Annotated in this window: 57 protein-coding genes and 1 pseudogene (1 of these 58 only partly in view); 35 read left to right on the forward strand and 23 right to left on the reverse strand. The window is 66.0% G+C overall.

The genetic code is table 11. The features are described 5' to 3' along the window. The 3 genes from DT603_RS13665 to DT603_RS13675 form a co-directional block, all read right to left on the reverse strand. A partial coding sequence (locus tag DT603_RS13665; RefSeq protein WP_162350541.1) for a DUF2207 domain-containing protein occupies positions 1-1,686 on the reverse strand: 1,686 nt, incomplete at its 3' end. Further along, positions 1,683-2,243, reverse strand: coding sequence for a LemA family protein (locus tag DT603_RS13670; protein ID WP_162350542.1), 561 nt, complete (start codon positions 2,241-2,243; stop codon positions 1,683-1,685). The genes DT603_RS13670 and DT603_RS13665, both read right to left, overlap by 4 nt. A 53-nt stretch (positions 2,244-2,296) precedes the next feature. Next, complete coding sequence (locus DT603_RS13675; protein ID WP_162350543.1) at positions 2,297-2,536, reverse strand: RNA-binding S4 domain-containing protein; 240 nt, start codon at positions 2,534-2,536, stop codon at positions 2,297-2,299. A gap of 266 nt (positions 2,537-2,802) precedes the next feature. On the opposite strand from DT603_RS13675, the gene DT603_RS13680 reads away from it, so the two are divergent. Beyond that, positions 2,803-3,315, forward strand: coding sequence for a DUF4019 domain-containing protein (locus DT603_RS13680; protein ID WP_211368447.1), 513 nt, complete (start codon positions 2,803-2,805; stop codon positions 3,313-3,315). A 67-nt stretch (positions 3,316-3,382) separates the two neighbouring features. Here the strand turns inward: DT603_RS13680 and DT603_RS13685 are convergent, their stop codons facing one another. Together DT603_RS13685 and DT603_RS13690 are read right to left on the reverse strand one after the other, a co-directional pair. After that, positions 3,383-4,054 carry a serine/threonine protein kinase gene (locus tag DT603_RS13685; RefSeq protein ID WP_162350544.1) on the reverse strand — a complete coding sequence of 224 codons (672 nt, stop codon included), beginning with the start codon at positions 4,052-4,054 and terminating at the stop codon, positions 3,383-3,385. 26 nt (positions 4,055-4,080) lie between these two features. Beyond that, on the reverse strand, positions 4,081-4,581 hold the full coding sequence (locus DT603_RS13690) for an RNA polymerase sigma factor (RefSeq protein WP_162350545.1): 501 nt from the start codon (positions 4,579-4,581) through the stop codon (positions 4,081-4,083). A gap of 201 nt (positions 4,582-4,782) precedes the next feature. On the opposite strand from DT603_RS13690, the gene DT603_RS13695 reads away from it, so the two are divergent. The 4 genes from DT603_RS13695 (at position 4,783) to DT603_RS13710 (ending at position 10,030) form a co-directional block, all read left to right on the forward strand. Next, on the forward strand, positions 4,783-5,808 hold the full coding sequence (locus DT603_RS13695) for a fatty acid desaturase (protein WP_162350546.1): 1,026 nt from the start codon (positions 4,783-4,785) through the stop codon (positions 5,806-5,808). A 210-nt stretch (positions 5,809-6,018) separates the two neighbouring features. After that, entirely contained in the window at positions 6,019-8,082 is a 2,064-nt protein-coding gene (locus DT603_RS16330; RefSeq protein WP_162350547.1) for a DEAD/DEAH box helicase, read from the forward strand. A gap of 5 nt (positions 8,083-8,087) precedes the next feature. Continuing rightward, entirely contained in the window at positions 8,088-8,822 is a 735-nt protein-coding gene (locus DT603_RS13705; protein WP_162350548.1) for a pseudouridine synthase, read from the forward strand. 134 nt (positions 8,823-8,956) lie between these two features. After that, entirely contained in the window at positions 8,957-10,030 is a 1,074-nt protein-coding gene (locus tag DT603_RS13710) for a sensor domain-containing diguanylate cyclase (RefSeq protein WP_162350549.1), read from the forward strand. A 16-nt stretch (positions 10,031-10,046) separates the two neighbouring features. On the opposite strand, the gene DT603_RS13715 is transcribed toward DT603_RS13710, so the two are convergent. Continuing rightward, positions 10,047-10,994 (reverse strand): DMT family transporter, encoded by a 948-nt coding sequence (locus tag DT603_RS13715; protein WP_162350550.1) that lies wholly within the window; start codon positions 10,992-10,994, stop codon positions 10,047-10,049. 55 nt (positions 10,995-11,049) lie between these two features. Here DT603_RS13715 and DT603_RS13720 point away from each other — a divergent pair, with 55 nt between their 5' ends. Further along, positions 11,050-11,475 carry a TfoX/Sxy family protein gene (locus tag DT603_RS13720; protein WP_162350551.1) on the forward strand — a complete coding sequence of 142 codons (426 nt, stop codon included), beginning with the start codon at positions 11,050-11,052 and terminating at the stop codon, positions 11,473-11,475. 1 nt (position 11,476) lies between these two features. Here DT603_RS13720 and DT603_RS13725 read toward each other — a convergent pair whose 3' ends face one another. Both DT603_RS13725 and DT603_RS16120 read right to left on the reverse strand, forming a co-directional pair. After that, positions 11,477-12,337 carry a DUF72 domain-containing protein gene (locus tag DT603_RS13725; RefSeq protein WP_162350552.1) on the reverse strand — a complete coding sequence of 287 codons (861 nt, stop codon included), beginning with the start codon at positions 12,335-12,337 and terminating at the stop codon, positions 11,477-11,479. A gap of 337 nt (positions 12,338-12,674) precedes the next feature. After that, a pseudogene (locus tag DT603_RS16120) lies at positions 12,675-12,944 on the reverse strand (energy transducer TonB); the annotation flags it as partial. 217 nt (positions 12,945-13,161) lie between these two features. Between DT603_RS16120 and rraA the strand changes: the two are divergent. The 4 genes from rraA to DT603_RS13750 all read left to right on the forward strand — a co-directional run bounded on the left by rraA (position 13,162) and on the right by DT603_RS13750 (position 18,121). Further along, on the forward strand, positions 13,162-13,641 hold the full coding sequence (gene rraA / locus DT603_RS13735) for a ribonuclease E activity regulator RraA (RefSeq protein ID WP_162350554.1): 480 nt from the start codon (positions 13,162-13,164) through the stop codon (positions 13,639-13,641). A gap of 32 nt (positions 13,642-13,673) precedes the next feature. Then, positions 13,674-15,503 (forward strand): ATP-binding cassette domain-containing protein, encoded by a 1,830-nt coding sequence (locus DT603_RS13740; protein WP_162350676.1) that lies wholly within the window; start codon positions 13,674-13,676, stop codon positions 15,501-15,503. Positions 15,504-15,606: 103 nt separating this feature from the next. After that, positions 15,607-16,854, forward strand: coding sequence for an HD domain-containing phosphohydrolase (locus tag DT603_RS13745; protein ID WP_162350555.1), 1,248 nt, complete (start codon positions 15,607-15,609; stop codon positions 16,852-16,854). Positions 16,855-16,894: 40 nt separating this feature from the next. Further along, entirely contained in the window at positions 16,895-18,121 is a 1,227-nt protein-coding gene (locus DT603_RS13750) for an EAL domain-containing protein (protein WP_162350556.1), read from the forward strand. A gap of 9 nt (positions 18,122-18,130) precedes the next feature. Here DT603_RS13750 and DT603_RS13755 read toward each other — a convergent pair whose 3' ends face one another. Next, positions 18,131-19,942: a DUF885 domain-containing protein gene (locus DT603_RS13755; RefSeq protein WP_162350557.1), complete on the reverse strand. Its 1,812-nt coding sequence runs from the start codon at positions 19,940-19,942 to the stop codon at positions 18,131-18,133. A gap of 114 nt (positions 19,943-20,056) precedes the next feature. Here DT603_RS13755 and DT603_RS13760 point away from each other — a divergent pair, with 114 nt between their 5' ends. Together DT603_RS13760 and DT603_RS13765 are read left to right on the forward strand one after the other, a co-directional pair. Further along, entirely contained in the window at positions 20,057-20,407 is a 351-nt protein-coding gene (locus DT603_RS13760) for a GFA family protein (RefSeq protein ID WP_162350558.1), read from the forward strand. Next, entirely contained in the window at positions 20,404-21,306 is a 903-nt protein-coding gene (locus tag DT603_RS13765; RefSeq protein ID WP_211368449.1) for a DUF2785 domain-containing protein, read from the forward strand. Before DT603_RS13760 ends, DT603_RS13765 begins: the two co-directional genes overlap by 4 nt. 53 nt (positions 21,307-21,359) lie before the next feature. On the opposite strand, the gene DT603_RS13770 is transcribed toward DT603_RS13765, so the two are convergent. Next, positions 21,360-21,527: a hypothetical protein gene (locus DT603_RS13770; RefSeq protein WP_162350559.1), complete on the reverse strand. Its 168-nt coding sequence runs from the start codon at positions 21,525-21,527 to the stop codon at positions 21,360-21,362. A 147-nt stretch (positions 21,528-21,674) separates the two neighbouring features. Further along, the gene (locus tag DT603_RS13775; protein WP_162350560.1) at positions 21,675-22,604 is read right to left on the reverse strand and encodes a LysR substrate-binding domain-containing protein; all 930 of its coding nucleotides are present in this window, start codon (positions 22,602-22,604) and stop codon (positions 21,675-21,677) included. 112 nt (positions 22,605-22,716) lie between these two features. Here DT603_RS13775 and DT603_RS13780 point away from each other — a divergent pair, with 112 nt between their 5' ends. Both DT603_RS13780 and DT603_RS13785 read left to right on the forward strand, forming a co-directional pair. After that, the gene (locus DT603_RS13780; RefSeq protein WP_162350561.1) at positions 22,717-23,625 is read left to right on the forward strand and encodes a DMT family transporter; all 909 of its coding nucleotides are present in this window, start codon (positions 22,717-22,719) and stop codon (positions 23,623-23,625) included. Continuing rightward, entirely contained in the window at positions 23,622-23,849 is a 228-nt protein-coding gene (locus DT603_RS13785; RefSeq protein ID WP_211368459.1) for a cyclase, read from the forward strand. The genes DT603_RS13780 and DT603_RS13785 overlap by 4 nt, the downstream gene beginning before the upstream one ends. Positions 23,850-23,858: 9 nt before the next feature. Here DT603_RS13785 and DT603_RS13790 read toward each other — a convergent pair whose 3' ends face one another. The 3 genes from DT603_RS13790 to DT603_RS13800 all read right to left on the reverse strand — a co-directional run bounded on the left by DT603_RS13790 (position 23,859) and on the right by DT603_RS13800 (position 27,064). After that, on the reverse strand, positions 23,859-25,313 hold the full coding sequence (locus DT603_RS13790; RefSeq protein ID WP_211368451.1) for a serine/threonine protein kinase: 1,455 nt from the start codon (positions 25,311-25,313) through the stop codon (positions 23,859-23,861). Between the two features lie 7 nt (positions 25,314-25,320). Continuing rightward, positions 25,321-26,073 carry a metallophosphoesterase family protein gene (locus tag DT603_RS13795; RefSeq protein WP_162350563.1) on the reverse strand — a complete coding sequence of 251 codons (753 nt, stop codon included), beginning with the start codon at positions 26,071-26,073 and terminating at the stop codon, positions 25,321-25,323. Between the two features lie 79 nt (positions 26,074-26,152). Continuing rightward, entirely contained in the window at positions 26,153-27,064 is a 912-nt protein-coding gene (locus tag DT603_RS13800; RefSeq protein ID WP_162350564.1) for a peptidylprolyl isomerase, read from the reverse strand. Positions 27,065-27,207: 143 nt separating this feature from the next. On the opposite strand from DT603_RS13800, the gene DT603_RS13805 reads away from it, so the two are divergent. Next, positions 27,208-27,573 (forward strand): PadR family transcriptional regulator, encoded by a 366-nt coding sequence (locus DT603_RS13805; protein ID WP_162350565.1) that lies wholly within the window; start codon positions 27,208-27,210, stop codon positions 27,571-27,573. Next, positions 27,570-28,520 (forward strand): sensor domain-containing protein, encoded by a 951-nt coding sequence (locus DT603_RS13810; protein WP_162350566.1) that lies wholly within the window; start codon positions 27,570-27,572, stop codon positions 28,518-28,520. The genes DT603_RS13805 and DT603_RS13810 overlap by 4 nt, the downstream gene beginning before the upstream one ends. A 141-nt stretch (positions 28,521-28,661) precedes the next feature. On the opposite strand, the gene DT603_RS13815 is transcribed toward DT603_RS13810, so the two are convergent. Next, complete coding sequence (locus DT603_RS13815) at positions 28,662-29,906, reverse strand: polyhydroxyalkanoate depolymerase (protein WP_162350679.1); 1,245 nt, start codon at positions 29,904-29,906, stop codon at positions 28,662-28,664. Positions 29,907-29,975: 69 nt separating this feature from the next. Beyond that, positions 29,976-30,569, reverse strand: coding sequence for a class I SAM-dependent DNA methyltransferase (locus DT603_RS13820; RefSeq protein WP_162350567.1), 594 nt, complete (start codon positions 30,567-30,569; stop codon positions 29,976-29,978). A gap of 330 nt (positions 30,570-30,899) precedes the next feature. Between DT603_RS13820 and DT603_RS13825 the strand changes: the two genes are divergently transcribed. After that, positions 30,900-31,316 (forward strand): CopD family protein, encoded by a 417-nt coding sequence (locus DT603_RS13825; RefSeq protein WP_162350680.1) that lies wholly within the window; start codon positions 30,900-30,902, stop codon positions 31,314-31,316. Positions 31,317-31,355: 39 nt separating this feature from the next. On the opposite strand, the gene DT603_RS13830 is transcribed toward DT603_RS13825, so the two are convergent. Beyond that, positions 31,356-33,005 (reverse strand): alkaline phosphatase family protein, encoded by a 1,650-nt coding sequence (locus tag DT603_RS13830; protein WP_343037766.1) that lies wholly within the window; start codon positions 33,003-33,005, stop codon positions 31,356-31,358. Between the two features lie 199 nt (positions 33,006-33,204). On the opposite strand from DT603_RS13830, the gene DT603_RS13835 reads away from it, so the two are divergent. Further along, positions 33,205-34,545, forward strand: a complete 1,341-nt coding sequence (locus DT603_RS13835; RefSeq protein WP_162350569.1) for a dicarboxylate/amino acid:cation symporter — start codon at positions 33,205-33,207, stop codon at positions 34,543-34,545. 5 nt (positions 34,546-34,550) lie between these two features. Then, a complete protein-coding gene (locus DT603_RS13840) occupies positions 34,551-34,967 on the forward strand; it encodes a GNAT family N-acetyltransferase (RefSeq protein WP_162350570.1) in 417 nt (138 codons plus the stop codon). A gap of 30 nt (positions 34,968-34,997) precedes the next feature. Here DT603_RS13840 and DT603_RS13845 read toward each other — a convergent pair whose 3' ends face one another. Then, complete coding sequence (locus DT603_RS13845) at positions 34,998-35,417, reverse strand: hypothetical protein (protein WP_162350571.1); 420 nt, start codon at positions 35,415-35,417, stop codon at positions 34,998-35,000. Positions 35,418-35,512: 95 nt separating this feature from the next. Between DT603_RS13845 and DT603_RS13850 the strand changes: the two genes are divergently transcribed. Continuing rightward, a complete protein-coding gene (locus DT603_RS13850) occupies positions 35,513-36,025 on the forward strand; it encodes an acyl-CoA thioesterase (RefSeq protein ID WP_162350572.1) in 513 nt (170 codons plus the stop codon). A gap of 50 nt (positions 36,026-36,075) precedes the next feature. Here the strand turns inward: DT603_RS13850 and DT603_RS13855 are convergent, their stop codons facing one another. Next, positions 36,076-36,855, reverse strand: a complete 780-nt coding sequence (locus tag DT603_RS13855; protein WP_162350573.1) for a C40 family peptidase — start codon at positions 36,853-36,855, stop codon at positions 36,076-36,078. A gap of 101 nt (positions 36,856-36,956) precedes the next feature. After that, the gene (locus tag DT603_RS13860) at positions 36,957-37,547 is read right to left on the reverse strand and encodes a C40 family peptidase (RefSeq protein ID WP_162350574.1); all 591 of its coding nucleotides are present in this window, start codon (positions 37,545-37,547) and stop codon (positions 36,957-36,959) included. Positions 37,548-37,636: 89 nt separating this feature from the next. Between DT603_RS13860 and DT603_RS13865 the strand changes: the two genes are divergently transcribed. The 5 genes from DT603_RS13865 (at position 37,637) to DT603_RS13885 (ending at position 42,659) form a co-directional block, all read left to right on the forward strand. Continuing rightward, the gene (locus DT603_RS13865) at positions 37,637-38,116 is read left to right on the forward strand and encodes an FKBP-type peptidyl-prolyl cis-trans isomerase (protein WP_162350575.1); all 480 of its coding nucleotides are present in this window, start codon (positions 37,637-37,639) and stop codon (positions 38,114-38,116) included. A gap of 83 nt (positions 38,117-38,199) precedes the next feature. Continuing rightward, positions 38,200-39,450: an FAD-dependent oxidoreductase gene (locus DT603_RS16125; protein ID WP_162350576.1), complete on the forward strand. Its 1,251-nt coding sequence runs from the start codon at positions 38,200-38,202 to the stop codon at positions 39,448-39,450. After that, on the forward strand, positions 39,447-40,832 hold the full coding sequence (gene gorA / locus DT603_RS13875; protein WP_343037764.1) for a glutathione-disulfide reductase: 1,386 nt from the start codon (positions 39,447-39,449) through the stop codon (positions 40,830-40,832). Before DT603_RS16125 ends, gorA begins: the two co-directional genes overlap by 4 nt. Positions 40,833-40,926: 94 nt before the next feature. After that, the gene (gene hutG / locus DT603_RS13880; RefSeq protein ID WP_211368452.1) at positions 40,927-41,703 is read left to right on the forward strand and encodes an N-formylglutamate deformylase; all 777 of its coding nucleotides are present in this window, start codon (positions 40,927-40,929) and stop codon (positions 41,701-41,703) included. Then, positions 41,700-42,659: a DMT family transporter gene (locus DT603_RS13885; RefSeq protein ID WP_162350577.1), complete on the forward strand. Its 960-nt coding sequence runs from the start codon at positions 41,700-41,702 to the stop codon at positions 42,657-42,659. Before hutG ends, DT603_RS13885 begins: the two co-directional genes overlap by 4 nt. A 21-nt stretch (positions 42,660-42,680) precedes the next feature. Here the strand turns inward: DT603_RS13885 and DT603_RS13890 are convergent, their stop codons facing one another. Next, positions 42,681-44,627 (reverse strand): alpha/beta hydrolase family protein, encoded by a 1,947-nt coding sequence (locus tag DT603_RS13890; protein WP_162350578.1) that lies wholly within the window; start codon positions 44,625-44,627, stop codon positions 42,681-42,683. Between the two features lie 193 nt (positions 44,628-44,820). After that, a complete protein-coding gene (gene parE, locus DT603_RS13895; protein WP_162350579.1) occupies positions 44,821-46,710 on the reverse strand; it encodes a DNA topoisomerase IV subunit B in 1,890 nt (629 codons plus the stop codon). A gap of 164 nt (positions 46,711-46,874) precedes the next feature. Between parE and DT603_RS13900 the strand changes: the two genes are divergently transcribed. From DT603_RS13900 to DT603_RS13940, 9 genes are all read left to right on the forward strand, one after another. Beyond that, on the forward strand, positions 46,875-47,129 hold the full coding sequence (locus tag DT603_RS13900; protein WP_162350580.1) for a hypothetical protein: 255 nt from the start codon (positions 46,875-46,877) through the stop codon (positions 47,127-47,129). A gap of 192 nt (positions 47,130-47,321) precedes the next feature. Continuing rightward, positions 47,322-48,983 carry a CTP synthase gene (gene pyrG, locus DT603_RS13905; protein ID WP_162350581.1) on the forward strand — a complete coding sequence of 554 codons (1,662 nt, stop codon included), beginning with the start codon at positions 47,322-47,324 and terminating at the stop codon, positions 48,981-48,983. Positions 48,984-49,070: 87 nt separating this feature from the next. Then, entirely contained in the window at positions 49,071-49,904 is an 834-nt protein-coding gene (kdsA, locus tag DT603_RS13910) for a 3-deoxy-8-phosphooctulonate synthase (protein ID WP_162350582.1), read from the forward strand. A gap of 16 nt (positions 49,905-49,920) precedes the next feature. Then, positions 49,921-51,207, forward strand: a complete 1,287-nt coding sequence (gene eno / locus DT603_RS13915; protein ID WP_162350583.1) for a phosphopyruvate hydratase — start codon at positions 49,921-49,923, stop codon at positions 51,205-51,207. A gap of 3 nt (positions 51,208-51,210) precedes the next feature. Then, positions 51,211-51,555, forward strand: coding sequence for a cell division protein FtsB (ftsB, locus tag DT603_RS13920; protein WP_162350584.1), 345 nt, complete (start codon positions 51,211-51,213; stop codon positions 51,553-51,555). Then, positions 51,555-52,250, forward strand: coding sequence for a 2-C-methyl-D-erythritol 4-phosphate cytidylyltransferase (ispD, locus tag DT603_RS13925; RefSeq protein ID WP_162350585.1), 696 nt, complete (start codon positions 51,555-51,557; stop codon positions 52,248-52,250). The genes ftsB and ispD overlap by 1 nt, the downstream gene beginning before the upstream one ends. A gap of 49 nt (positions 52,251-52,299) precedes the next feature. After that, a complete protein-coding gene (gene ispF / locus DT603_RS13930) occupies positions 52,300-52,791 on the forward strand; it encodes a 2-C-methyl-D-erythritol 2,4-cyclodiphosphate synthase (RefSeq protein ID WP_162350586.1) in 492 nt (163 codons plus the stop codon). Further along, positions 52,788-53,816 carry a tRNA pseudouridine(13) synthase TruD gene (gene truD, locus DT603_RS13935; protein ID WP_162350587.1) on the forward strand — a complete coding sequence of 343 codons (1,029 nt, stop codon included), beginning with the start codon at positions 52,788-52,790 and terminating at the stop codon, positions 53,814-53,816. Before ispF ends, truD begins: the two co-directional genes overlap by 4 nt. A gap of 132 nt (positions 53,817-53,948) precedes the next feature. Then, on the forward strand, positions 53,949-54,185 hold the full coding sequence (locus tag DT603_RS13940) for a hypothetical protein (protein WP_162350588.1): 237 nt from the start codon (positions 53,949-53,951) through the stop codon (positions 54,183-54,185). Between the two features lie 45 nt (positions 54,186-54,230). Here DT603_RS13940 and DT603_RS13945 read toward each other — a convergent pair whose 3' ends face one another. Next, a complete protein-coding gene (locus tag DT603_RS13945; protein ID WP_162350589.1) occupies positions 54,231-54,770 on the reverse strand; it encodes a Smr/MutS family protein in 540 nt (179 codons plus the stop codon). A gap of 70 nt (positions 54,771-54,840) precedes the next feature. Here DT603_RS13945 and surE point away from each other — a divergent pair, with 70 nt between their 5' ends. Further along, positions 54,841-55,326, forward strand: partial view of a 5'/3'-nucleotidase SurE gene (surE, locus tag DT603_RS13950; RefSeq protein WP_162350590.1) — the 5' portion only. The gene runs 294 nt beyond the window's last position; the window shows 486 of its 780 coding nt (coding positions 1-486); its start codon is at positions 54,841-54,843; its stop codon lies off the right edge, out of view.

Below are 55,326 nucleotides of genomic sequence, written 5' to 3' on the forward strand. Positions count from 1 at the left end.
ACCACCGGAGGAGCCACCCCCGCCACCACCCGACGCGCTGCCTGGCGCGCTGGAGGAGGAAGCGATCTGCGAGCTGAGGCTGCTGCCTATGTCCCGGGTGAAGTTGCCCAGGCTGCCCGGGTTGCCGCCCTGGTACCAGGACATGCCGGCCGTGGCGGCAGCCACCGCGGCAGCGCCGGCGGCAGCCGTGAACTTCGCGGTCCAGGCGTCTTCCACGTCCAGCGCCACCGCGTAGGGCAGCAGCATTTGATAGCGCAGCGCATCCAGCACCGGCGGCGCATCCGGGCCGGGCAGGCGCCTGAGTTCGTCACGTTCGGCAACCGACAGGTAGCGCCTGAGGCCCTCGATCTCGTCCAGCAGCCTGCGTCCGGCCGCAGTCGGCGCCTTGATCAGGACCGCGAAGCCGATCAGCGTCGCAAGCATCAGCACGATGATGACCATGATCAGCGGCAGGCCGCCGCCACCGCTGAGCACCACGGCCAGCAGGCCGGCGACGCACGCGATCAGCAAAGCGACGGCGATGCTGTTGCCGTTGCGTGCGAACAGCGCCGGCTTGAAGCGCTTTTCCAGTGCGCCGGAATGCGCCGACTGCGCGCCCGAGAAGATCGCCGCATTGAAGTTCTTCAACTCCAGCCTGCGGTTGCCGTCCCTGAACAACTGCTCCTGCAGGATCCCCTGTTCCGCGGCCGGCGCGGGGCTGGCGGTGTCGGTTTTCTCCAGCGTCCAGTCGTCGCCCAGCAGTGCCTTGTCGCGAAGGATGCGGAGGTTGCCGGAAACCGCCAGCGACAGCAGGTCGGCCGAGAAACAGCGCGTGTCATAGCCCATGCGTTGCATGAAGCGCAGCCCGGCGGGCGAGTAACCTGCGGGCGGCTGGTAACGGGTGATGATCACGCCGGGCCGGGGGTCGCGACCCAGCCGGTGCCAGCGGCGCACGCAGAACACCAGCAGCACGCCCAGACCGGCCAGCGCCAGTAACACGCCGCGGTTGTCCTTCAGCAACCAGGCCCAGCGTTGCGCACGCGAGGGTTCGACGACCACGCCCTTGGGGAAGCCGGTCACGATGGTCAGGCCTTCGCCCGGCGCCAGCGGCGCGGTCAGCAGCCAGCGCGCGCTACCGGGGCCGGTGCTGCGGGCGTCGTAGCCCTGACCTTGTTCGCCCTGCACGCCGGTGTAGCCCTCGACGCTGATCCGGTCGACCGGCACCGGCGACGGCAGGCGCACTTCCACGCTGCCACTTTCGATGGGGAACTCCCAGCCCGTGCCGATCGCATTCCAGTACAGCTCGTCGTGGTCGGCGAAGAAGCCGAGCTGGCGCGTGGTGCGATAACGCAGGGTGTAAGTGAATACCGCGGGCACCGGCAGCAAGTCGTCGTTGCCGGTGTTGATGCGCAGGCCGTTGGACTTCCTTTCGGTAAACCACGGTTCGCTGCGACCGTCGCGCCGCACCTCCAGCACCTCCAGGCCGACCACCACGCGGTTGCCATGGCGGTCCTTGTAGCGGGTCGGGAAGTCGCGGTAGATGCCGCGGCGGATGCTGTTGCCTTCGGCGCGCACGGCGATGCGCTCGGTGACCTCCAGGCTGCCATCGGCATGCACGTCTATTTCGCTGTCGTAGGACAGGATGCGCTCCTGGGCCGCCAGCGGCGCGGCCAGCAGCAGCGACAGCAGCAAGGCCAGGAATTTCATCGGGCCAGCTCCACTTTCACCGCCTCGCGGCCCTGGTCCTCTGCCTGGAAGAACTCCGCGTTGCCGAACCCTCCGGCGCGGGCCACCCACAGGTCCGGTACCCGCTGCACCGCATCGTTCAGATCGCGCACCGCACCGTTGTAGAAACGCCGCGCGTACTGCAGCTGTTCTTCCACCTGTACCAGGTCGCGCTGCAACTGGGCGAAGTTTTCGCTGGCCTTGAGGTCGGGATAGGCTTCCTGCAAGGCCAGCAGGCGACCGATGCCCTGTGCCAGCGCCGATTCGATCGTGCCCAGCGGCCCCGGCGCCTGCGCGGAGAGGGCCTGCCCGCGCAGTTCGGTGACCGTGGCAAGCACCGCCTGCTCATGGCCGGCATAGGCGCGCACCGCCGTCACCAGCGAAGGCACCAGGTCATGCCGGCGGACCAGCTGCACGTCGACATCGGCCCACGCGGTGCGTACCTGGTTGCGCAGGCGCACCAGGCGGTTGTAGGCCGTCACCCCCCACGCCGGCAGGGCCAGGGCAAGGGCGGCGGCAACAATCAGGGCGAGGCTCATGGGCTGTGTCTGCGGGGGTGGGAGGTAAGGGCAATGCGCGGACCTGGCCGCGCTCAGGATTGGCCGGGTGCCACCACGTGGATCTGCACACCCTCCAGCTCCACCACGCTGCCTGCGCGGATCTTGCAGGTCTTGCGAAGTTCGATCACCCCATCCACCACGACTACGCCGCTGGCCACCAGCGCCTTGCCGGCACCGCCGCTGTCGCACAGGCCGCTCAGCTTCAGCAGCTGGTTGAGCTCGACGAAGTCGTGTTCCAGTTCGAACTCCAGGTGCTGGACGGGCAAGGGCATGGCGGCAGGCCTGGGGCTTGGATGGGGCAGGCAAGGTTCGGGGGTGCCCGGCGCTTCGTCAATCGCGGCGTGCGGGAGCTGGCGGCGTCACGTGCAGGTCCCGCCGCTGCTGCTGCACTACCGGGCGTGTCGATCCGCTGCGCTGGATCGGCACTGGCAATGCCGCCGACCGCCGCATCCACCCTGGATCGCGGGAGCCCGGCCCACGCGCCATACGCTGTCGTAGACTAGCCGCCGTTGCCAGGTCCCTACGCTCCGGAGAACCCATGAAGATTTCGCGTTCCGCACTGCTCGCTTCGCTGCTCGTTTTCACCGCCGCCGCTGGCGCCCAGCAGCAGGCCGCGCAACCCGCGCGCCCGGTCGCCGCCCGTCCGGCGCCGCAGCAGCAGAAGCTCACGCCCGAGCAGCAGGCGCAGGTCACGCGCCAGGATGCCGAGATCACCAAGGCCGCGGCCAAGGTCGTGCAGCTGGTGGACACCAGCAAGACCGGCGAAGTCTGGGATGGCGCCTCCAAGGTCGCCAAGAACCTGGTGAACAGGCAGACCTTCGTCAGCCAGATCAGCGCCGACCGCAAGAAGCTGGGCGCGCCGGCCGAACGCAAGCGCGTGGCCGTCACCCGTTCGGCCTACACCGCCGGTGGCCAGGTGCCCGCCGGCAACTACATCAACGTGGTGTATGCGACCAAGTTCGCCAATGCGCCGCAGCCGGTGCGTGAACTGGTCTCCTTCCACCTGGACGACGACAAGACCTGGCGCGTTTCGGGCTACAGCCTGCGCTGAACCAGGTCGGCACGCCCCGGCTTTCATGCGAACCCACCCTGGCGGTGGGTTCGTCTTTTCCGGGTCCCTATTCCTGTTCGAAGCGGGCGATTTCATCGGCGATGCGTTGCGCGTTGCGCAGGCTGCTGCCGGTCATGCCGTCCTGCATCGTCCTGGCCAGCTGCGGGCGCCGGCTGCTGCGCGACCAATGGTGGAGCCACCAGCTTCCCGCCAGGCCCGCAGCACCCACGCCCATGCCGATCCAGACCAGGGACGGGGCCCGGGCATACAGGTCCACGCCGCCGAGCGCGGCCAGCACCATCAGCACCGGCACCCACATGAACCACCAGGGCAGGCCGGCGACGATCCCGCCGAAGATGTAGAGCCGCCTCAACTTGGCAAGCTGCTTCTGGATGGCCACGACCGGCAACGCATAGTCGATCGTGCGGACCAGGCCGAGGGTGCAACCGGCCATTGCGATGGCGGCAATGCCATACGCATGCACGAGCACGCCTGCCGCGACCAGGTGCCATGGCAGGCGGCCCGGGCTGGAACCTGCCCGCATCCACAGCGATGCCGCCAACAGCACGAACAGGACCCCGAAGGCCATCTGTGCAAGCTGGCCCCAAGCCAGCGGCCGCAGGCTGGAGCGAACCCGCCGCGTCCCGTCATCCTTGAGCAGCTGGAAGTTGATTGCGTTCTGTCGCTCCAGTTTGCGGTCCTGGGCCTGCCAGGCCATCTTGATTTCATCGAGTTCCATGAGGTTTTCCATGCGCGCGCGGGCGGTCAGATTTCAGAGCGGATGCGTTGTTTCAGGCGACTGACTTTTGTCGCCACGTTGGTTTCGGTGATGCCCAGGATCTCGGCGATCTCCCGGTAGGTGTGCTCTTCCAGGTACAGCAACAGCAGGGCGCGGTCGAGCGTGTGCAGCCGTGCCATGAAGCGGTGCAGCGCGCGGACCTGCTGGTCGCGTTCGTGGTCGGCGCCGTTGTCATCGGGGATGTCGTGCAGCTCGACGTCCAGTGGCACGGCATGTTCGTGGCGACTTGCCGCCCGTCGCACGTGCGAGATCCCGACGTTCAGGGCGATGCGGTACATCCAGGTGGAAAAGGGACGCGCGTGGTCATAACCGGGAAAGGCTCTCCACAGCTGCACGGCTATCTCCTGGGCCAGTTCGTCGCGGTCGTCGGGGTGGTGCCCATAGGTGTTGGCCACCTTGAAAATGATCCCGCGGTGGCGTTCGACCCGTTCGGCGAAGCGTTCCTGCCGGCTTGCTTCGGTAGCCATGGTGGCGGTGTATCCCATTTGGGCCTGCATGATTGTGCTTGTGTACCCCGTGATTCGCGCCGGGGCGGCAAAAATCACACTGCGCTGCCAGGGCGGCGGTGAAAATGGGGCAGGATGAACAAAACGGGCCATACGCCGGCGCATGTCATTGCGTTGACCCTATCCGTCCCTGACAATCCTGTCTCTTCCTGGAGATGCCTCTTGAGTTCCGATATCCAGGCGGCCACGCCGGCCGCCCAGCTGCGCAAGTTGTGTGCACACTTCGCCAAGCCCCGCCTGAGCCGCGCCATCTGGCAGTTGCTCAACACCCTGCCTCCCCTGCTTGCCATCTGGGCAGTGATGGCCTGGAGCGTGGTCGATGGCTGGGGCTACGGATGGACACTGCTGATGGCCATCCCGGCAGCCGGCTTCTATGTCCGCCTCTTCATCATCCAGCACGACTGCGGGCACGGCTCCTTCTTCGCCAGCGATCGTGCCAACCACATCGTCGGCGCCAGCCTGGGCCTGATCACGCTGTTCCCGTTCGGCTACTGGAAGAAGACCCACGCGGTCCACCATGGCACCTCGGGCAACCTGGATCGCCGCGAGATGGGCGACATTGAAACGCTGACCGTAGCCGAATACGAAGCACGCTCGTGGCTCGGACGGTTTGCCTATCGCTTCTACCGCAGCACGCCGGTGCTGCTGGGCATCGGGCCGCTGTACCAGTTCGTCATCAAGCACCGTTTCCCGTTCGATCTGCCCTTCAGCTGGAAGAAGGAGTGGGCAAGCGTGATGCTCAACAACCTGATGCTGCTGGTGGTGGGCGGTTCGCTGGGCTTCCTGATCGGCTGGCACACCGTGCTGATGGTGCACCTGCCCATCGTGCTGCTGGCCGGCGCCATGGGTGTGTGGCTGTTCTACGTGCAGCACACCTACGAAGGTGCCTACTGGACGCGCAAGGAAGAGTGGGACGCCGGCAAGGCAGCGGTATCGGGCAGCTCGTATTTCGACCTGCCGGCGGTGCTGCACTGGTTCACCGGCAACATCGGTTACCACCACATCCATCACCTGGCCAGCCGCATCCCCAACTACCGCCTGCGCGAGGCCTTCGAGTCCAGCGAACTGCTGCAGTCGGCGACCCGCCTGACCCTGTGGTCCAGCCTCAAGTCCGCACGCCTGAAGTTGTGGGACGAGCAGTCGCAGCGGATGGTCGGCTTCGGCTACCGTCGGCAGGCTGGCGCATAAGTCTTTTTTAGAGCCGGGCTTGCCCGGCTGCCTGGCCAGCTTTTACGCGCAACGGCAGCCCAGCAACCCCGCGTCTGCAACCGCGGAACGAACCTTTCAAGGCCCGCCCCGGCGGGCCTTGTGGCTGTTTTAGGGCGACAGCTCTTGTCGCAGGGCGCACAATATCGCCTTGCGTAGGCCCATTTCCGGGGCGCGCCGGAGTTTCACGTCATGTCCAACGAAGCAGAATCACCCCTCCTTTTCGCAGACCTCGGCCTTTCGGCCCCGGTCATGGCCTCGGTCACCGAGATCGGCTACGAGTCGCCTTCGCCCATCCAGGCCGCGACCATCCCGACCCTGCTGGAGGGCAAGGACCTGCTCGGCCAGGCCCAGACCGGCACCGGCAAGACCGCCGCCTTCGCCCTGCCGATCCTGTCGCGCCTCAAGCTCGACCAGAAGAAGCCGCAGGCACTGGTACTGGCGCCGACCCGCGAGCTGGCCATCCAGGTAGCCGAAGCGTTCCAGCGCTACGCCAACAAGATTCCCGGTTTCGTGGTGCTGCCGATCTACGGCGGCCAGGGCTACGCGCCGCAGCTGTCGGCGCTCAAGCGCGGCGTGCACGTGGTGGTGGGAACGCCGGGCCGGGTCATCGACCACCTGGATCGCGGCACCCTGGACCTCTCCGAGCTGACCACGCTGGTGCTGGACGAAGCCGATGAGATGCTGCGCATGGGCTTCATCGACGACGTCGAGGCGGTGCTGAAGAAGACCCCGCCGACCCGCCAGGTGGCACTGTTCTCGGCGACCATGCCGGTGGCCATCCGCCGCATCGCCCAGACCTACCTGCGCGACCCGCGCGAAGTCACCATCACTGCCAAGACCACCACGGCGACCAACATCCGCCAGCGCTACTGGTTCGTCAGCGGCATGCACAAGCTGGACGCGCTGACCAGGATCCTGGAAGCCGAACCGTTCGAAGCCATGATCATCTTCGCCCGCACCAAGGCCGCCACCGACGAGCTGGCCGGCAAGCTGCAGGCGCGCGGACTGGCCGCCGCGGCGATCAATGGCGACATCCAGCAGCAGCAGCGCGAAAAGACCATCCAGCAGTTGAAGGACGGCAAGCTGGACGTGCTGGTGGCCACCGACGTGGCCGCGCGCGGCCTGGACGTGGAACGCATCAGCCATGTGCTGAACTACGACATCCCCTATGACACCGAAAGCTACGTGCATCGCATCGGCCGCACCGGCCGCGCCGGCCGCAGCGGCGAGGCGATCCTGTTCGTCACTCCGCGCGAGAAGGGCATGCTGCGCTCGATCGAGCGCGCCACCCGCCAGCCTATCGAGGAAATGAAGCTGCCCAGCGTGGAGGCCGTCAACGACCGCCGCGTGGAGAAATTCCTCAGCCGCATCACCGACACCCTGGCTGCCGGCCAGGCCGGCGACTACCGTTCGCTGGTCGAAGGCTACGAGCAGGAACACAACGTGCCGATGGTCGACATCGCCGCCGCGCTGGCGCACCTGGTACAGGGTTCCACGCCGCTGCTGCTGTCGCCCGATCGCGCGCATGTGCCGCAGGCGTTCGACACCCCGCGCCATCACGAGCGCCCCGAAGGCAGCGTGCGTCCGGGTCGCAGCGAGCGCCCCGCGCCCGGCGCGCCGTTCGGGCGTGAAGAGCGCCCGCAGCGCCGCGACGCCCCCGCCTCGTTCGATCGTGACGCCCGCCCGCCACGTCGCGAGGCGCCTGCGACCTTCGAGCGCTCCGCTCCTTCCGAGCGCGCGCCCAGGGCATTCGAGAAGCCCGCACACGAGGCCTCGCGCATCGAGCGTCCTTCATTCGACCGGCCTGCCTTTGAAAAGCCCGCTTTCGAGAAACCCGCTTTCGAGCGTCCACATGCTGACAGGGTGCCGCGTGAGAAGCCCGACGTGGGCATGGAATCGTTCCGCATCGAAGTGGGGCACGCGCATGGCGTGAAGCCGGCCAACATCGTCGGCGCCATCGCCAACGAAGCCGGCCTGGACAGCAAGTACATCGGCCGCATCGACATCCAGGACGACTACACCGTGCTGGACCTGCCCGAAGGCATGCCCAAGGAACTGCTGATGCACCTGAAGAAGGTGTGGGTGTCCGGGCAGCAATTGCGCATCCACAAGGTGGGCGAGGGCGACGACGGTGGCGATGCGCCGCGCAAGTTCAAGCCGGCCGGCGCGCGCACGGGTGGCAAGCCGTCGGGTTTCAAGCCGGGTCCGCCGGGCAAGCTGCACCGCAAGGGTCCGCCGAAGTCGCGTGAGTGACCGTCATGACGGATGAGCGCGCCAGCACCCGCCTCAACAAGCATATCGCCGAAACCGGTTTCTGTTCCCGGCGCGAAGCCGACCGGCTGATCGCCGCGCGCCGCGTCACCGTCAACGGCATCGCCGCCGGCATGGGCGCCGTGGTGGGCGAGGGCGACGAAGTCAAGGTCGACGGCCACGAACTGCGCGTGCGCCAGAAGAAGGCGGGCGGCCGCAAGCATGTCTACATCATGTTGAACAAGCCGGTGGGCATCACCTGCACCACCGAGCAGGCCGTCGACGGCAACATCATCGACTTCGTCGACCACCAGGAGCGGATCTTCCCGATCGGGCGCCTGGACAAGGAATCGGAAGGCCTGATCCTGCTGACCAGCAACGGCGACATCGTCAACGAGATCCTGCGCGCCGAGAACAAACACGAGAAGGAATACCACGTGGCGGTGAACAAGCCGGTCACCGACGAATTCCTGCGCGGCATGGCCCGCGGCGTGCGCATCCGTGACGAGGTGACCTTGCCCTGCAAGACCGCGCGACTGGCCAAGTTCGGTTTCCGCATCGTGCTGACCCAGGGGCTGAACCGGCAGATCCGCCTCATGTCCGATGCATTCGACTACCGGGTCAAGCAATTGCGCCGGGTGCGCATCGACAACCTCAAGCTGGGTGCGCTGAAGATCGGGCAATGGCGCAACCTCACCGAGGTCGAATTGCGCGGCCTGCTGCCGCAACGCACCGACTGGTGAGGTGGCGCGCCTGCGCAGGCGATTGCATGGACTGAAGCTGGCCAGTGCGGGAATGCGAGACCGCAGGATGTGGTTCACTGCGACTGTCGTATATATCCTGCTGGCCATCGTTCACCGGCCCAGGAGCATTACCCATGATCAAACCGGACAAGCCGCACGACGAGGCGGCGCGCCTGGCCGCGCTGCAGCGCTACGAGGTGCTGGATACGGCGTCCGAAGAAGCCTTCGACGACCTGGTGCTGATCGCCTCGAGCATCTGCGGCGTGCCAACGGCGACCGTTTCGCTGATCGATGCGGACCGGCAGTGGTTCAAGGCCCGTCACAACCTGGAGCTCACCGAGACCAGCCGCGACGAGTCCTTCTGCGGCCATGCGATCCTGGATCCGGACAAGGTCATGGTGGTGCCCGACGCGGCCATCGACGAGCGCTTCCACGACAATCCGCTGGTGACCGCGCAGGGCGGCATCCGCTTTTACGCAGGCGCGCCGTTGAAGAGCAACGACGGCCATGCGATCGGCACGCTGTGCGTATTCGGTGGCGAAGCCATGCAGCTGGATCCTCCGAGGCTGGAAGCGCTCAAGGCATTGTCGCGGCAGGTGTCGCGCTTACTCGAGTTGCGCCGGGTCAGCAGCGAGCTCAGCCTGCAGCTGCGCGATCGCGCGTGGTACGAGCAGCAACTGCAGGACTACCAGGCCGCACTGGAGCGGCAGAACGCCGATCTGGCCGAACAGACCCGCACCGACTCGCTGACCGGCCTGGCGAACCGGCGCGCCTTTGCAGTGGCCCTGGTCGGGGAAATGGAAAAGGCCCGGGCCAGTGGGCAACGGCTTTGCATAGCGATCCTGGATATCGACAACTTCAAGGCCATCAACGACCTGCACGGTCATGCCGAAGGCGACAAGGTGCTGGTGGAGCTGGCTTCCATGCTGAAGGCGCAGTTCGCCGGCAAGGGCATGGCGGCGCGTTACGGAGGCGAGGAATTCGTGCTGCTCCTTGCGCAGAGCGACCAGGCAACGGCCAGGCTGCAGTGCGAGTTCCTGCGCCAGTCGGTGTCACTGCTGCCGATCGGCCTGCCGGTCACGGTCAGCATCGGCGTGGCCGAAATCAGGCCTCGCGACGACACGCCGGAGGATGCCTTCCGCCGTGCCGACGAAGCCCTGTATGCGGCCAAGCGCGCGGGTCGCGACCGGGTGGAAGTGGCGCCCTAGGCTGTTTTTTACGGCCTCAGTCGACGATGTTCTTGGCTTCGGACATGCCGATCACTTCGGGATGTTTGACGCGCTTGTTCCGGTCCAGCAAAGGATGCAGGAACACGGCGACCAGGATGATCGCCACGCCCAGGTAGAACAGCGGGGTCAGTTCTCGTTGTTCGCCCAGCAACACGATGGCCAGGATGATCGCGTAGACCGGTTCCAGGTTGGTCACCAGCTGCACGCCGTATGCGGTCAGGTGGCGCAGGGCCACCAGCGACAGCGCGAACGGCAGCAGCGTGCAGACGATGGCAAGCACCAGCAGCAGGACGCCGTCATGCAGGCTGGGGATGACCAGCAGGTCACCGGCAAAGGCGGGAAACAGCATCGGCATCAGCGGCGCCAGCAGGGTCAGCAGCAGGGTTCCTGCGCCGAGTTCAACGCCGGTCACGGTCAGCGGGTCGCCGCCATCGACCATGCGCTTGTTCAGCGATCCGAACACTGCCACCAGCAACGCCGACACCGCGCCGACGGCTATGCCGGTGCGCATGCCGTGCGGCACGCCGCCGACCACCAGCGCCACGCCTGGCAACACCGCCAGTCCGAACGCCAGCTCGCGCATCGAGAACGGCCTGCGGGTGAGCCAGGGTTCGACCACGGCGGTGAAGGCCGGCGCCAGCGCAATGCAGGTCGCGGCCACCGAGGCGTTGGCCAGCTTCACCGCGCCATAGAAGGTCAGCCAGTGCAGCGCCACCAGACCGCCAATGCCGGCGTAGGCCAGGGTGGTGCGCAAGGGCATGGCCCGCAGCCCGCGCCACACGCTGGGCAACACCGCCAGCGCAACCACTACCAGCAGCATGCGCCACCACACCAGCGGCAGGGCGGGCAGGGTGATCATCTTGCCCAGGATCGCGGTGAAGCCCCACAGCAGCACGCAGAAGTGGATCTGCAACTGGGCCTTGGCGTGGGGAGAGACGGGCATGCCACCATTGTCGCCGAAGCCGGCTTGCCGGCGACACGTAGCAGGCTCTCCGGTTATGAGTGACTCCTTCTCCGATTACCTGCGCGACCTGTTCTCGTTGCTGGGACCGGTCACCCTGCGCAGCATGTTCGGCGGGAAGGGCCTCTACCACCGCGACGTGATCATCGGTCTGGTGATCGGCGAGGAGCTCTTCCTCAAGACCGACGCACCCACACTGGAAGCGTTCCGTGCAGCGGGCGGGCACCCGTTCGTCTACCAGGGCAAGGGCAAGCCGGTGGCGACGAGCTACTGGTTGCCGCCGGCCGAGGCGATGGAGTCGGCCCAGGCCATGCAGCCCTGGGCGCGGATGGCCTATGAGGCGGCCCTGCGCAAGCGCAGCCAGGCCAAACCGTCGGCGAAGATTCCCGCGAAGAAGCCAGAGAAGAAGCTTCCCAAGAAGCTTGGGAACAAGCCGACGGGCAGGAACCAGCCTGTGGATTGACTCAGCGCACGGCGCCCAGGCGTTGCAGCAAGGCCATGGCGGCGGCGGGGTTGCGTTCCTTGGCGCTGCTGATGAAATAGATGAAGACGTCGCGAGGCTTGCCGGCTGCCTGGGCGCTGGCGAGGTGCGGAAGATCCTGCGGATCCTCGCCCTGGGCCCAGCGCAGGGCACGCTGGCACCACGTGGCCAGCTCGGCGTCCGGGTAGCCTGTTGCCACGGACGAACGCGAGCGCATCAGGCGCGCGTACACGAAATCAGCGGTCAGGTCGGCGAACGAGGGATGTTCCTCCGAGTCGGTGAATACGGTGGCCATGCCGTGCTTGCGCGCGAGTGCAAGATAGTCCGCATCCACGAAGCCGGGGTCGCGCACGTCCAGCACATGGCGAAGCTTGCGCGCTCCGTATTCCGCCGGCAGAGATTCGACGAAGCCCGCGAATTCGGCGCCATCGATGCGCCTGCCCTTGTCGAACTGCCAGACCAGCGGCCCCAGCTTGTCGCCGAGTTCCACGATGCCGCCAATGAAGTCCTCTATCTGGTGCGCGGTCTTGGCCAGCGCCCTGGATTCCATGATCCGCTGCGGCGCCTTGGCCGAAAACAGGAACCCCTCCGGCGTCTCGTCGCGCCACTTGGCGTAGGTGGCCGGCTTCTGCGCGCCGTAATAAGTGCCGTTGACCTCGATCGAGGTGAGCTGGCGGCTTGCGTATTCCAGCTCGCGCCGCTGCACCAGGCCGACCGGATAGAACATGCCGCCCCGCCACGGCACATAGGTCCAGCCGCCGATGCCCACGCGGATGCGGGGCGCGGCAGGAAACGCTGGCAAGTCGGCGAACAGGTCGGGGGCGTTGCTGGCTTTCCTGGTCATGGGATGGACCACGCGGGCGAGGGATTCGGTTGAAGGAGGGACATCAGGGAATACAGCCCAGTGCACGCTGGTTCGCGGCGGCAGCCTCGGCATTGGTGGCGCAGTGCCTGCCGATTTCCTGTCGTTGCTCGACAGTGAGCGTGGCCAGGCCGCGCTGCATGGCATCGGCGTTGCGCAGCATCAGCTCGAACGCCGCCTCGGGAATCCTGCCCTTGGCGCAGGTGAGCATGCGCTGCAGCTGTTCGTCGCACTCGGCCGCGCCGGTGATGATGGGATGGGCGGCATCCCAGGCCGGCAGGGGCAAGCTCATGTCCAATGCGGGCTCCGGGCCCATGTCGAACTGCACCGGAACCCTGACCCTGCCTGCGACCGCCTGGCCTCGCTGGCGGCCGGGGTTGAAGCGCCACGTGCGGGCGGCCTGCATCGCGGCCTGGTCCAGGTTCTGGTTCCTGCTCGACTTCTCCACGCTCACCTGGTTCACTGCGCCGCTCGCGTCCACGTCGATGATCAGCACGGTGGTCCCGGAGATGCCGGCGCGCGCTTCCTCCGACGGATAGCGCGGCGGGTTGAGGTCTCTCGAGCTTATGTCCAGGCTGGCGCCCAGATCCGCGTCTGCCACTGGCGTCGCAAGCGCGCCGCCAGTAGGCGCCAGGGCTGTCATCAGCGCCATCAATCCCACCGCCAGCATCACCTGCATTCTCATCCGCATCCCCGCATCCCCGCATCCCCGCAGCGCGCTGTGCCCTGATTGCGGAAGTATAGGCAACCCGTTTACAGCCTGCGGCGTCCCTATAGAATCCAGAAAAACTCCGTGAGGCGACGCCATGCCATGGACTACCCCGGATCTTTGCGATGCGAACGCCGATGTCTCGGTTGTCGAGCCGCTGTTCCGCAGCTTCGGCGACAGGCCGGCCTTCCACGGACGCATCGTCACCGTGCGCTGCCATGAGGACAACTCGCGCGTGCGTGAACTGGCCGGCACCGATGGCCATGGCAAGGTCATGGTGGTGGACGGCGGCGGTTCACTGCGACGCGCGCTGCTGGGCGACCTGATTGCCGCCAATGCGGTCGAGCACGGTTGGGAGGGCCTGCTCATCCACGGCTGCGTACGTGATGTCGAGGCCATCGCGACCTTGCCATTGGGCGTGCTGGCACTGGCTGCGATCCCGCTCAGGACCGAGCGGCGCGGGCTGGGTGAAGTGGATGTCGGGGTGCATTTCGCCGGAGTCGGCTTCGTTCCCGGCCATTGGCTGTATGCCGATGGCAGCGGCGTGATTGTCGCAGGACGCGACCTGCTCCTGTAGGAGCGCCTGCGGCAGGCGATAATGGCCGCATGATATTCCGCTGGTTCGAATCCCTGATCGACGTGTTCGGCAAGCCCGACACGCGCATGCCGCCGCGCGGGATCGCCCGCTTCTACCTGCACTACCTGCGGCAGGCCTGGCTGGTACTGGGCGTGATGTGTGCGCTTGGATTCGCGGTGGCGCTGGTGGAAGTGGCGCTGTTCGATTTCCTCGGCCGGCTGGTCGACCTGACCCGCGAAGTGCCGGCGGCGGGTTTCTTCGCCCGTCATGGACGCGAACTCGCCCTCATGGCCTTCGTCGCCCTGATCGCCCGTCCGTTGCTGATCGCCCTGAGCGACCTGCTGATGCACCAGGCGGTCACGCCCGGATTGACTGCGCGCATCCGCTGGCAGCAGCATCAGTACGTGGTCAGGCAAAGCCTGTCGTTCTTCCAGAACGACTATGCCGGCCGCATCGCCAACCGGATCATGCAGACCGGTGCCTCCCTGCGCGAATCGGCCGTGCAGATCGTGGATGCGCTGTGGTACGTGAGCGTCTACACCGGCAGCGCGCTGGTCCTGTTCGCGCAGGCGGACTGGCGCTTGACCGTGCCGTTGATCGTCTGGGTATTGCTGTACATCGGCGCGCTGGCCTTCTTCGTGCCGCGGGTCAAGCAGCGCTCATGGAAGGCCTCCGAGGCGCGCTCGGCGCTGATGGGGCGCATCGTCGACGGCTACACCAATATCGCCACCCTCAAGCTGTTCGCGCACACGCGCCAGGAAGACGCCTACGTGGCCGAGGCCGTGCAGGAGAACGTGGAGAAGGTGCGCGCCATGACCCGCATGACCACCGGCATGGACGTGACCCTGACCGTGCTAAACGGGCTGCTGGTGGTGGTTACTGCCGGGCTGGGGTTGTGGCTGTGGCAGCAGGGCCTGATCACGGTGGGCGATATCGCGCTGTCCACCGGGCTGGTGATCCGCATCGAGAACATGTCGGGCTGGATCATGTGGGTGGTCAACGGCATCTTCGAGGACATCGGCACCGTGCAGGACGGCATGGAAACGGTGGCCAGGCCCAATGCCGTGGTCGACGTCGCCGACGCACGCCGCCTGGTCATCAGCCGTGGCGAGGTGGAATTCCGCGGCATCCATTTCCACTACGGCAAGCAGGGTGGGGTGATCGCGGGGCTGGACCTGCACGTGCGCCCGGGTGAGAAGATCGGGTTGGTCGGTCCCTCCGGAGCGGGCAAGTCGACCCTGGTCAACGTGCTGTTGCGACTGTACGACCTGGAGGCTGGCAGCATCCTCATCGACGGCCAGGACATCGCCGGAGTGACCCAGGAAAGCCTGCGCGGACAGATTGGCGTGGTCACACAGGACACTTCGCTGCTGCACAGGTCGATTCGCCAGAACCTGCTGTACGGGCGTCCCGATGCGACCGAAGCCGAGGTGATCGCCGCCGTGCGTGGCGCGCGTGCCGACGGCTTCATCGCCGGTCTGGTGGATGGCGAGGGCCGGCGCGGCTACGAGGCGCAGGTCGGCGAACGCGGGGTCAAGCTGTCAGGCGGCCAGCGCCAGCGCATTGCCATCGCCCGGGTGCTGCTCAAGGATGCGCCGCTGCTGGTGCTGGACGAGGCGACGTCGGCGCTGGATTCGGAAGTAGAAGCCGCCATCCAGGACAGCCTGGACACCCTGATGCACGGCAAGACCGTCATCGCCATCGCCCATCGCCTGTCCACCATCGCGCGCATGGACCGGCTGGTGGTGATGGAGGGGGGCGCGGTGGTGGAGACGGGCAGCCATGCCGAACTCATTGCGCTGGACGGCCTGTATGCCCGCTTGTGGAAGCGGCAGACGGGTGGATTCGTGGCGGTGGCCTGACGTCGATTCACCCTGCTCCCTTCATTCGTCTGTTAGCGTTACCCCTCAGGCGGTGCCTTGCGCCGCTGCAACCCAATGCAGTGATGCTCGGATACCTATACAGGTGCTGATAGAAGAACAGCAAATCGGCGTCGCCAGCCTGCGCCCGGGGATGTACGTCAGCCGCCTTGACCGGGACTGGATCGGCACGCCGTTCCTGCTGCAGGGTTTCCTGGTCCAGACCCAGGACGACATCGACCTGCTGGCCCAATACTGCCGGCACGTGTTCGTGGACACGATCAAGAGCGAGACCTTCATCCGCACCACGCTGCAGCGCCTGGAGCGGCCTGCCCATGTGGTCGCCGCGTACGAGCTGCCGACGATCGCCACGCTGGTCAACAGCCGTCCGCGGCCGGTGCACAGGAAGGTGGAAGAAGAGCTGCCACGTGTCCACGAGGCGGTACAGACGGCGCGCCTGGCGACGGCCGACCTGATCGCCAGCGTGCGCGCAGGCGGCAAGCTGGATGAAGCCGTGGTCGACCAGGCGGTCACGCCACTGGTGCAAAGCGTGCTGCGCAATCCCGACGCCTATTTCTGGCTGGAGACGATGCGCCACCATGACAGCTATACCTACAGCCATGCGATGAACTGTTGTGCGTTGATGGCCGCGTTCGGCAGGCACCTGGGGTTGGGCGACCAGCAATTGCACGACATGGCCACCGGCGGCCTGTTGCTGGACATAGGCAAGACCGCCGTGCCCGAGGCCCTGCTGGAAAGCAGGGAGCTGCTGGATGCGGCGGAACAGGAAATAGTGCATGGCCACCTGCAGCACGGCGTGCGGCTCTACGATGCATCCGGCGCGGACAACCTGTTCGTGCGGGACATCATCGAGACCCACCACGAGCGCGAGGATGGCTCCGGCTATCCCTCGGGGCTGGCCGGTGACGGCATCCCGCTGTTCGGACGCATCGCCGGCATAGTGGATTCGTTCGATGCCATGACCAGCGCGCGTCCGTATCGCGCCGCCTCTTCCAAGTACGAAGCGCTGCAACAGCTGTACCGTGCGCGGGGCCGGCTGTTCCAGGCCGACCTGGTCGAGCAGTTCGTGCAATGCCTGGGCGTGTACCCGGTCGGCACGCTGGTCGAGTTGAGCACCGGCGAGGTGGCCGTGGTGATGGCGCAGAACCCCATCCGCCGGCTGTTCCCGCGGGTGATGCTGCTGACCGACGTCTCCAAGAAGCTGCGCAACGGCTTCGAGGCGCTTGATCTTCGCGATACCCTGGCTGGCGGCAACCTGTCCACCCAGGTGAGCATCCGCAAGAGCCTGCCGGTGGGTGCCTACGGGCTCGATCCCAGGGAACTGTACCTTTGAGCCGCGCCATGGCGCGCCGGCGCGAGCGGGGGAGCGACGGGTGCTGAATCGGCAATTGTTGTTCGATGCCATCGAGCGGCTGGCATCGCCGGCTACCGGCGAGGGCGCCTTGCTGATCGTGCGCATGCGCAACCTGCACGACTACGAGGCCATGTTCGGCTACGAGGCGGGCGACGCGCTGGTGCTGGCGTTCGAAGCGCGATTGCGGGAATGCCTGCGCAGCGTTGATGTGGCCGTGCGTATCGGTGAATGCGATTTCGCGGTGGTCCTGCCCGGCCTGGCCGACCGCAACCATGTGTCGCTGGCTGCGGCGAAAGTGTCGCGTACGTTCCAGGAGCCGCTGCAGGTCCGCAACCGTCCGGCCTGGACCAACGTGGCGGTGGGCGCCTGCGCGGTGGCCGATGCAGGAACGCCGACCTTGCTGTGCCGTCAGGCCGACGTCGCCTGCAGGCGCGCCTGGGAGCTGCGCGAACGCCACTTCCTGCACGCCGGCTTGTCCTCCACCCTGGTGGGCTACGAGGAGCTGCAGGCGGCCATCACCGGCAACCAGATGCAGCTCTTCCTTCAGCCGGTGTTCTCAATGCAGGATGGTGAACTGAAGAGCTTCGAGTCGCTGTCACGCTGGGTCCATCCCGTGCACGGACAGATCCGGCCGGCGGTATTCGTGCCGATGGCCGAGCAGGCCGGGCTGATCCACGAGCTGACCCGCTGGAACCTCAATGCGACCTTCCGCCATTGCTCCCCGTTCATCGAGGCGCATCCCGGGATCAAGTGCGCGGTCAACATCTCTCCGGTGGCGCTGACGGCACCGGGCTTCGTCGAACAGATGGCGTCCGCCTTCAGGCTGTGGAAGATCGCGCCTGGCAGCGTGGTGCTGGAGATCACCGAAACCGCGTTCGTGGATAACCAGGAGCAGCTCGTGGAAGCGCTGTCGGCCCTGCATGCGGTGGGGGTTGGCATCTCCATCGACGACTTCGGTACCGGCTATTCGTCGCTTTCCTATATCCGGCGCTTTGCGGTCGATGAACTCAAGATCGACATGAGCTTCGTGCACGACCTGGCCGGCAGCGCGCGTGCCCGGCGGCTGGTGGCGTGGATGATCCAGATGGCGCACGGAATGGGCGCCATCGCAGTGGCCGAAGGCATCGAGGATGCGGAAACCTGGGCGCGCCTGGGCGAGATGGGCTGCGACCACGGCCAGGGTTACTACCCGGGCCGGCCGCAGCCGGCCGAGGAAGCGCTGGCCCTGCTGGCCAGCGCTTCCTGACCGGTCGGATTACTCGATCGGCTGGTCCAGCATCAGTTCGCGGGCAAAGCGCACCGGCGGCGCGCCATAGGACAGGATCTGGTCGTGGTAGGCCTTGAGGTTGAACTTGTCGCCCAGCTTGGCTTCCATCGCCTTGCGCGTGTCGTAGTGCTCCTGCACGCCGACGAAGTACGTGGGCAATTGCGCTGAGGTCAGCTGCACGCGGGTCCACTTGCCGTCGGCTTCGCGTTCCTGCTGGAAGGTCTGGCGCACCATCAGGTCCATCGCCTGCTCCTTGGTCCAGTTGTCCACGTGCACGCCCTGGTCGAGGATCGCGTTGGCGATAGTGCGCAGGTAGAACTTCAGCTGCACCAGGCGGAACAGCGGATCGTTATCCATGTAGCCGGCCTCGGCCATCATGTTCTCTGTGTACACCGCCCAGCCCTCGGCGAACATGCCCGAACGCAGCACGGCGCGCAGGGTCGAGGGGAACTTGGCCGAATGCCAGCCTTCCAGGTAATGGCCCGGCGTGCCTTCGTGGATGCTGAGCAGGTGGATCATGCGGCCGTTGTATTCGCGCAGGAACGAATCGACCTTCTTCGCATCCCATTCCTCCGGGATCGGCGAGACCGCGTAGAAGGTCTCCAGGTTCTTGTCCAGCGGGCCGGGCGAATCGCAATAGGCCACGGCAACGCCACGCTGGAACTCGGGCATGGTGATGATCTTCACCGGTGAGTCGGGCAGGGTGACCAGGTCCTTCTCGCGGACGAAATCGGTCGCCGACTTCAATGCCGCCTCGGCCGCTTCAACCACCTTGTCGCGGGCCGGCTTGTCGGCGTAGGCCAGCTCCAGTGCCGCCTCGATCGCCTTCTGCTGCTGTTCGTCGCTGGGTGCATCGGGCATTGGCGGGGCACCCGCCTTGTCCTTCAACACGGTGCGGGCGATGCCGTACATCTCTTCGCGCACGCGCTTCAGTTCGCCTTCGGCGCGCTGCTTGATCTCGGCACGCGACAGCGAGGACAGCAATGCGAACTGCAGTTTCTGGTCATACATGGTCTGGCCGATGCGGAAGTCGCCCTTGGCGTTCGGCACCAGGGTTTTTTCCAGCCATTGCTTCTGCTCGGCCACCGCCTTGCCCAGGGCTTCGCTCGCCTTCTCGGCGCGCGCGCGATCGGCTTCCGGCAGTTCCTTGAGGTGCGGGGTGATGAACATGGAGACGATGCTGAGGATGCCGTCGTTCTGCTTCAGCACCGTTTCCGCGTGCACTTTGGGAACGCGCGCCGGATCGAGATTCTCGCGCGACTGTGCCAGCAGGGCGGGGATCTTCTCCATGCGCGCGGTGGCCGAACGCAGGCGGTCGGGCAAGGGTGCGAATTCGCGCGCCATCAGGTTGTACAGCGCGCCCCCGGCCAGGCTGTTGTAGACCTGCGGATCCCAGGCCCAGCCCTGCTGGGTTTCGGTGTCCCAGATTCCGTACTGCAGCTGGTTGCGCAGGATGGCCGCATCCACCTGGTTCTGGCGCGACAGTTTGCTGGCATCCAGCGCATCGAGTTCGGCCAGGATCTTCTTGCCGAAATCGACACCCTTCTGCCGGCCCGCGGCGCTGAGGTCGTCGATCTCGGAGTCGTATTTGTGTTCGCCAATCTGGGTGGCGGCAACCGGGGACAGCTGGAACCAGCCATCCAGCGCGCGCGCCGACAGGTCGGCGAATTTCGCGTCGGCCTCGGCGGTGTCGCCGGAGGCGGCAACAGGCGCGGCTGCAACGTCGGCAGCGGGTGCCTCGGCCTTCTGGCAGGCGGCAAGGCTGGTAAGCAGGGCGAGGGCGAGCAGGCTGTGGCGCATTCCATGGAATCCCGTTGCAGTGCGGTATGCACCAAGTCCCCGAGCATAGGCAAAACCGCCTGTCAGTGCATGTGCCGATGGCATATGCTCGCCCCACGACGAAGGAGTCTTCACATGAAACATTCCGGAAGCTGCCACTGCGGCAGGATCGCGTTCGAAGTGGACGGTGATATCACCGAGGTGGCCGATTGCAACTGCTCGCTCTGCCGCCGTCGCGGCGGCCTGCTCTGGTTCGGGCCACGCGAGGCGCTGACCATGACCACGCCCGAAGCCGACATGGGCACCTACACTTTCAACAAGCACCATCTGCACCACCATTTCTGCAGCACCTGCGGGATAGCGCCGTTCAGCGAGGGCGACAATCCGAAGACTGGCGCGAAAATGATCGCAGTGAACGTGCGCTGCCTGCCGGACCTCGACCTGAAGACGCTGAAGATCAACGAGTACGATGGCGCCAGGCTGTGAGGGCACTTGCAGCGTCGCTGCTGATACTGGCCGGCGGTCTGCTTTCAGCATCACCGGTCCGGGCAGGCGATGACTGTCCTCCCGAATGCGCCGACGCCGCTTCCCTGCAATTGCTCAAGCGCCAGGGTTTCGTGGTCGAGGACGCCACCACGCGCAATGCGCTCGCGCTGGGTCTGCTGGCTTGCCTCTCCAGCCCCGACCCGCTGCTGCGCGACGGTATCGCCTACGAAGCACTCACTGCGTGGTTGCGTGGCGACCAATTGGATGCCGGCATGCGCCGGCAGTTGCGCGATCGCCTCTACGCCATGCTGCAGGACGTGGACGAAGCGGGTTTCCGCCGCCCGTTTTCCGCATTGGTGTTGTCCGAGGTGGCCCGTACCGATCGCATCGCGCAATGGATGAGGCCGGAAGAACGGGCGGACATGGTCGAGGCCGGGGCGCAATACCTGACCTCGATACGTGACTATCGCGGCTACGACAATGTCCAGGGTTGGCGCCACGGGATTGCGCATGGCAGCGACTGGCTGATGCAGCTGGCCATGAATCCGGCCCTGCAACGCGCGCAGCTGGATGTCATCCTGGGCGCCGTCGCGGCGCAGGCGGTACCGCAGTCCGCGCATGCCTATATTTACGGCGAACCGGGACGTCTGGCGCGCCCCGTGCTTCATGTCGCCAGACGCGGCGCGCTGACCGAAGTGGAGTGGACTGCCTGGTTCGCTGCGTTGCCCGGAAAGATCGGCGATCCGTCCGGAGCCTATGCCGATACCGCGTGGCTGGCGCGCCGGCACGATCTGCTGGCCTTCCTCACTGCGATCCACTTCGAGGCACAACAATCGCAGGATGCAGGGCTCAAGAGCCTCGAGCTAGCGGCGGCAAGGGCGATAAAAGCGGTTCCCTGATCCAGAGACTCCGCAACAGCGCATGCAGGCCCGGCCCGGGGCGGCATGCTTTGCTAGGTTTCCGGCGGCTCGCTGGCGCCCGGCTGCACGGCGGGATCGTTGCGCTCCTGGCTGTGGCGCTTGCCGGGTTGCTCTCCTGGCTTTTTCGGTGGTTCGAGCACTACATCGCCCTGCGCCGGGTCGAGCTCGGGTGGCAGGTCGGAATGTTCGGGCATGTTCATGGGGGCACTCCAGAGGTTGGACGGGCTGCAGTGGCTGCAAGCCTGCCACGACCTCCATGAAGAACATGCAATGTTGCCGTCAGAAGGCATCAGGCATCAGGGCTTCTGAAGCTGGCGCGTGTGGATCGCCGAGCTTGCGGCGGAATTTCAGGCGGACGCTGGCTGTCGTTCGGCGGTGGCGGGCAACGGTACGCGCTCGTCCAGCACCTCCTGCTTCATCCAGTCGATGAACAATCCCGCCGCCGCAGAGAGCGGGCGGTGCGTCGGATGTACCGCGTAATAGGAGAAGCGCGCCTTCAACGCAGGGCCTGGCAGCCGTATCAGTTCATAGCGCTGCAGGTAGGGCGCGACGATCTGCCTGCGGGCCAGCGCCGCGCCAATGCCGTAGACGGCCGCGCGCATGGCGTCGGTGCTGTCGCTGAAGACATGCATCGGCGGCAATTCCAGGCCGCGCACGCCGGCGGCGCGGAACCAGTCACGCCAGCCCTGCGACGCCATGTCGCTGACCAATGGCAGGGATGCGATCTGGCGCGGCTCCAGCACCATCCCGATGCCGTCCAGAGCCGGGGAGGCCACCGGGAAAAGTTCGTCGTCCATCAGATGATGGGACGTGAGTCCCGTCCATTGGCCCGGCCCGTGGCGGATGCCCAGGTCCGGGCCGTCCTCGTCGAAGCGCGTCAACGCGATATTGGTTTCGATATTCAGGCGGATATGCGGATGCGCCGCGCAGAACCGCGGCAACCGCGGCAGCAGCCAGCAGTAGGTCAGCGAATGCAGGGTGGAGATGCGCAGCGTGGTGATGCTGCCACCGTGGTGGAGGTTGGCTGCGACGGCGGCGATGTCGCCCAGGGCGGCCGTCGCCGCATCGGCCAGTTGCCGGCCCTCGGCGGTCAGGGTGACGCCACGCGCATTGCGCTGGAACAGGAGCACGCCGAGCTGCGATTCCAGCTTGCGGACGTGGTGGCTGACCGCACTGGCGGTCAGGTGCAGCTCCTCGGCGGCATGGGCGAAGTTCTGGTGGCGCGCCGCGGCGGCGAACACGCCGAGGGCCGGCAGCAGGGCGGGGCGCAGGTTCACGGCTATAACCTCCAGCCACAAGCCAGATTTGCGGCTGGGCGGGATAGTACGCGCTTGTGGGCGTTGCCGGTTTACGGACAATAAGGTGCTGGCACAAATGCGGGAGGGTGCGATGGCGGTGAAGTCGGCAGTGGTGGAGGCGGGCCGTGCACCTGCGGCGGCCGAACGGGACTGGCGCACTCCCGTGGAGTTGCTGGTGCTGGGCGCCATCTGGGGCGGCTCGTTCCTGTTCATGCGGGTGGCGGCGAAACCGTTCGGCGCGTTCGCCCTGGTCGATATCCGCCTGGCCCTGGGCGCGCTGGTGATGCTGCCGTTCCTGTGGCGCGACCGTGCCGCTTTCAATCGCGGCATCTGGCCCAGGCTCGCCTTGATCGCGCTGGTCAATTCGGCCATTCCATTCTTGCTGTTCGCGTGGGCGGCGCAGCGTTCGCCAGCGGCGATCGGTGCGATCTGCAATGCCATGACGGTGCTGTTCGCGGCTCTGGTGGCATTCCTGTTCTTCGGCGAAAAGATCGGGGTGCGCCGTGCGCTGGCCCTGCTTGCGGGATTCGCCGGCGTAGTGCTGCTGGCGACCAGCAAGGTGGCCGGCCTCAGCGTGGGCTGGGCCGTGGCGGCGGGCGCCAGCGCAGCCCTGCTGTACGGCGTCGGACTCAACCTGGTGCGCCGGCACATGGCGCACCTGCCGCCCGCCGCTTCGGCCGGCAGCACCCTGAGCTGCTCGGCCTTGTTGCTGGCCCCGTTCGCGCTTACCCATTGGCCTGCCGGGCCGATATCGACGGCCGCCTGGGCCAGCGCCATCGCCCTGGGCGTGCTGTGCACGGGCCTGGCCTTCCTGATGTATTACCGCCTGATCCAGCGCATTGGTCCCACCCGCACGGCGGTGGTGACCTACCTGGTCCCGTTGTTCGGCGCGGCCTTCGCGTGGTTGTTCCTGGATGAACCGGTGACCCCGGCCATGATTGCGGCGGGGCTGTTGATCCTCGGCAGCGTTGCAGTCAGCCAGCGCTCCACGGCGAAGTGAGTGCCACAGTGGGCGTGCAGAAGCGCGTGGTGTTCGATTTCGAGATCGACTTCAGCAACGGCGGCGGCCTGCAGGGGCAGCAGTTCCGGCTGGATATCGAGGGCGACGATATTGCGGATGCGGCGTTGGCCGGGTACCTCGTCGATGAGCTGCGCCTGCTGATGGTCGGGGCGGTGCGAATCGCCAACAAGCGGATCATCGAGGAGGCGCACAAGCGCAGCTAGGGCCGGCGCTTATCGTTCGAGCGGCGCGTCCACCGTGCCATCCGGTTCCGCCGGTGTTGGCAGTTGCGAGCGCACCCGCACCACCGTGGTGGTGCAGTCGGCTTCGGCCACCACCCGCGCCGAAACGCTGCCCAGCAGGCGACGTACCCCGGTCACGCCACGCGCGCCCATCACCAGGTGGTCGATCCGGTTGCTGCGGGCATGCTCGATGAGTGCCTGGGCCACATCGCTGGATTCCAGCACGTGGAAGGTGAGCAGGTGGTCGGGCAGTTGCAGCGCGCGCGCCCAGTGGCGCAGGGCGAGCAGGCGCTTGACGTGGCGGTTGCGCCCTTCGATATCCAGGTTGCTGTCAAGGCCGATCCGCGAAGTACGCATCACCGTCACGCAGGCCAGGCGTGCGCCGGGCGAAGTCTGCACGATGCGCTGCACGGTTTCGCGCAGGGCTTCATCCAGCTCCGCATGCTGCTGCTTCAGGTCGATGGCAACCAGCACCAGCGGCGCGCGTACCACCGCACCTGGTTGCGATGCGCGCATTTCCAGGCTGTCCTTGCCGAAGAAGCGGAACCAGCGGCGCGCAGTCTGCAGCGTGCCCGCGCGCTGGCTGCGTTCGGCTCGCTCGCCCAACAGCACCTGCTCGGGATGCTGCAGGTCGAAGGCCAGTTGCGCGGCCGTGGGATAGCGCGCGTCCGGGTCCACTTCCAGGCAGCGCAGGATGATTTCCTGCAGCCAGAGCGGCAGGTCGGGCCGCAGGCTGCGTGGCGGCACCGGGTCGCGATAGAAGCGGCGGCGCAGTCCGCGCTGGCTGCGCGGGAATCCGAACGGACGCTCGCCGGTAGCCAGGTGATACAGGGTGACGCCGAGGGCGAACAGGTCGCTGCGCGGATCGTTGCGCACGCCCAGCACCTGTTCGGGCGCAATGTAGGGCGAGGTGCCGATCGGTACGTGGAACTGCTCGGCCAGCAGGTCCGGCAGTTGCAGGTGGTGGGACAGTCCGAAGTCGATCAGCACGATGCGCTCTACGCCGTCCTCGTCGGCATGCAGCAGCAGGTTGCTCGGCTTGATGTCCAGGTGCACGACCTTCTGCCGGTGCAGGTCGTCCAGGGCCAGGGCCGCCAGCGCGCCCAGTCCCGCGACTTCCCCGGCCGGCCGTGGCAGCCGTTCCAGCAAAGGGCGCAGCGTCTCGCCACGCACCTGTTCCATCACCAGGTAGGGCTGGTCGCCAAAATCGCCGCTGGTCACGAAGCGGGGCACGTGCGGGCCGCGCAGCATCGGCATCAGCATGCGCTCGACTTCGAAGCCGACCAGCTGGGTGACTTCCTCGCCGTAGCCGATCGAAGGCAGCTTCATCAGCAGCGGGAACTCCTCGCCGGCGCGGCTGACCCGCCACAGCGTGGCCATGCCGCCCTGGTGCAGCGGCTCGTGCAGGGTGAATTCCCCCACCTGCAATCCCGGGCGCAGTTCCATCGGCATCTCAGGCGCCCGTCAGCAGGCGCTGGGCCAGTGCATCGGGCAGTCCCGCTTCACGCACGCGCGCGGCGGCCCGCTCGTGGTCGTAGGGAATACGCAGGAAGGTGAGGCGATCGGTCTCCGTGTCCAGCCACGCGCATGCCGCCGCCGGGTTGCCATCGCGGGGCTGGCCGCAGGCGCCCGGAATGGCCAGCCAGCGACGTGCGGGCAGTAGCGGGATGGCGACGTCGGGGTGCGGGTCGAAGTGCGCCGCATCGCCGGGTTGCGTGTAATACAGGGCCGGGTCGTGGACATGACCGCAGAAGGTCAGTCGCTGCGGCGTGGCCGCCAGGCTCTGGCTGGCGGCCAGGCGCGAGGCGACGTAGCTCCATTGGCCCGGCGCCCAGGCGTTGGCATGCACGTACAGGCGATCGGCCTCCGTCACCTGCAGCGGCAGGGCGCGCAGGAAGTCGAGTTGACCTGGGTCCAGGTGCTTCCGTGTCCAGTCGATGGCGGCGCGGGCGTCGGCGTTCATGCGCAGGTTGCCCGCAGCGTCCGGCGGTGAGCACGCGGCCTCGTCATGGTTGCCCAGTACCGCCACTGCGCCGGCTTCCATTTGCGCGCGCACCACGTCGACCACCCAGCCGGGGTCGGCGCCATATCCCACCAGGTCGCCCAGGAACACGTGTCGCGTACAGCCGGCCTGCTGCAGCGCCTCCAGGCAGGCTTCCATCGCCTCGCGGTTGGCATGCAGGTCAGCGAGCAGCCCTATGCGCATGGTGGGACTATCCCCTCGGCTTCATCGGGTCCAGCGTAGGGCTGCACCGGCGCGGCCGCCATTGGCCCTTGGTCTTGGCTCAGGGAACGCCTGCACGCACGGGCAGCGGCACGTTGCACAGGTCGATATGCCCGGCCGGGCGCTTGTAGAAATCATCGCGACGGTTGCGGCGCGCTTCGGTGGCCTCGGCGAAGGCCTTGCTGTCGGTGCGCAGCAGTTGCAGCGGTGTGCGTTCGGCTTCCGGCACTTCGCTGGCCAGCTTGATCGCCTTGATCGTCGTGCGCAGTTCCGGCTTCTCGTAGAAGCCCATGGGCGCGGGCCCGCGCGGGATGACGCTGAGCCGTTCCATGCCCTGGATGACCCGGCCGACCACGGTGATGTTGTCGTCCAGCTGCCGCGGCGACTGGCCGTCCACCACATAGAGTTCGGCGCCGATGCTGCTGTCGGCCTCGTTGCTGCGGCCAGCGCCCAGGGTGCCATAGCAATGCGCCAGCCAGGTCGTGCCGGCCTTGGGATCGCGACCCACCGGGAAGCCGTCGACGAAGCCGACCTGCGGCGCCCAGCCATCCGCGTCGGGAAGGCGATCGAACCTCAGGCCGGCGGAAGCCCGGTGGAATTCGGCCGGCAGTTTCTTCTTCGCCGTGCCCAGCGGGCGGGCCTTGGCCGGGTCGTCTCCATCCGGGTCGCCGAACTGGACCACGAAGTTGTCCTGTGAGCGATAGATGCTCAGGCCATCCCAGAAGTGCTCGCGGGCCAGGGTGCGGATGTTGGCGACGTGTCCGGGCGCGAACTGCGGCGCCAGCTCGATGACCACGCGCCCGCTTTCCAGTTCCAGATACAACAGGTTGGCCGGATCGGGCGTGCGCCAGGCCTCGGCGGGCGCGGCGTCGATGATCTCCTGGGCACTGCGGTATCTGGCGGGTTCCCCCGCACTGATGGGCTGGCACAACAGGGCAAGGGCGCAGGCGAGCAGGGCGGGACGCAGGGACATGGAGGCTGCCAGTGGGAATGTGAACCCGATTCTCGCCTGCCTTTCACGCCATGGCCATGCGGATTACTAATGGCACATTCGCTATACCTAACTCAACAATAGTATTCACTCCAACCTAGCGGCCCGCGCCGAGGGGAGGTCCCATGAACGAGTCAGACCTGCAGCTGAAGAAGTTCCAGAAAGAACTCAGCGCCGGCACCGTATCGCTGGTCCTGCTTGCGGTGCTGGCCAAGGCCGCTGAACCGATGTACGGCTACCTGATCGCCAAGCAACTCGAGCGCGTGGGCGAAGGCGTACTCAGCGGCAAGCAGAGTGCGTTGTATCCGGTGTTGCGCAACCTGGAAGGCACCGGCTTGCTGGAGAGCTTCATCGAGCCGTCCATGTCCGGGCCACCGCGCCGTTATTACCGCATCACCGAAGCAGGGCGGCTCACCCTGCGCGAATGGGTCAGCGCCTGGCGCGCCACCCGTGATTCCGTGGATTCCGTCCTGTTGGGGATAATCGAATGAACGCCACCATGCCTTCCGAAAGCCGCCTGCCCACCACCATTCCCGAATACCTGGAAGCGCTGCGCGCGGCACTCCGCGGTGCCGACCCGGCCATGATCCAGGATGCGCTCTACGACGCGGAGGAATACCTGCGCTCGGAACTCGCCGAGCAGGCCGGCAAGAGCGAGGCCGAGGTGATTGCCTCGGTGGCCGGCAGCTACGGCGCACCGGCCGAGGTGGCCGAGATCTATCGCGATACCGAAGTGACCGTCAGCCGTGCCCTGCGTGCGCCGGTTGCCCCCAAGCGCAAATCGGTGCTTGGCAGGTTCTTCGGCGTGATCGTGGATTCGCGCACCTACGGCGCCCTGTTCTACATGCTTTTGTCACTGGCTACCGGCATCGTCTATTTCACCGTGGTGACCACCGGCGTAAGCCTGTCGCTGGGCTTGCTGGTGCTGATCGTGGGCATTCCTATCCTGGTGCTGTTCCTGGGCCTGATCCGGGTGCTGTCGCTGGTGGAAGGACGCATCGTGGAAGCGCTGCTGGGCGAGCGCATGCCGCGCCGTCCGCTGTACACGCAACGCGACAAGGGCTGGCTGGAAAGGATCAAGGAAATATTCACCGACGTGCGCACATGGACGGCGATGCTGTATTTCCTGCTGATGATGCCGCTGGGCATCGCCTACTTCACCATCGCCGTGGTCGGGCTGGTTGTGCCGTTGTCCTTCATCGCTGCACCCATCGCGGTGTGGACCGGGCTGGCCGACGTGGGTACCGGTCCGAACGGATGGCTGTTCCTGGGCGATGCCGGCAACGGCATCACCACCAACGTGCAGATGTGGCAGTTGCCGCTGCTGCTGGTCACCGGCTTCGTGCTGTTCTTCGCCACCCTGCACCTGGCCAAGGGCATCGGCAAACTGCACGGCCTGCTGGCCAAGCACCTGCTGGTCCGCAACCCGGTGGTGTAAGGCTTGAAGCCCCTCTCCTGCGGGACAGGGGTTGGGGTGAGGGTACAGCGGAGTCCTGGCCGGCTCCGGCAATTTGGGCTCTGCCGTAACCTCATCCGGCGCTATGCGCCACCTTCTCCCGAGGGGAGAAGGAATGGAACATCAAGCGGCGTATTTGGCGATGAAGTCGCGCACGTCCGGATACACCACTTCACGCCAGCGGCGGCCGCTGAAGATGCCGTAGTGGCCTGCGCCTTCCACGGTGATGTGCTGGTGTCTGGCCTTGGGGATGCCCGTGCACAGGCCGTGCGCGGCGGCCGTCTGGCCGGCGCCGGAAATGTCGTCCAACTCGCCTTCGATGGTCAGCAGCGCGGTCTTCCTGATCGCGGCGGGCTTGACCAGTTCGTCCTTGATCTTCCAGGTGCCGCGCGGCAACGAAAATTCCTGGAAAACGGCGCTGATGGTGTCCAGGTAGTACTCGGCCGGCATGTCCAGCACGGCGTTGTACTCGTCGTAGAACTTGCGGTGCGAGTCGGCGTCTTCCAGGTCGCCCTTGACCAGGTCGGCATAGAAATCCCAGTGCGACATGAAATGGCGGCTGGGATTCATGGCGATGAAACCGGCGTGTTGCAGGAATCCGGGATACACCCGGCGCCCCTCGCCGGGGTAACCGGCCGGAACGGTGTGGATGACGTTGTTCTCGAACCACGACAAGGGGTTCTTGGTCGCCAGGTCATTGACCTTGGTGGGGCTGTGGCGGGCATCGATCGGGCCGCCCATCATCACCAGCGAACGTGGCGTGGCCTCGCCGCGCGCGGCCATCAGCGACACCGCCGCCAGCACCGGCACGGTCGGCTGGCAGACGCTGATCACGCTGAGGTTCTCGGCGCCGATGTGGCGGATGAAATCCTCGATGGTGGCGATGTAGTCGTCCAGCCCGAACTTGCCTGCTTCAGCCGGAACCAGTCGCGCATCGATCCATTCGGTCACATAGACCTTGTGGTCCTGCAACAGGGTGCGCACGGTGTCGCGCAGCAGGGTGGCGTGGTGGCCCGACAGCGGCGCGACCACCAGCACCGCCGGCTCCTTCTTCATTGCCGCCATGCTCGCCGCTTCGTCGGTGTAGCGCTTGAAGCGCAGCAGGCGGCAGAACGGCGTGGCGATTATTTCCTGCTCGATCACCGGCACCTTGGCGCCGTTGACCTCGATCTGGTGGATGTTCCAGGGCGGCTTTTCGTAGTCCTTGCCGAGGCGGTGCATCAGCTCGTTGCCGGCAGCAAGGCGGTCGGCGCCGGGCAGCGTCGACAGCCAGCTATGGGGATCGGCGAACAACTTGGCGTTGGCGCCGGCCTGGTGGATCCACGGGGCCATCAGGTGGCGGCCCAGCTCATGCCATTGGTAAAGCATCATCGGTTGCGAAGTCCTGCCAGTGCGGGTTGCTGCGTCGCAGCATACCGGAAGCCGGTGTTGGCGCCTTCACGCACCCTTTTCCAGCGCCGACAGCTGGTCACCCAGTCCCTGGGCAAGCCAGCAGTGGGATCCCACCGACAGCAGTCCCTGGGCATTGAACTGCTTGCGGTACCAGGCCGCCGTGCGCGGCTGGAATCCGACCTGGTCACCTTCGTATTCATCCTCGCGGGTGAACGCTTCCAGGAAGGCCACCCCGCCACAGAGTTCGCCCAGGCCGGGCAGGCCACGCTGCAGTTCCCGCGTGGGCAGGTAATGCAGCACGTCAGCACACACCAGCAGGTCGACCGGTGCGCATGGCCGCAACATGCCGAAGTCGGCGAAACTGGCGTAGTGCAGGTTGCGGCGTCGCCCATGTTTGGCGATGGCGAATTCACTGCTGTCGAAGCCCAGGTAGCGCAGCTTGGGACGCAGTTTCAGCAGCGGCGCGCGCCACGCGCCTTCGCCGCAGCCGATATCGAGCACGGTGCGGATCGGGCGCTCCAGGTAGTACTCCGCGCAGGACACCGCCAACGCCACCTTGCGTGCCAGGCGCTGCGGCCCGCCAATGTCGCCGCTTCGATACCAGTGCTGGAAATAGGTTTCGTCGTATTGTTTTTGCATGAAGGAGGAGGAGGAGGAGGAGGAAGGAGGGGGGAGACTAACCCCTTTGCCCGACGGTTTTTGCTCGTCATCCCCGCGCAGGCGGGGATCGCTCTTGCCTGTGCTCGTGCTCAGCCTAACGGGAGGCGATCTTTTTTGCGCGCAAGGAACGATAAGCCGAAGCGATTCCTGCCTGCGCGGGAATGACGAACACATTTTTTCCCTTCGCTCGCCATCCCTGCGCAGAACCTGCCCTCGAATGCGCCAGCCGGGGGCCAGGATGCTCCCCCCGTGCTGCAGGCCAGTTGGGCCGGGTTATCCTTGCCGGCACGATTCCACAGCGAGAAGCACATGTACTTCTGGGTCAAGACCGCACACCTTGTTTTCGTGATCTCGTGGATGGCCACGGTCTTCTACCTGCCGCGCATCCTGGTCAACCTGACCGAAACCAGTGGCCAACCCGAGGTGCAGGCACGGCTGCTGATGATGGGAAAGAAGCTGTATCGCTTCGGCCACACCATGTTCGGGCTGGCGCTGGTGCTGGGACTGGTGCTGTGGCTGTATTTCCACATCAGCGGCGGCTGGCTGCATGCCAAGATCGGGCTGGTGGCGTTGCTGCTGGCCCACTTCATCGTGGCCGGTCGCTGGTTGAAAGGCCTGGAGAAAGGCCGCGCGCTGCCCTCATCGAAAGCCTTGCGCTGGTTCAACGAACTGCCGGTGCTGCTGCTGGTGGTGATCGTGTACCTGGTGCTGGCCAAGCCGTTCTGACATCGCAGGCGCGGGCAAGGCCCGCGCCTGCGATGCGCGTTATTTCTTTTCGAAGTCCACCGGCTTTGGCAGCTCCACCGGCACACCATGGGCATCGCAGGTGTTGGCCGCACACAAGCGCTCGCGCAGTTTCGGTGTCGCCTGCACGATGAAGTGGTAGATCGTGTTCTGCTCGACCGTGCCACGCACCGCCTCGCTGCCCGGGCCGCGCGCCCAGATGCCGACGTCTTCGCCACCGTGCGACTCAGACTTCAGCGGTACCAGTGATTCCTGCAGGTAGTCGGGCGCCTCGGTATCGACCTGGCTGAGGTCCGGACGTCCCTCGCGCGGCTCGAAACTGCTGGGCGCGTGCAGGAAACTTTTCGGTCCCGCCGGCTGCTGGTTGCTGGCGCCGGTATTGCCGGGACCGTTGGCGTAAGTCAGGGTGGTGAACACCTGTCCGGTCTGGTCGCGCGCCAGGTCGCCGGGCACGTCTTCTTCGCTGCTTATGCCGCGTACCTTGCCCAGGATCGGATTGCCGCGCACCGGATAACCCACCAGGTTGAGCGTGTGCGAATGGTCCGCGGTGACCAGGATCAGCGTGTCCTCGGCGGAGGTGGCCTGCATGGCGGCGCGCACCGCATCGGACATGGAGATGGTCTCGTCCAGCGCGCGGTAGGCGTTGCCGTAATGGTTGGCGTGGTCGATGCGCGCGCCTTCGACCATCAGCACGTAGCCCTCGCGGTTCTTCGACAGCGTGTGGATGGCGGCCAGGGTCAACTCGGTGAGGCTGGGTTCGGCCTGGGGCGTTTGCTTGCGCTCATGTTCGAACTGCATGTGGTCGTCTTCGAACAGGCCCAGCAGTGCGGGCGCGTCGCTGGCCTCCAGCAGTTGGCTGCGGTTCCAAACGTAGGCGCCACCGACGTGCGACTGCTTCCATTCGGCGACCAGGTCGCGCCCGTCCAGGCGCTGGCCGACCTTGTCGTCGTATTCCGGATCACGCTGCGCCACCGTGGTGAATTCACGGCGGCCACCGCCCAGCGCGACAGTAGGCCCACGGCCGAAGCGAGACGAAGCAAGCAGTTGCTGCGCGATGTCGGTGCAGCCTTCGCCGCGCGCCTGCGCGGGCAGGTCGGCGTCGTTTTCCCAGTCGCGGTTGGGTACGTGGGCATAGGTCGCGGCCGGCGTCGCATGGGTCAGGCGCGCGGTGGTGACGATGCCGGTTGCGAGGCCTGCGCTGTCGGCCAGCTCGAGCCAGCTCAGCAGGGGTTGCCGCAGGCTGGTGGCGCAATCGTTCCTGTGGCCGGCGGCGACGCCAATGGCGCCCATGTGGCTCTTCACCCCGGTGGTGATCGCGGTCATGGTGCCGGCGGAGTCGGGGGTCTGCGAATCGGTGTTGTAGGTCTTGCTGAGCGCGGTGCTGGGGAAGGTTTCCCACGACAGCTGGTTTTCCTCGCCCGGATTGCCCTTGCGCTGCCCTTCCAGGATGCGCGCGGCCGCCACCGTGGTCAGGCTCATGCCATCGCCCAGGAACAGGATCACGTTCCTGGCGCGTCCGTTCATGGCGCCGTTGCCGGCCGCGCGCGCGGCGCCGCTGCGATACCACCATGCGGGGGTTTCACCTGTCGGATGCCGCACTGCCGGCACCTCGACCGTTGTGGCCGCCGCCGCCGCGGGGCGCGCTGGAGCGGTGCTGCAACCGGTCAGCACGGTGAACAGGAAAAGGGGCAGGGCAACGTTCAATCCGTGCAGCTTGCGGTTGCTCAAGTCAGGGACTCCATCAGGCGGGTTTTCAATTATGCCTGCCGTCGGTGTCCTGCCCATGACACCGGGCCATTCCAGTGCTGCCGTCGCGCCATTGCCGGTGCTGGGCTATCGTTGGCCCCTGCATGGCGCGAGAAAAAATGCGATGAAGCTGGTAGCTGCCTGGTTCAAGATTCCGTTCTGGCAACGCGTGCTTGCCGGCTTCGTATTGGGCGTCCTGGCGGGCTGGGCTTTCGGTCCCTCGGCCGAGACCTGGTTCGGTCCGCTCGGCGACCTGTACGTCACCCTGATCAAGATGATCGCGGTACCGCTGGTGTTCTTCGCGGTGATCAATGCGGTGAGCTCGCTGCATGGGCAGAAGTCCATTGCCGCGCTGGCCGGGCGCACCTTCGCCTGGTTCGCCTTCACCGCCGTGCTGGCGGTGGTGGTGGGCCTGGTGTTCGGGCTGGTGATACGTCCGGGCGAAGGCGTGGGCGTGCTGCAGGTGGCCTCGGACTACAAGCCCAAGCAGGCGCCAGGCGTGGTCGACGTGCTGCTGAACATCGTGCCCGCTAATGTTTTCCAGGCGCTGTCGGGTGCCGCCACCGCGAAAACCACCGACGGCACCAGCGTGCTGGTGCCGCGCAACGGCACGGTGCTGCAGGTCATCTTCTTCGCCGGACTGGTCGGGTTCGCGTTCGTCAGGCTGGGCGAAAAAACCGCCAACCTGCGCAGGCTGGCGGGCGAGGCCAGCGAGACCATGATCCAGATCACCCGTTTCGTGCTGGAGTTCACGCCGCTGGGCACGTTCGGACTGATCGCAGCGCTGGTAGGCGGCTATGGCTTCGAGCAACTCAGGCCGCTGCTCACCTTCGTGATTGCGCTGTACGCAGCCTGCGCCTTCCACATCATCGTGGTCTACAGCGGCCTGCTGCTGGCGCACGGACTGAATCCACTGAAGTTCTTCCGCGGCGCGGCGCCGGCCATGCAGGTGGGCTTCGTCGCCTCGAGCAGCTTCGCGGCCATGCCGGCCTCGCTGCGCAGCGTCACCCACAACCATGGGGTCAACCGCGATTACGCGGCATTCGCGGTGCCTCTGGGTGCCAGCATCAAGATGGACGGCTGTGGCGCGATCTATCCGGCGCTGGCGGCGGTGTTCATCGCCCAGTACACCGGCATCGAACTGTCATGGTCGCAGTACCTGATCATTGCACTGGCCTCGGTGCTGGGCAGCTTCGGCACCGCCGGCGTGCCCGGCACCGCGGTGATCATGGCCACGGTGGTGCTCAGCGCCGCCAACCTGCCGCTGGAAGCCATCGGCTTCCTGTATGCGATCGACCGGATCCTGGACATGATGCGCACCATGACCAACGTCACCGGGCAGATGCTGGTACCGGTGCTGGTGGCCAAGGAAACCGGGATGCTGGACCGCGCGATCTACGATGCGGCGCCGACCAACCTGGGTATCGAGGACGAGCAGGCAGGCAGTGCGGGCAGGGTGCCGTGACCGCAATGCAGGGCGATTTGGTCCTGGTCGAGCGCTTCCCGGGAATCGATGATTACCGGCGCCTGCGCAGCGAGGCGGGGCTTTCGCCAAAATCCGCCGAAGCGGCAACCCGCGGGCTTGCCAATACGCTGTTCGGGGTAAGCGTTCTCGACGGGGACCGCAGCATCGGCATGGGCCGGATCATCGGCGATGGCGGCTGCTTTTTCGTGGTGGTGGATATCGCCGTTCAACCCGACTACCAGGGACGCGGCCTCGGAAAACGCATCATGGCGGCACTGGACGCCTGGTTGCGTGCCAACGCGCCGGTCTCGGCCAATGTCTCCCTGTTTGCCGATGGCAAGGCCCGTGAGCTCTACGCGAAATACGGATTCGTGCAGGCCGGTCCGGTTTCGGTGGGCATGCACTACACGGTAAAGGGCTGACCGACCTTGGTCGAAGGGTCCTGCCCGGGCTCAGGCAAACGCCTGGGACTGGATGCGCGGCATCGTCAGCAGGGCTCCAAGCACCGCGAACGGAATGGGCAACAGGACGCCGATCACGGTGACCCATTCCGCATGGGGTATCAGCGTTGCATGGACGATCACCACTGCCGTCAGCAACGCACCGATCGCCAGTGCCGCGGCTCCGTGGCTGGATCTGGCGACCCATGCCGCCACCCCGCCACCTGCCAGCGCCGCCACTGCCCACGCGGTGAGCATGCAGGCGATGGCCGATGCCGGAGTGGACCCTGCATAGGCAAGCAACGATTCCTGCGTGGCGAAATCCGTGGCATCGGGAAGCCGGTGCAGTTGCAGGAACCCGTATACGAAACCGGTTACCACCAGGCCCGCGGCCAGGATGCCGAGCAGGATTCCAGACAGGGTGCGTGCCATCGCGTGTTGCTCCTTGGGTGCGTCACCAAGGATGGACCGCAAACCCTTCGGCGCGCAACCGGCTAAGCTGCCGCCAGCCCCAGGAGAACCGAACGATGAGTGGCCAACAACGCGAGCTGACCTTCCGATTCCTTGCCGAGCCCACCGACGTCAACTATGGAGGCAAGGTGCACGGTGGCGTGGTGATGAAGTGGATCGACCAGGTGGGTTATGCGGCGGCCGTCGGCTGGAGCGGCCAATACAGCGTGACCGTGGCCGTGGGCGGCATCCGTTTCCTGGCGCCCATCCGCATCAGCGACCTGGTCACGGTAACGGCGACCCTGGTGTACACCGGCAGCAGCAGCATGCATTTCGCCGTCGACGTGCGCGCGCGCGATCCGGGGCTGGACCCCAGCCACGCCGGGAACCGCCTGTGCACCCATTGCATCATCGTGTTCGTCGCCCTGGATGGGGTGGAAGGCAAGCCGACCCCCGTGCCTTCGTGGCAGCCCGACACCGACGACGACCGGCGGATGTCCGAGTACGCGACCAAGGTCATGGAACTCAGCAAGGGCATCGAGGACACCATCGCCCATTACCAGGAACCGCAGGCGGCAGGCCGGCAATGAAAAAGGCCGCGTAGGCGGCCTTTTCTCATTGCTGCCTGGGGACAGGCGCGTTACATGGCCACCCGGCGCGCCTGCATGAACTTGGCGCTCCAGTAACCGCTGAGCAGGGTGTCCACGCGCACATCCTTGCCGGTGCTGGGCGAGTGCAGGAAGCGACCTTCCCCCACGTAGATGCCGACGTGGTTGACGCGGCCCTTGAGGCCGAAGAAAACCAGGTCACCCTGCCTGAGGCTGTCGCGGTCCTTGATCAGCTCGGCAGAATCCTCGCTGGCCATTTCCCGCGAGACGCGCGGCAATTCGATTCCCAGCGCGGTGCGGAAGACGTAGCCGACCAGCCCGCTGCAATCGAAACCGCTGTCCGGTGACGTGCCGCCCCAGCGATACGGGGTGCCGAGCAGGGTCAACGCGCGCTTCAGCACGCTCTGCACCTTGCCGCGGGATTCCTGGGGCGCGATCACGCCGCTCCGGGTCAGGTCATAGTTGGATACCAGCTGGCTCAGGTCGGTGGCGAACATGGCCGAACGGTCGAGCATGGGCATGGTGTCGCCGGCGGCTAGGCGGGGCAGCAGGGCGGTAAGGGTGACCGCAGCGGCCTCGGTGGCCTTGTCGCGGATGCTGGATTTAGCGTCGGTGACCACCGTATCGCTGGAAACGCTGGTAGGCGCGCGGTTGGCGGGCTCGCCCTGGGACGGGGTGGGGACGGTCTGGGCCTGGGCCGTGAAACTGGCCAGGCAGAGGAGCGCAGCACCGAAGAAGTGGATGGGGGATACCCCTGCCGAAGCGGGGCGGCGGGCGGCGGGCAGGCCTTTTTGCAGGTCGTCAGTCGTCACGCGGAAGTCTTGTGTAGCGGATCAGGGGTCGATAATGACTTCACAAGGCCTTCATGTGGTTCAAATTCCGTTATTGCGGCGTGAACAAGTCGCGATCCCGGTCACATTTTTCCGTTCAGGACGCGTTTTGCGCCCGAATAATGGTCGCGCCAGTAGGGGCCATCCAGGTAGTCCAGGCGGACGGTCCCGCCGGTACTGGGGGCATGCACGAAACGTCCTTCCCCCACATAGATGCCTACGTGGCTGACATTGCCCTTGCTGCCGAAAAACACCAGGTCGGCGGCGGCCAGTTTGCCTGGGTCGATCCGCGGCCCCTGCAGGGCGGCAAGCTCACGCGAGCTGCGGGGCAGGTACAGCGCCAGCATGTCGCGGTAGACATAGGTGACCAGGCCGCTGCAGTCGAAGCCGCTCTGCGGCGTATTGCCGCCGTAGGTATAGGGCGTGCCCACCAGGCCGATGGCACGCATCAGCACGGAATTGGCGGCGGCCGGATCCCCGGGCCTCACCTGCGGCCATTCACGTTGCGTCGCCACGGGTGGCCCCGGCCGGCGGACCGCCTCGTTGCCGCCACAGGCAGCCAGCAGCAGGCATAGCCAGGGGATTACAAGCGGCAACGGCAGTCGCCTGCCGCCCGGGACTGGGGCAGCAACTGGCGTGGGGCCCGGCAAGCCGGGATAATGCGCAGCCTTCATTGCGGTCAATCTTGACCGCAATCCCCCGCGGCCCACAAGCCGCACCCGCTGTCGCCCCGGTGTGCGGCGCAGCCCAGACAGAGCCCAACATGAAAATCGCAAAAGACAGCGTGGTCCTTTTCCACTACACCGTGTCCGAAACGGGCCAGGAAGCGCTGGAGAGTTCCAATGACCGCGAGCCCCTGGCCATCCTGTACGGCCACGGCAACATCATCCCGGGCCTGGAGACCGCCATGCTGGACCGCGAAGCCGGCGAGAGTTTCGGCGTGGACGTGTCCGCTGCCGATGCCTATGGCGAGAAGCGCGATGGCCTGAGCCAGCGCGTGCCCAAGAAGCATTTCGGCGCGCAGAAGCTTGAGCCCGGCATGCAGGTGGTCCTGCAGACCAATTTCGGCCCGCGTGCCGTGACCATCCAGAAGGTTGGCATGAGCGTGGTCGACGTCGACCTCAACCACCCGATGGCGGGCAAGGACCTGCATTTCGACGTGGAAATCGTGGAAGTGCGTGAAGCCAGTGCCGAGGAACTCGAGCATGGCCACGTCCATGGCGAGGGTGGTCACCACCACTGACTGGCGCTTGGGCAACGACCGCTGACGGCCCGCTACGGCGGGCCTTCTTCGTTGGGGCGGGGCTGCTCCCATAGAATGCACGGGTGAATTCCCCACGCGATGACGTCCTGATTGTCGGCGGAGGCGTGATCGGCCTGGCTACGGCGCTGGCGCTGGTCGAAGCCGGCCGGGGCGTGCGCGTGCTCGACGCCGGGCGCGTGGGCGGCGGCGCCTCGCACGGCAATTGCGGCACCATCACCCCGAGCCATGCGCCGCCGCTGGCGGCCCCGGGCATGGTCGCGGCGGGGTTGCGCTGGATGTTCACGCCGGATGCGCCGCTGTACCTGAAGCCCCGTCTTGATCCTGCGCTGTGGCGGTGGCTGGCCCATTTCGCCGCCCGCTGCAACCTGGGGGACTGGCGCCAGAGTACGCGTTCGCGGTCTCTCATCCTCGCCGATTCCCGTGATCGGCTTACCGACTGGGTAGGGCGTTACCAGCTGCAATGCGAGTTCGCCGAGGAAGGCCTGGACTACGTGTTCCGCGAACAGGCGAACTTCGACCATTACGCCCGGGAATGCGAACTGCTGCACGAGTTCGGCATAACCAGTGAAATATTCGGCGGCGAAGCGTATCTCCGCGACGAACCGGCCTTGAAGCCCGGCGTGGCCGGCGCGGTGCGGTTCCCCGGTGACGCGCGCCTGCGCCCGGACCGTTACGTCGCCGAGTTGGCCAGGGCGCTACGCGAACGCGGCGGCGTCATCGAGGATCAGTGCCAGGTGGAATCGCTGCACGAGTCCGCCGATGGCGTGGTGGTGGCCACGGACCGCGGGGCGCGCAGAGCAGGCGAGGTGGTGTTGGCCCTGGGCGCCTGGTCGCCGCAATTCGCGAATGGCCTGGGACTCAGGCTTCCGATCCAGCCCGGCAAGGGTTATTCGATCACCTATTCGCGGCCGTTGGTCGTGCCGAAACGTCCCATGGTGCTGAAGGACCGCTCGGTCTGCGTGACCGTGTGGGACAGCGGGTTCCGCCTCGGCAGCACCATGGAGTTTTCCGGCTACGACACCTCCCTCAACGCGATCCGCCTGGCAGCGCTCGAGCGCGGCGCGGCCGAATACCTGCACGAGCCAGTTGGCGCCACGGTGCAGGAGCGTTGGTATGGCTGGCGCCCGATGACCTGGGACGACCTGCCCATCCTGGGACGTGCGCCGCGCCATCGCCACACCTGGCTGGCGGCCGGGCATGGCATGCTCGGGGTCAGCATGAGCGCGGCCAGTGGACAGCTCATGGCCGACCTGATCAGCGGCCGGCAACCCGCCATCGATCCCACGCCCTATCGCATGGAGCGATTCCTGTGAGCCAAGCGCAATACTGCAAGTACGACTACGACCTGGTGGTGATAGGCGGCGGATCGGGCGGCCTGGCGGGCGCATTCCGCGCGGCCTCGCATGGCGCGCGCGTGGCCTTGCTGGAACCCGGCGAATTCGGCGGCACCTGCGTCAACGTCGGCTGCGTGCCGAAGAAGGCGATGTGGCTGGCGGCCGAACTCGCCCAGCGCATCGACATGGCCTCGCGCATGGGTTTCGACCTGCCCATCGCAAAACTCGATTGGCAGGAATTCATCGTCCACCGGCAGCGCTACATCGCCGGCATCCACGAGAGCTATCGCAAGCGCCTGGACGCGGCCGGCATCGTGCACCTGCCGTGCCGCGGGCATTTCGTCGACGCGCATACGGTGGAAACCCACCAGGGGCTGCGGGTCAGCGCGGCGCATGTGCTCATCGCCACGGGCGGCAAGCCGAAACGCCCCGATATTCCCGGCGCCGGACTGGGAGTGGTCTCGGACGACTTCTTCAACTTCTGCGAAGCCCCGGCCCGCGTGGCGGTCGTTGGCGGCGGCTACATCGCGGTGGAGCTGGCCGGCGTGCTGCAGGCGCTGGGCAGTAAGGTGGAAATGTTCGTGCGCGGCAGCCGCCTGCTGGACTCCTTCGACGTGGAGCTGACCGACGAACTGGCGGAAAACCTGAGGCAGCACGGCATCCACTGCCACTTCGCCAGCACGGTGGCAGCACTGCAGCCGGCGGACGGTGAACGGGTCAGGGTGGTTGATAGTTCAGGCCAGCCCGGTGAGCCTTTCGACAGCGTGCTGTTCGCCACCGGACGCACGCCAGCCAGCGATGGCCTGGGCCTGGAAAGCATCGGCGTGGATATCGATGCCGGCGGCTTCATCAGGGTCGACGCATTGCAGGACACCAGCGTGCCGGGCATCCATGCGGTTGGCGATGTCTCCAGCCGGCTCGCCCTCACCCCCGTGGCCATCGCCGCGGCGCGTCGGCTGATGGATCGGCTCTTTGCGGGCAAGGCGGATGCCAGGCTGAACTACGAAGACATCGCGACCGTGGTTTTCTCGCACCCGCCGCTTGGCAAGGTGGGTCTGAGCGAAGCCGAGGCGCGTGTGCTGCACGGCGATGCGGTGCAGGTCTACCGCACCCGTTTTCGCCCCATGTTGCACGCACTGGCCGATTCGCCGCAGCGCAGCCTGTTCAAGCTGGTCTGCGTGGGCGCTGGCCAAGCGCCGGAACAGCAGCGCGTGGTCGGCATCCACCTGCTGGGCGAGGGTGCCGACGAAATACTGCAGGGTTTCGCGGTGGCGCTGAAGAAGGGCATCACCAAGCGCGATCTCGACGACACCATGGCCATCCACCCGACGTCGGCCGAGGAAGTGGTGCTGATGCAATGACGTTCCGCAACCGGAAGCAGGCGCGACGTGAGTCGCAAGGTAGCCCGTGTACAGCCTCTTCGCGACCCGCGTTGCTGCTACGTACAATGCGTTGATGGACACCTACACCCTGCATCGCGGCACGGCGCCGCTGCTGATCAGCCTGCCGCACGACGGCACTGTCGTCCCCGCCGGGATCCATGCGCGCCTGACCGCCGGCGCGCAGCGGGTGCCCGACACCGACTGGCATGTTTCCCGCCTCTATGCTTTCGCGCGCGACATGGGCGCCTCGATGATCGTGCCCAGGTACTCGCGCTACGTCGTCGACCTCAATCGTCCACCTGACGACATGTCCCTGTATCCCGGCCAGAACACCACCGGGTTGTGCCCGCACCTGCAGTTCAGCGGCGAACCGGTGTACCTGGAAGGCCAGGGACCGGATGAGGCGGAGGTCGGTGAACGCGTGGAACAGTACTGGCGTCCCTACCACCGTGCCCTGGCCGGCGAACTGCAGCGCATCCACGCCATCCACGGCCGTGCGCGGCTGTGGGAAGGGCATTCGATCCGGGGGGTGGTGCCGTTCCTGTTCGAGGGTCGGTTGCCCGATCTCAACCTGGGTACCGCTGCCGGGAGCAGTTGCTCGGCGGCGCTGCAGCAAAGGCTGGAATCGGTTCTGGCCGCGCAGGACCGCCATGACTTCATCGTCAACGGCCGCTTCAAGGGCGGCTACATCACCCGCCAATATGGCGATCCGGCACGCGGCGTGGAGGCGGTGCAACTGGAAATCAGCCAGCGCATCTACATGGATGAAGACAGCTTCGAATACGATGAGGCCAAAGCCGCGGACACACAGCTCGTGCTGCGGGAACTGCTGGTGCAGATGCTGGCATGAGCGATGCCGTACCGGTTCCGGATGAAACACTTCCGGTAGACCGCGTTCCACAACCGCCCGTAAGCCCGGGGCATCATCGCGCAGGCATCGCGCTTGCCCTGTTCGGCGCGATCGCATTCTCGGGCAAGGCCATCATCGTCAAGCTCGGCTATCGCCATGGCGCCGATGCCATCACCCTGCTGGCGCTGCGCATGCTGGTCGCGTTGCCATTCTTTGCCCTGATGGCATGGTGGGCGCGGCGTGACGGCCTGCGCTTCCGCCTGCGCGGCAGCGACCGCTGGAAAGTCGTGGGCCTGGGTTTCAGTGGCTACTACCTGGCCAGCTTCCTTGATTTCGCCGGGCTCCAATACATCACCGCCACCCTCGAGCGGCTGATCCTCTACCTGACCCCGACGCTGGTACTGCTGATTGGCGTGGCCTTGTTCCGGCGCAAACCCGCGGTGCGGCAATTGCTGGCGCTTGCGATCAGCTACTGCGGCGTCGCATTGGCATTCGCCCATGACCTGCAGGTGGGCGGCGACGCCATCGCGCTTGGGGCCCTGCTGGTATTCCTGAGCGCCCTGAGCTACGCCAGTTACCTGGTTGGCAGCGGCGAGGTGGTGGCCCGCGTCGGGGCGGTGCGCCTTACGGCCTATGCCAGCGCGGTCGCGGCAGGATTCTGCCTGCTGCACTTCCTGCTGGCGCGGCCGTGGCATTCGCTGCTCGAGTTGCCGCCCGAGGTCTATGGCCTGTCCCTGCTCAATGGCACGCTGTGCACCGTGCTGCCGGTGCTCGCCACGATGATGGCGGTACAGCGCCTCGGCTCGGCCCTGGCTTCGCAGATCGGCATGGTCGGGCCGGTCTCGACCATCGTCATGAGCCTGCTGATCCTGGGGGAACCCATGGGCCCATGGCAGGTGGCGGGAACGGTGCTGGTCATGCTGGGTGTTTTCGTGGTGACGCGGCCGGCCCGGTAGCGCTGGTAGCGCTGCCGTGCATCAAGGCGCGATGTGCGCGTCCAGGAAGGCTTCCAGAGTCCTGTAGAGCTGGGCCCGGTTGCCCGGATCGTAGAAGCCATGGCCTTCGCCTTTCACGACCAGCGTCTGTGCCGGCACGCCATTCTTGTCCAGCGCCTTCTTCAGTGCATTGAACTGGTCCATCGGCACCCGGCGATCAAGCGTGCCCTGCACCAGCAGGACCGGGACCTTGATCTTGTCCACGTTGCGAGCGGGTGAGTTGGCGGCCAGCTGCGCCGGATCGGTGCCAAGCACGCGATCAAGGTAGGTCCGCCCGGCCCTGGTGTCGTTGATGTCGCCTTCCTGGTGCATGACCTGCAGGTCATACACGCCCACGTAGCCGACGGCGCACTTGTACATGCCGGGGTGGCGGATCGGACCCATCATCGCCGCGTAGCCGCCGAAGCTGGCCCCATAGATACAGACGCGCGCAGGATCGGTCAGCTTGTTGTCCATGGCCCAGCGTACGCCGTCCGCGATGTCGTCCATCATCCTGCCGCCCCATTCGCGGTATCCGAGTCGCTCGAACTCATGGCCACGCCCGCCCGATCCACGGAAGTTCACCTGCAGCACGGCATAGCCCCGGCTGGCGAGGAACTGGGCGTCTGCGTCATAGCCCCAGGCGTCGTAAACGCCATGCGGGCCGCCGTGAGGAATCACGATGGTAGGCAGCGGCCCCGTCTTGCCGACGGGCGCGGTGTAGAAGCCGAATAGCTTGAGCCCGTCTGAGGACCGGAATTCGATCGGACGGGTCGGAGACATCGCTTCGGGCCTGATCCACGGCATCGATTCATTGATCAGTTGCAACCGGTTGCCCTCGCGGTGCAGCAGGTAGTACGCACCGGGATTGCGGTCCGACCACGCATGGAAGAGCAGCGTCTTGCCATCGCGACTGTGGTCCAGGATATCGACCATCTGCCCCGGGAACGCCTTCAACAGGCCAGCATGCAGCTTGACCCAGTCGGAACCCTGGTCCACGTAACGCACCGAAGGCTTGTCGGAGTCGAAGACCACGCCGAACGGGATGTCGTTGGGCCCGGCAGCGAGCAGGCGGCTGACTGCCACGTCTTCGCGGCCGATCAGCAAGGTGCGCGTGGCCTTGGAGAATGAAAGCCTGTAAAGCTGCGCAGGTTCCTGTCGATCCGATACCAGGGCATAGGCGGTGTCGTTGTCTCCGTCGAACCGAAGCGAGTCCATGGAATAGCCCGCTAGGCTTGCCGGGACCGGTAGCCATGAATCGTCAGCCCCGGGCCGGTAATGCATTACCGGGGTGCCATCCTGCTCGGTGATCCGCAGGCGAGGGCGTCCGCCGCGGTCGAAATAAAACGAGGCAGGCCTGGCGGATCGTTCGATCTGCTTGCGATTGCCGGTCAGCGTGTCCACCTTGAACACGACAGTGGGTGATTCCTCGCCGCAGCTGCGCGGCCAGCAGGTGAATTCCACCAGCACCTTGCCGGGCTCGTCCTGCAATACCTTGGTCACGTGCGCGAAGCCCTGGTCCTTGCGCCTGCCCGTGCGGTTGCCGTCATCGGGCTGGTATCCGAACAGCGTGTCCTGGCCCTTGCCAGTGATGTCAGTGGACATCAATTCGCCGTAGCTGTACGGCATGGCATGCAGCGGTTCCATCCTGGCCCGCGACACCACGATCTGCTCGTCATCGCTCCAGACCACGTCACTTACATGTTGCTGGCTGCCGAAGCGCAGGGTCTGGCTTTTGCCCGTCCCATCGATCGGGACGACGTGCAGCTGGGTCTCGGTGCCGTTCGCGGCAGGCATGGCAAGCGCCACGTACTTGCCCGAAGGAGACAGGGCCACGCCACTGACCTCGGCGTGCCTTGCAAAGTCCTCGGCGGTTGGAACCTGTGCCAGGCATGGGGCCGCGATCGTTGCGGCCACCAAGGCCATCCATGCGCCAAAACGGTTCTTCATCACCCCTCCCCGGGGACAGCCTGGCTCCAAGCCCCCCCGATGATGCACCGGAGATGGCGGCGGTGCCATGCGAAAGAGTCGCACCGCGCGGCGAAGCCGGGCAATCTCGCTACCCCGGCAGTGCCTGGCGATCGATGCGGCTGATGTTCCGTGCACGCGGCCTCACCGCGGCGAAGCTGGAGCGCAGGCCCGGTCAGACCTCCAGCGAAGCCAGGTCGCCCTTCTGCTCCAGCCACGCCTTGCGGTCGGGGGCGCGCTTCTTGGCCAGTAGCATGTCCATCAGCGAACGCGTGCCCACATCGTCCTCGTTGGTCAGCTGCACCAGCCGACGCGTGTCCGGATGGATGGTGGATTCGCGCAGCTGCGAGGGATTCATTTCGCCCAGGCCCTTGAAGCGGGTGACATTGACCGTGCCCTTGAGCTTCTCGCGCTCGATCTTCTCCAGCAGCAGGCGTTTTTCTTCCTCATCCAGCGCGTAGAACACCTGCTTGCCCACGTCCACGCGGAACAAGGGCGGCATGGCCACGAAGATGTTGCCGGCTTCGACCAGCGCCGGGAAATGCTTCAGGAACAAAGCCGTCAACAGCGTGGCGATATGCAGGCCGTCCGAGTCCGCGTCGGCCAGGATCACCACCTTGCCGTAGCGCAGGCCGGTGATGTCGGGCCGGCCCGGGTCGCAGCCGATGGCCACGGCCAGGTCATGCACTTCATTGGAAGCCAGCACGCCGCCAGAAGCCACTTCCCAGGTGTTGAGGATCTTGCCGCGCAACGGCAGGATCGCCTGGAAATCCTTGTCGCGGGCCTGCTTGGCGCTGCCGCCCGCCGAGTCGCCTTCTACCAGGAACAGCTCGGTGCGCGACAGGTCCTGGGAAATGCAGTCGGCCAGCTTGCCTGGCAGGGCAGGTCCCTGGGTCACCTTCTTGCGGACGATCTGCTTCTCGGTCTTCAGGCGTGCGCTGGCCCGCTCGATCGCCAGTTGCGCGATGCGCTCGCCAAAGTCGGTGTGCTGGTTCAACCACAGCGAAAATGCATCGTGCGCGGCGCCTTCGATGAAACCGGCGGCCTGGCGCGAGCTCAGGCGTTCCTTGGTCTGGCCGCTGAACTGCGGGTCCGTCATCTTCACCGACAGCACGAAGGCCACGCGATCCCATACGTCTTCCGGGGCCAGCTTCACCCCGCGCGGCAGCAGGTTGCGGAAATCGCAGAACTCGCGCAGCGCGTCGGTCAGGCCACTGCGCAGGCCGTTGACGTGGGTGCCGTGCTGGGCGGTGGGAATGAGGTTGACGTAGCTTTCCTGCACCAGGTCGCCCTCGGGAATCCACGAGACGGCCCAGTCCACGATCTCGCTCTGCTTGGAGAGGCGGCCGACGAAGAGTTCGGGCGGCAGCAGCTCGCGTCCGGACAGTTCACCCAGCAGGTAGTCGCGCAGGCCGTCGGCGTAATGCCATTCGTCACGCTCGCCACTGGCTTCGTCGAACAGCTTCACGGTCAGGCCCGGGCAGAGCACGGCCTTGGCGCGCAGCAGGTGCTTCAGCGCGCGCAGGTTGTACTTGGCGGTGTCGAAATACTTCGGGTCCACCCAGAAACGCAGCCGCGTGCCGGTGTTCTTCTTGCCCACGTTGCCGACGATTTCCAGCTTCGAAGCGGCATCGCCGTTGCGGAACTCCATGCGGTATTCGTTGCCGTCGCGCTTGATGAAGAGCTCGACTTTCAGCGAAAGCGCATTGACCACGCTCACGCCCACCCCGTGCAGGCCGCCGCTGAAGGTGTAGTTGCGATTGTTGAACTTGCCGCCCGCATGCAGCCGGGTCAGGATCAGCTCGACCCCGGATATCTTTTCCTCGGGGTGGATATCGACCGGCATGCCACGGCCGTCGTCGCTGACCTGGCAACTGCCGTCCTTGAACAGGATGACCTCGATCTCGCTGGCATGGCCGGCCAGCGCCTCGTCCACGGCGTTGTCGATGACTTCCTGCGCCAGGTGGTTGGGGCGGGTGGTGTCGGTGTACATGCCCGGGCGGCGTTTGACCGGATCCAGGCCGGAAAGGACTTCGATGTCGGCGGCGTTGTAACGGGTATTCATGGGTAGGGACGCGATTTTTCAGTGGCCACTGCAGCTTCGAAGTGTGCGGCTTGGGGTTTTTTTTTGCACGTTCAGTGGAAGGTGGGCCGCAGTGCACTATGGTCGCGCTGCCTGCACGACCGCACGGAAGCCTTGCTGGCAGGCATGGCAAACCGGAGGAACCCATGAACAAGCGCAACCTGATCATCCTGGCCGCCATTGCCGCAGCGCTTACCGCCACTGCGGCCTTTGCCCAGTCCAAGGCTGCCACTGCCCCCCAGACTACCCAGTCAACGGGTGATGAGCAGCAGTCCGACGCCGACCGCAAGGCCCAGCGACGCGCGCAGAACGAAGCGGCCGCCGCCGCCCGTGCCAAGGCCAAGGGCGAGAACGCCAAAAAGGCCGAGGCCGAGGAAGAAGAGGAAGAACGCAAGCCCTGATGGGCTGCGCAGATAGCCTGCTGACCCGGTCCACCACGCTTATCGGGCCCCCATGGGCCCACGCACGCCCCGCATGGTCGGGGCGTGCGGTTTTACGCGGTTGCAGCAGCTGGCCCACCCCGTTTTCCGGGGCCGGCTTTGTACAGAAGCGTGCCAACCGGTAAACTATGGCTTTCCGGGAGGCCTTCGGCCATGACTCCCCTGATTTTCGTTACCGGCGGCGTGGTGTCCTCGCTTGGCAAGGGCATTGCCGCTGCTTCGCTGGCTTCCATCCTTGAAGCCCGTGGCCTGCGGGTCACGATGATGAAGCTGGACCCCTACATCAACGTAGACCCGGGCACCATGAGCCCGTTCCAGCACGGCGAGGTCTACGTCACCGACGACGGCGCCGAGACCGACCTGGACCTGGGCCATTACGAGCGCTTCGTGCGCACGCGCCTGAGCCGCAAGAACTCGGTCACCACCGGCCGAATCTACGAAAACGTGATCCGCAAGGAACGCCGCGGCGACTACCTCGGCGCCACCGTGCAGGTCATTCCGCACATCACCGACGAGATCAAGCGCTGCATCGACGAGGCGACCGCCGGATTCGACGTGGCCCTGGTCGAGATCGGCGGCACCGTGGGCGACATCGAATCGCTGCCGTTCCTCGAGGCCATCCGCCAGATCCGCACCGAGCGCGGCCAGGAGAAGGCGCTGTTCATGCACCTGACCCTGGTGCCATACATCGCCGCGGCCGGCGAGCTGAAAACCAAGCCCACCCAGCACTCGGTCAAGGAATTGCGCTCGATCGGCATCCAGCCGGACGTGCTGCTGTGCCGCAGCGAGCAGCCGCTGCCCGACTCGGAACGCCGCAAGATCGCCTCGTTCACCAATGTTTCCGAGCGCGCGGTCATTGCCTCCCCCGACGTGGACGTGCTCTACAAGATTCCGCTGTACCTGCACGAGCAGGGCCTGGACGAAATTGTCGCCACCCAGCTCAAGCTACCGGTATCCGGCCCGGCCGACCTCTCGGAGTGGGAGGCAGCGGTCGATGCCACCCTCAACCCGCTGGATGAAGTCACCATCGCCGTGGTCGGCAAGTACGTGGACCACAAGGATGCGTACAAGTCCGTTGGCGAAGCGCTGAAGCACGGTGGTTTGCGTCAGCGCACCCGCGTGAATCTCAAATGGCTGGAGGCGCAGGAGCTGGAGGGCAACGACATGTCCGCGCTGCAGGATGTGCATGGCATCCTGGTGCCAGGCGGCTTCGGTGATCGCGGTTTCGAGGGCAAGGTGGTCAGTGCGCGTTTCGCCCGCGAAAACGGCGTGCCGTATTTCGGCATCTGCTACGGCATGCAGGCGGCGGTGGTGGAATACGCGCGGAACGTGGTTGGCATGGCCGACGCCAACAGCACCGAGAACGACAAGCAGTCCGCGCATCCGGTCATCGGCCTGATCACCGAATGGCGCACCGCCACCGGTGAGGTGGAGAAGCGCGATGAGCGCACCGACCTGGGCGGCAGCATGCGTCTTGGCCTGCAGGAAGCGCGCCTGAAACCCGGCACGCTGGCGCGCGAGTTGTACGGCAAGGACGTGATTGCCGAACGCCACCGCCACCGCTACGAGTTCAACAACCGCTACCGCACCCAGATGGAAGATGCCGGCCTGGTGATTTCCGCCAAGTCCATGGACGATCTGCTGGTCGAGATGATCGAGCTGCCGCGCCCCGTGCATCCCTGGTTCCTGGCCTGCCAGGCCCACCCCGAATTCCTTTCCACGCCCCGCGATGGCCATCCTTTGTTCGTAGGTTTCATTCGCGCCGCGCGCGAGATGAAGGCGGGCGGCAAGCTGTTGAAGGAAGCCAGGGCATGACTTGCGAATGTGCGGAGGATTCCAGCCCCGGCCTGGACAATGAAAAGGCGTCGGGGCTGAAGCCCCTCCCACAGAAGGTTTGCATGCATGAAGCTCTGTAATTTCGAGGTTGGCCTCGACCAGCCGTTCTTCCTCATCGCCGGTCCCTGCGTCATCGAGTCCATGCAGCTGCAGCTGGACGTGGCCGGCAAGCTGAAGGAGATCACCGGCAAGCTCGGCATCAACTTCATCTTCAAGTCCAGCTTCGACAAGGCCAACCGCACGTCGGGCACCAGCTTTCGCGGCCCCGGCGTGGAGGAAGGGCTGAAGGTGCTGGCCGAGGTCAAGCGCCAGCTCGGCGTGCCGGTGCTGACCGACGTGCATGAGTACACGCCGCTGGACGAAGTGGCGTCGGTCGTCGACGTGCTGCAGACGCCTGCGTTCCTGTGCCGGCAGACCGATTTCATCCACAAGGTCGCCAGCGCCGGCAAGCCCGTCAACATCAAGAAGGGCCAGTTCCTGTCGCCTTGGGAAATGAAGCACGTCACCAACAAGGCCAAGGCCACCGGCAACGAGCAGATCATGGCCTGCGAACGCGGCGCCAGCTTCGGCTACAACAACCTGGTCTCGGACATGCGCTCGCTGAGCGTGATGCGCGACACCGGCTGTCCGGTCGTGTTCGATGCCACCCATTCGGTGCAGCTGCCCGGCGGCATGGACGGCAAGTCCGGCGGCCAGCGCGAATTCGTGCCGGTGCTGTCGCGCGCGGCCATGGCCGTGGGGATCGCCGGCATCTTCATGGAGACCCATCCGAAGCCGGAGGAAGCGCTGTCCGATGGCCCCAATGCGTGGCCGCTGGGCAAGATGGAAGCGCTGCTGGAAACCCTGATGGCGCTGGACAGCATCACCAAGAAGAATGGTTTCCTCGAATCCTCACTCTGAACTGAAACAAGCCCCCATGACCTCAATCACCAAGATCCACGCCCGCGAAATCCTCGACAGCCGCGGTAATCCCACGCTTGAAGCGGAAGTCACCCTGGCCGATGGTTCCTTCGGGCGCGCGATGGTGCCTTCGGGCGCCTCGACCGGCTCCAAGGAAGCGGTCGAACTGCGCGATGGCGACAAGACGCGTTACCTGGGCAAGGGCGTGCAGCATGCGGTCGGCAACGTCAATGGCGCCATCGCCAGCGCGCTGAAAGGATTCGACGCGGCCGACCAGGAAGGCCTCGACCGGCGCCTGATCGACCTGGACGGCACCGAAAACAAGGGCCGCCTGGGCGCCAATGCCTTGCTTGGCGTGTCGCTGGCCAATGCGCACGCGGTCGCGGCCTCGAGGAAGATGCCGCTGTGGCAGCACCTGTCCAATGGTGGCGAAGTGACTTTGCCGGTGCCGATGATGAACATCATCAATGGTGGCGCGCATGCCGACAACAACGTCGACCTGCAGGAATTCATGGTGCTGCCGGTCGGCTTCGACTCGTTCGCCGAGTCCCTGCGCGCCGGCGCCGAAATATTCCATGCGCTGAAGTCGGTGTTGAAGGGCCATGGTCTGAGCACGGCGGTGGGCGACGAAGGCGGCTTCGCGCCCGACCTGCGCAGTAACGTGGAAGCGCTGGACACCATCCTGGAAGCCATCGGCCGGGCCGGTTACAAGGCCGGCGAGGACATCCTGCTGGGCCTGGACGTGGCCAGCACCGAGTTTCACGAGAACGGCAAGTACCACCTGATGGGCGAAGGCAAGCGCCTGACCTCCGAGCAGTTCACCGATTTCCTCGCCGGCTGGTGCGCCGAATACCCGATCGTCACCATCGAGGACGGAATGGGTGAGGACGACTGGGCCGGCTGGAAGCTGCTGACCGATCGCCTGGGCGACAAGGTGCAGCTGGTCGGCGACGACCTGTTCGTCACCAATCCGAAGATCTTCCAGCAGGGTATCGAGTCGGGCACGGCCAATGCGATCCTGATCAAGGTCAACCAGATCGGCACCTTGACCGAAACCCTCGAAGCCGTGGCCATGGCCCACCGCGCCAACTACGCGGCGATCATTTCGCATCGTTCCGGCGAGACCGAGGACACCACCATCGCCGATATCGCCGTGGCCACCACCGCCACCCAGATCAAGACCGGCTCCCTGTGCCGCAGCGACCGCGTGGCCAAGTACAACCAGCTGCTGCGCATCGAGGAATCGCTGGGTGCGCGTGCGCGCTATGCCGGGCGCGATGCGTTCGTGTCGTTGAAGCGATAGTCGATGCGGCGGCTGGCATTGCCCTTGCTGTTGTTGGCGCTGCTGCTGGGATGGCTGCAATACAGGCTGTGGTTCGGCGATGGCAGCTGGGGCGAAGTGACCGGCCTGCAGAACCAGGTCGCGCACCAGGCGCGTGAAAACCATGGCCTGCAGGAACGCAACAACGCACTGGCCGCCGAGGTCGAAGACCTCAAGTCCGGCGAGGAAGCCGTGGAAGAACGCGCACGCAGCGAACTGGGCATGATCAAGCCGGGGGAGAAGTTCTACCGCGTTGTCGAATCCGGTGGCGCACCCGCGCCACTTCCGGAAGTACAGGCAGCGGATTCCGAAAACGAGCCACGGCCCTGATGCGGGGCATCTGGGCGATCGTGCCCGCCGCCGGCCGCGGCACCCGTTTCGGCGGCGAACTGCCCAAGCAGTACCTGCAGGTAGCCGGACAGCCCCTGGTCGCCCACGCGCTGGCCGCGTTGCTGGCCCATCCAGCGGTGGACGGCGCGATGGTGGCTATTGCCGACAATGACGTGGACTGGCCGGGTTGGACGTCCTTTGCGGGGAAACCGGTGCTCACCTGCGCAGGGGGCGCGACGCGCGCGCAGTCGGTGCTGGCGGCGCTGCACGCATTGCCGGAGGAAGTGAGGGCCGATGATTTCGTGCTGGTGCACGATGCGGCGCGGCCCAACCTGGGCCAGGAAGACCTGCAGCAGTTGCTCGAGCGCGGGCGCAACGATCCGGTGGGCGCGATTCTCGCCGCACCTGTCCGCGATACATTGAAGCGTGCCGGCGACGACGGTGGCATTGACGGCACCGAGCCGCGCCAGCGCCTGTGGCGTGCGTTGACGCCGCAGCTGTTCCGCCGCTTGCAGTTGTCGCGGGCGCTGGAAGAAGCCGGCCGTAGCGGCGTCGAAGCCACCGACGAGTCGATGGCGATGGAACTGCAGGGCCTGCGGCCGCTGCTGATCGAAGGCAGCGAGGAAAATTTCAAGGTCACCACGCCTGCGGACCTCGCACGCTTCGAGTTCATACTTTCGCAACATCGCGGCTGATCCCCCCAAGACGGGCGGTTTTCGCGTGCTTCCCCATCCGGACCCATCCATGAATGAACTTCCAAAGATCCGCATCGGCCAGGGCATCGACGTGCATGCCTTCGGTGCCGGCGACCACGTCATGCTGGGCGGCGTGCGCGTGCCACACCACCAGGGCCTGGAAGCGCACAGCGATGGTGACGTCGTCATCCACGCCTTGTGCGATGCCATGCTGGGCGCGCTGGCGCTGGGTGACATAGGCATGCACTTTCCACCCAGCGATCCGCAGTGGAAGGGCGCGGACAGCCGGGCCTTCCTGCGCCATTGCAATGGACTGTTGCGCGCACGCGGCTGGCAGCTGGGCAATGCCGACATCACAGTGATCTGCGAGCGGCCCAAGGTGGGACCACATGCCGAGGCGATGCGCGCCGTGCTTGCGGCGGAGCTGGATTGCGAGGTGGAGGCGCTGAGCATCAAGGCGACCACCAGCGAGAAACTCGGCTTCACGGGCCGGGGCGAAGGCATCGCCGCGCAGGCGGTCGTGCTGCTGGTCCAGCCATGAGCGCGAGGTTGCCGCGCGCCTTTGGCGAGCCCGTGCTGGCCGCCCGGATCCGCAGTGTTCCCGAGGACTTCCTGGTCGAGGAGATGCCCGCATTCGATCCGCATGGGGAAGGCGAGCACCTGCTGCTGACGGTTGAAAAGCGCGGACTCAATACCAGCGAAGCTGCCAGGCGGCTGGCTGCGTGGGCCGGCTTGCGGGACATGGCCATAGGCTATGCCGGCATGAAAGACCGGCATGCCGTCACCCGGCAGCGTTTCAGCGTGCACCTGCCCAAACGGGTCGCGCCCGATGTCGCGAGCTTGCAGGCCGATGACTTCAAGGTGCTCGAAGCCGTCTGGCACAACCGCAAGCTGCCGCGCCGCGCCCTTGCCGGCAACCGCTTCGTGCTGACCCTGCGCGAGGTCGTCGGGGAGCGCGAGGCAATCGAAGCGCGGTTGGCGCAGATTGCGGCGCGGGGTCTCCCCAACTGGTTCGGCAGTCAACGTTTCGGCCGCGAGGCGGGCAACGTGGCCGCAGTGCTGGCGATGTTCGGTGGGCGTCGTGTACGCCGCGAGGAGCGTTCGATCCTGCTGTCCGCGGCGCGCTCGGAATTGTTCAACCGCGTGCTGGCTGCGCGCGTGGCTGGCAACAGCTGGGATACAGGCCTGGAGGGCGAAGTGTGGGTGCTTGCCGGCAGTCGCAGCGTGTTTGGCCCCGAGCCTTGGACCGACGCCTTGGCCGAACGCCTCGCCCGCTTCGATATCCACCCCAGCGGCCCCTTGTGGGGAGCCGGCGAATTGCGCAGCACGGGCCCTTGCGCGGAAGTGGAAACGTCGGCGTTGGCTGATGGCGATTCAAGCGCGCTACGGGAAGGGCTGGAGCAGGCCGGCATGAAGCAGGAACGCCGTGCGTTGCGGCTGGTGCCTGCGGCGCTGTCCTGGGAGTGGCAGGGCGATGGGTCCCTGGTCCTCTCTTTCAGCCTGCCGCCCGGCAGCTATGCCACCGCACTGCTGCAGGAACTGGGTGAAACGACCGAACGTTCCTGAGCAGCCGCCGCTTGTCGGAAAACCCCGGCCGGTACTGGCATGCAATGTGGCCCGGCGTATAAGCAGAGGTGGACGCCCCGTTTGCATGCAGTGAGCGGGACGCCACCAACAGGCATCCAAGGGAGATTTGTCATGAAAACGTGGCAGAGTTCATTGCTTCTATTCGCACCGTTGCTGCTCTTGTCCGGCTGTGCCAGCACCCAGGGCGCTGCCTATGGCGATGCGCCAAAGCCGCTGCACGAAACGTTGGTCCAGGACGATCAATACGTCGCCCTTGTCGAACAGATCGCAAAGCAGCGCGGCACTCGCGTGGTATGGGTCAACACCCCGCGCAAGCGCGTCCCGCAAGCGGTAGCCGACGCCCGTTAGTGGTTCGCTAGTTGGTTGCCCAAGCCCTTGCTGGGGGAAGGGCGCTCAGCGACGCGCCAACAACACCAATACCGCGCCCGTGCCGCCTTGCGCGGCCGGGGCGGAGTGAAACGCGAGCACGTCGGCACGCTGCCGCAGCACGCGATCCACCAGGTTCTTCAACGGCGGCATGCTGCCGCCATCTCGCAGGCCCTTGCCGTGGATGATGCGCACGCATCCGAATTCATGGTCGTGAGCCTCGGCGAGGAACTGCCGCAGCATCGATTCGGCCTGCAATATCGTCGCTCCATGCAGATCAAGTTCGTCCTGGGCCGAGAAGCGTCCGCGCTTCAGCCGCTGGAAGACCGCGGGCGGCACCAGCTCGCGTCGATAGCTGAGCGTGTCGCCCGCCGCCAGCACTGACAGATCGGCCAAGCCGCGCTGGAATTCACCCAGGGCTGCGCGTTCGTCGAGTTCGGCCATCCCCGCGCGCGGCCGTGGCTTGGGTCTGGCAGGGGGCAGCGCTGACTCGGGCAGGGGCTTGACCGGCCCTATTGCCTGGCGAAACAGCGCGGCATCGTCGTCTTCATCGGGCTTGCTTGGCATGCCTGCAGGGTAGCGGCATCAGGGCGCTGCGCAAGACGTGCGGTATCATGGGCTGCAACTGAGGAACCCCATGCGCGTACTTGTTAGCAACGACGACGGCGTCGACGCCCCCGGCATCCGCATGCTTGCGGAAGGCCTGCGCGGCGCCGGACATGAAGTGTTGGTAGTGGCCCCTGATCGTGATCGTTCGGGCGCGAGCAATTCCCTCACCCTGGACCTGCCGATCCGCATCAAGAAGCTCGACGAGCAGACCTGGCGTGTCGCCGGCACGCCCACCGACTGCGTGCACCTGGCGTTGACCGGGATGCTGGAAGTCGAACCGGACATCGTTGTGTCGGGGATCAACAATTCCGCCAACCTCGGTGATGACGTGATCTATTCGGGCACGGTATCGGCGGCGATGGAAGGCCGTTTCCTGGGCCTGCCGGCGGTCGCGGTTTCGCTGGTGACTGCCGACCACAAGGCGAAGCATTTCGCTACCGCGGCACGCGCGGCGGTTGAAATCGTCGCGCGGCTGAGGTCGGATCCGCTTCCGGCCGACACCATCCTCAATGTC

The organism is Pseudoxanthomonas gei (assembly GCF_010119615.1).
Lineage (GTDB): Bacteria > Pseudomonadota > Gammaproteobacteria > Xanthomonadales > Xanthomonadaceae > Pseudoxanthomonas_A > Pseudoxanthomonas_A gei.

Coding starts and splice junctions, on each gene's coding strand:
- DT603_RS13670 (WP_162350542.1), bottom strand. CDS start 2,243: ATGAGCCTCGCCCTGATTGTTGCCGCCGCCCTTGCCCTGGCCCTGCCG.
- DT603_RS13675 (WP_162350543.1), bottom strand. CDS start 2,536: ATGCCCTTGCCCGTCCAGCACCTGGAGTTCGAACTGGAACACGACTTC.
- DT603_RS13680 (WP_211368447.1), top strand. CDS start 2,803: ATGAAGATTTCGCGTTCCGCACTGCTCGCTTCGCTGCTCGTTTTCACC.
- DT603_RS13685 (WP_162350544.1), bottom strand. CDS start 4,054: ATGGAACTCGATGAAATCAAGATGGCCTGGCAGGCCCAGGACCGCAAA.
- DT603_RS13690 (WP_162350545.1), bottom strand. CDS start 4,581: ATGGCTACCGAAGCAAGCCGGCAGGAACGCTTCGCCGAACGGGTCGAA.
- DT603_RS16330 (WP_162350547.1), top strand. CDS start 6,019: ATGTCCAACGAAGCAGAATCACCCCTCCTTTTCGCAGACCTCGGCCTT.
- DT603_RS13705 (WP_162350548.1), top strand. CDS start 8,088: ATGACGGATGAGCGCGCCAGCACCCGCCTCAACAAGCATATCGCCGAA.
- DT603_RS13710 (WP_162350549.1), top strand. CDS start 8,957: ATGATCAAACCGGACAAGCCGCACGACGAGGCGGCGCGCCTGGCCGCG.
- DT603_RS13715 (WP_162350550.1), bottom strand. CDS start 10,994: ATGCCCGTCTCTCCCCACGCCAAGGCCCAGTTGCAGATCCACTTCTGC.
- DT603_RS13720 (WP_162350551.1), top strand. CDS start 11,050: ATGAGTGACTCCTTCTCCGATTACCTGCGCGACCTGTTCTCGTTGCTG.
- DT603_RS13725 (WP_162350552.1), bottom strand. CDS start 12,337: ATGACCAGGAAAGCCAGCAACGCCCCCGACCTGTTCGCCGACTTGCCA.
- rraA (WP_162350554.1), top strand. CDS start 13,162: ATGCCATGGACTACCCCGGATCTTTGCGATGCGAACGCCGATGTCTCG.
- DT603_RS13755 (WP_162350557.1), bottom strand. CDS start 19,942: ATGCGCCACAGCCTGCTCGCCCTCGCCCTGCTTACCAGCCTTGCCGCC.
- DT603_RS13760 (WP_162350558.1), top strand. CDS start 20,057: ATGAAACATTCCGGAAGCTGCCACTGCGGCAGGATCGCGTTCGAAGTG.
- DT603_RS13770 (WP_162350559.1), bottom strand. CDS start 21,527: ATGAACATGCCCGAACATTCCGACCTGCCACCCGAGCTCGACCCGGCG.
- DT603_RS13780 (WP_162350561.1), top strand. CDS start 22,717: ATGGCGGTGAAGTCGGCAGTGGTGGAGGCGGGCCGTGCACCTGCGGCG.
- DT603_RS13790 (WP_211368451.1), bottom strand. CDS start 25,313: ATGGAACTGCGCCCGGGATTGCAGGTGGGGGAATTCACCCTGCACGAG.
- DT603_RS13795 (WP_162350563.1), bottom strand. CDS start 26,073: ATGCGCATAGGGCTGCTCGCTGACCTGCATGCCAACCGCGAGGCGATG.
- DT603_RS13800 (WP_162350564.1), bottom strand. CDS start 27,064: ATGTCCCTGCGTCCCGCCCTGCTCGCCTGCGCCCTTGCCCTGTTGTGC.
- DT603_RS13805 (WP_162350565.1), top strand. CDS start 27,208: ATGAACGAGTCAGACCTGCAGCTGAAGAAGTTCCAGAAAGAACTCAGC.
- DT603_RS13810 (WP_162350566.1), top strand. CDS start 27,570: ATGAACGCCACCATGCCTTCCGAAAGCCGCCTGCCCACCACCATTCCC.
- DT603_RS13815 (WP_162350679.1), bottom strand. CDS start 29,906: ATGCTTTACCAATGGCATGAGCTGGGCCGCCACCTGATGGCCCCGTGG.
- DT603_RS13820 (WP_162350567.1), bottom strand. CDS start 30,569: ATGCAAAAACAATACGACGAAACCTATTTCCAGCACTGGTATCGAAGC.
- DT603_RS13825 (WP_162350680.1), top strand. CDS start 30,900: ATGTACTTCTGGGTCAAGACCGCACACCTTGTTTTCGTGATCTCGTGG.
- DT603_RS13835 (WP_162350569.1), top strand. CDS start 33,205: ATGAAGCTGGTAGCTGCCTGGTTCAAGATTCCGTTCTGGCAACGCGTG.
- DT603_RS13840 (WP_162350570.1), top strand. CDS start 34,551: ATGCAGGGCGATTTGGTCCTGGTCGAGCGCTTCCCGGGAATCGATGAT.
- DT603_RS13845 (WP_162350571.1), bottom strand. CDS start 35,417: ATGGCACGCACCCTGTCTGGAATCCTGCTCGGCATCCTGGCCGCGGGC.
- DT603_RS13850 (WP_162350572.1), top strand. CDS start 35,513: ATGAGTGGCCAACAACGCGAGCTGACCTTCCGATTCCTTGCCGAGCCC.
- DT603_RS13860 (WP_162350574.1), bottom strand. CDS start 37,547: ATGAAGGCTGCGCATTATCCCGGCTTGCCGGGCCCCACGCCAGTTGCT.
- DT603_RS13865 (WP_162350575.1), top strand. CDS start 37,637: ATGAAAATCGCAAAAGACAGCGTGGTCCTTTTCCACTACACCGTGTCC.
- hutG (WP_211368452.1), top strand. CDS start 40,927: ATGGACACCTACACCCTGCATCGCGGCACGGCGCCGCTGCTGATCAGC.
- DT603_RS13885 (WP_162350577.1), top strand. CDS start 41,700: ATGAGCGATGCCGTACCGGTTCCGGATGAAACACTTCCGGTAGACCGC.
- DT603_RS13890 (WP_162350578.1), bottom strand. CDS start 44,627: ATGAAGAACCGTTTTGGCGCATGGATGGCCTTGGTGGCCGCAACGATC.
- parE (WP_162350579.1), bottom strand. CDS start 46,710: ATGAATACCCGTTACAACGCCGCCGACATCGAAGTCCTTTCCGGCCTG.
- DT603_RS13900 (WP_162350580.1), top strand. CDS start 46,875: ATGAACAAGCGCAACCTGATCATCCTGGCCGCCATTGCCGCAGCGCTT.
- pyrG (WP_162350581.1), top strand. CDS start 47,322: ATGACTCCCCTGATTTTCGTTACCGGCGGCGTGGTGTCCTCGCTTGGC.
- kdsA (WP_162350582.1), top strand. CDS start 49,071: ATGAAGCTCTGTAATTTCGAGGTTGGCCTCGACCAGCCGTTCTTCCTC.
- eno (WP_162350583.1), top strand. CDS start 49,921: ATGACCTCAATCACCAAGATCCACGCCCGCGAAATCCTCGACAGCCGC.
- ftsB (WP_162350584.1), top strand. CDS start 51,211: ATGCGGCGGCTGGCATTGCCCTTGCTGTTGTTGGCGCTGCTGCTGGGA.
- ispD (WP_162350585.1), top strand. CDS start 51,555: ATGCGGGGCATCTGGGCGATCGTGCCCGCCGCCGGCCGCGGCACCCGT.
- ispF (WP_162350586.1), top strand. CDS start 52,300: ATGAATGAACTTCCAAAGATCCGCATCGGCCAGGGCATCGACGTGCAT.
- truD (WP_162350587.1), top strand. CDS start 52,788: ATGAGCGCGAGGTTGCCGCGCGCCTTTGGCGAGCCCGTGCTGGCCGCC.
- DT603_RS13940 (WP_162350588.1), top strand. CDS start 53,949: ATGAAAACGTGGCAGAGTTCATTGCTTCTATTCGCACCGTTGCTGCTC.
- DT603_RS13945 (WP_162350589.1), bottom strand. CDS start 54,770: ATGCCAAGCAAGCCCGATGAAGACGACGATGCCGCGCTGTTTCGCCAG.